The organism is Bartonella sp. AA126HLJHH (assembly GCF_042197425.1).
Lineage (GTDB): Bacteria > Pseudomonadota > Alphaproteobacteria > Rhizobiales > Rhizobiaceae > Bartonella.
Genome location: NZ_JBHIRU010000005.1, coordinates 57,672 through 115,342 on the forward strand (window position 1 = coordinate 57,672; position 57,671 = coordinate 115,342).

The following is a 57,671-nucleotide window of genomic DNA, read 5'->3' on the forward strand; positions in this document are numbered from 1 at the left end:
ACCGTAATAATTGTTGTACCATACATTATGTCTGGCTTATGTTCTGTCATAAGGAAACTCCTTAATATTAACTTTACTTTTTAATATTGATTTCTTTTCATACAATGTAAAACTCAATTACTATTGTCCTATTTAAGAACATATACAGCAAAACACAATGATTCAGCATAACTCAATTTGTTGAAAATTGGAAAAATGATATCATTGTTGTCAATGTAAATTACTGCTAAATAGCTTTATATAAACAGTTTGTGCTTTTTAGAGGAAAATTATGAAAAAAATAGCCATAGGGACCTTAGGTGGAACAATTGCAATGACTGCTGATAGTTTTGGTCACATGCAACCGACTTTAACTTCAGATAACCTCATAAAAAGTGTTCCTGATTTAAATAACGTTGCTGATATTCATGCACAAACATTAATGCAAATACCAAGTGGATCTTTATCGTTTCAAATGTTTTTTGAAATAATTAAGTGGGCAAAACAACAAATAAACGCTGGTGCAGAAGGTATTGTTTTAACACAAGGGACTGATACTCTGGAAGAAACAGCTTTTTTTCTTTCTCTTTATTGGAAGGAAGCCGAACCACTCATCATAACCGGCGCTATGCGCATGCCTCATGAAGCAGGCGCCGATGGCCCCGCAAACATTTTAGCAGCCACTCGTGTCGCAGCAGCCACACAAAGTCGTAACAGGGGCGTTCTCGTTGTCATAAATGATGCAATTCATTCACCTTATTGGCTCTATAAAAGCCATACCGTCAAAGTCGAAACATTTCAATCAGGTCTTGCAGGTGTTTTAGGAACTATTTTAGAGGGAAAACTTATTTATTTCAATGATCGAAAATTTTTTCCGACAACGTTTGATCTTCCCCAAAACCATGACCATCAAATTGCACTGCTCTATTCCTCTTTATCATCTGGTGCACAATTAATGAAACTATGCCTTGAAAGTGGGTATTATGCTGGAGTTGTTATTGCTGGTTTTGGTGCAGGACACTGTAGTTTTCAAGAAGCAGACCTTGTACAACAATATGCACAAAAAATACCAATCATTATTGCTAGTCGTTGTTGTAATGGCTCAACAACTCGTATAACTTATGGCTATAAAGGCTCCGAAATTGATATGATTGCTTCTGGTGCTCTCATGTCTGGTTATTTATCAGCCGTAAAAGCGCGTCTACTTTTATGGGCTTTTTTGGCGCAAGGGCACTCATTAGCACAAATCCGTGCAAACTGGAATGACTGGACTATAAGTTAATGAAAAATGATCTATTATCTTAAAAGAAGAGAGCATGCAAAACAAAATTTATATGAAAATAAAGCCGCTCATCTGTCTACTCTTAATCAATTGCTGCTGCAAAAAAATCTCGACAAATACAAATGATTGATACGACTATACAAAAAATTAATCAGAAAGATAATCTGGTCAAATCCGTTTCTGACCGATATTCACCCTATCGTGTTTTTACTGCACAAGAATGGTCAGAGTTTCGTGAAGACACACCTCTTACTTTGACTTTTGATGAAATTAAGCGTTTACGCTCTATTGATGATCCTATCGATCTTAAAGAAGTCCAACGCATTTATCTTTCTTTATCGCGTCTGTTATCATGCCATGTTGAAGCAGTACAGGAACTTTTTCACAAACGTCAGCAGTTTCTCCATCAAGAAGAGAGTAGAAAAACGCCCTTTATTATTGGAATTGCTGGTTCTGTAGCTGTAGGAAAATCAACCACGGCTCGCATTCTTCAAGAACTGTTGAAACGTTGGACATCTAGTCTTAAAGTTGATCTAATCACAACGGATGGTTTTCTCTATCCTAACGCAATCTTACAGCAAAAAAATCGTATGAATCGTAAAGGATTTCCTGATTCCTATGACATTAAAAAACTGCTGTGCTTTCTTTCGGCTATAAAAGCAGGTATCGGAAATGTTCGTGCCCCACTTTACTCACATATGACCTATGATGTTCTAGAAAATCAGACAATTACCATTGATCGTCCTGATATTTTAATTGTTGAAGGTATTAATGTATTACAAGTCAGTGATCTTCCTAAAGATGGAAAAGCTATTCCTTTCGTATCAGATTTTTTTGATTTTTCAATCTATGTCGATGCCGAAACAGAAGTCATTCGTCACTGGTATTTGGAGCGCTTTAAACGTTTGCGTAAAACAACTTTTCAAAATCCTGAATCCTATTTTCATCGTTATGCCCACCTCAATGAAAAAGAAGCCTCAAAAATCGCTGAGGATCTTTGGCAAACGATTAATTTAAAAAATTTACAGGAAAATATATTGCCAACACGACCACGGTCCAATCTCATTCTACGAAAGGGAAAAAATCATTTGGTCGAATATGTCGCACTTAGACGACTATAAGGATCTCATAACTATGCACCACCACATTCATTTTACCTCAACGCGTATCGATAACAGTTGCCCTATCATATTGGTAAACCAAAGAACTCTTGCCAACTTATCACTTGATGCGTCAACAACAGCATGGATAAAAGTTAATGACTTTACTGGTAAAGCAGGACAAATACTCTTTATTCCTCACGAAACGGGGCATTTAAAAAAAGTTTTATTTGGAATTGGCAATGGTAACGATCCTTTTATCACAGGACTGCTTGCTCAAAAGCTTCCTGCTGGTCAATGGCATTTAGAAGGTACAACCTCTGATGAAATAAATACCTATCTTGGATTGGCATTTGGTAGCTATCAATTTAATCGCTATCGTCAAAATTCTTCTTTCAAATCATTATCTATCCATGTCAATGAGGCGATTGATCTCAATGAGCTCCAACGAATTTATGAAGCTGTCTTTTTCGTCCGTGATCTCATTAATATTCCAGCCAATGATATGAACCCTGATACTCTCGAAAAAGAAGCTCGAAAACTAGGAAAAACCTACGGTGCTCATATCAAAAGTATTTGTGGAGACGATCTCTTAATCCATAACTTTCCGATGATTCATGCTGTAGGACGAGCAGGCAGCACTGCACCACGACTGATTGAGTTACTCTGGGGGCAAGAACATCATCCTAAAATAACGTTGGTGGGCAAAGGCGTAACTTTTGATACTGGAGGTCTCGATATTAAATCAGCCAATAACATGTTACTTATGAAAAAAGATATGGGGGGTGGAGCAAACGTTTTGGGATTGGCTAAACTTATCATGGATGCAAAATTGCCTTTCCGTTTACGCGTTTTGATTCCAGCTGTAGAAAATGCAATTTCTGGGAATGCTTACCGACCAGGTGATATTCTCAAAAGTCGTAAAGGTTTAAGTGTTGAAGTAGGTAATACAGATGCTGAAGGGCGCCTTGTCCTTGCCGATGCACTCGCCTATGGTGATGAAGAAAGTCCACAATTCATGCTTTGTATGGCTACTTTAACAGGGGCAGCGCGTATAGCACTAGGACCAGATCTTCCCGCATTTTATTGTAATGATTCAATATGGGCACAACAAATTTCTGAATCTGCTCACGCTGTCTTTGATCCTCTTTGGCAAATGCCCCTTTGGAAACCTTACCAAGAGATGTTATCATCACCAATTGCTGATCTTAACAATGTAACTGGAAACAGCTTTGCTGGTTCTATAACAGCTGCTTTATTTCTTAATTCTTTTGTTGAAAAAGCTGAACATTTTGCGCACTTTGACCTTTATGGATGGATTCCAAAAGAAAAACCAGGATACCCTGTTGGTGGATCAGCACAAACTATTCGTGCCCTTTATAATATTTTTAAAAAATGAATTTTGACACAAATATCCACAAAAATGGACAATTTTGCAATTTCAAGAACAGTTGCTATCGTTTTAAATTGTGTTCTTAGTTTTGTTTGAGGATAAAAATCTTACCAATACAGCTTTCATGAGTTTGTTTAAAGGTAAGAAATAACAAAATGGAAAGCAAAAAGATGATCTCTAAAGACCCAAGACTTCATGCATTCAGAGATGATCTAGCAGATCAACGTCTTGAAACAGAAATTACAGCTCAGCGCTTTGTTCAAGGTGAAAAAAGACGTGTTAATACAGCGGTCGCTGGACTTTTTAAAGAAAATAGTAAAAAAAGTGAAAGACAAACAGAATGCTTATTCGGAGAAGAACTTCTCATTTTTGAACAAGGGGAAACAATGTCGTGGGGACAATCACTCAAAGATGGTTATGTTGGTTATATTGATACAAAAGTTCTTTGTACATCAACCATAAAACAAACGCATGTGGTTTCAGTACCACGTACATTTAAATATTTACACGCTGACTTACGTGGACCAATAGTATCCCCTTTATCTATGGGAAGCAAAGTTAGTGTTGTTGATGAAATTGAAGTCCGTGACACAATGTATTCTATTCTTGAAAATGGAACAGCAATCATTACGAGTCATCTCAGCCCCATTGGACGCGTATATGAAGATTATGTCACAGTTGCAGAAACCTTTATCCGTACACCTTATCTTTGGGGTGGTGTCAGCGGTTTTGGAATTGATTGTTCGGGACTCATTCAGCTCTCTATGATGATGACCAATCAAATAGTTTTACGTGACACCGATATGCAGCAAGAAACTATAGGCAGTCCTCTTACAGATACTGATAAACTTCAACGAGGCGATTTAATTTTTTGGAAAGATCATGTTGCTATTATGGTTGATCACGCAAATATTATTCACGCAAATGGTTTTTCTATGGACGTTATGATTGAGCCCTTGGAAAAAGCAATTACGCGTATCGCTAAAAAAAATCAATATCCCATCGCAAAACGCCGTCCAATTCAAGAAACTTCATACATGCCTCCTATAAAAAATTAATTGAATGTTTTATTATTACAATATATTGATTTATAAGGATAATTATCCATCATTCACTCTGCGTCAAGCATTCTAAATATCGTAAGATTTTTTATTTCAAATCTGTTTTTATGTTGGATCAATCAAAGCCGCTTGTCTGTTCATCATAAGCGGAATTGATGTATAAGTAAAAATGATTACGAAAAGAAAAATATCCCTTCTGAATGCCCTCAAATGCCAAGAGCTATCGTAACTAACATTGGAACCAGCTTACTCCTTCATAAGCGTAAAGATAGTGGCGCTCAATAGATTTTATCTTATAAAGCTTTACCATTATACCATTCACGAGTGCCGGCACGAAATGGGCTTTGGAATATTGCGAGATGCCTCTTTTAAACAACCCCGCAAATATGCAACACAATGGCGTTCTATATTACGTAAGCGATATGCCCCTCTTAATCAAAAGCAACATTTTTTGAAATTTTTCCTATTATCGATATCTTATGAAATAAATACTCCTAATATCTCTCGGTGCCTCCAAGACAATCTCTCAATAATAATCGCGAAAAGTATAAATCCATTATCTACCACCATTTTTATGCTTATGAAGCGTGCAAAGGCATCATTATACACTTTGCCAATTCTCAATGTTGCGATAACCCTTGGCTATTGGAGAGTGTTCTTTCAGCACGTATTTTATTTCTTTCTTAAATAATTTTATCCACATGAATCTCCCCGCTTGGAACGTGCAAAAGAATGGTTTTGATTAATTTAACATAAAACAGACTTGAAATGAGAAAAATTTTTACGACTCTGGACTTCCCCATGCAACATAAAAAAATTATAAATTATCATTATAACTCAATATATTAATTTATATTTAAACAATATTTCCTTCTTATAACACATTAAAGAAGGTGATTTTTCAATACCTGAACCAATGGTTTATCAGCATCAGGCATAGGGTATTTATCAAGATCATTAATAAAAACCCATTCTAAATTTTGCCCTTCTCGTCCTTGCGCAACGCCCTCATAATGGTCACAAAGATACAATGGCATTAAGAGATGAAATGTTTTATAGCTATGGCTCGCAAACGTTAAAGGGTGTAAATTATTTGGTTGAACATAAATACCAAGCTCTTCCTCTAGTTCACGAATTAATGATGCTTCCGGAGTTTCACCTTGCTCAACCTTGCCACCAGGGAACTCCCATAAACCAGCCAGTGATTTTCCTTCAGGACGCTGTGTAAGCAAAACACGATTATTCTGATCGAACAGTGCACATGCAACAACAAGAAGAATGGAACTTTTCATACACATATCACTCCCCAATAGGGAACATAAAGATAACTGACTTTTCTATCATATCCCCTCTGCTCCTAAAAGAGCTCACATACCCCATTTGCTCTGAAAAATAATAAACTGTTAAATATAAAGTGCATCCATTAACTTCTGTAATCGCTATTGATCATAACGTACTCTTTTGTTAAATCGCAAGACCAAACCGTCGCCGTACTCTTACCCAAACCGATATCAACACGAATCGTGATGTGTTTACCTTGCATATAAGTACCTATTGTCTCTTCACAATACTCAGGATCTCGTACGCCATTCACGGCCACACGATGCTCACCAAACCAAATCGTCAATAGATCACGATCGACTTCAACACCGGCCTTCCCAACTGCCATAACGACCCGCCCCCAATTCGCATCTTCACCGGCAATAGCCGTTTTTACGAGCGGTGAATTTGCAATTGATAAAGCAATAGTTTTAGCTGCATTATTTGTTGTAGCACCCACCACATTAACCTCAATTAAATGACGAGCGCCTTCACCATCACAAACAACTTGTAGTGCAAGTTCATGCAGAAGTGCACTCAAGTGCTTTGAGAATACTTGATAACGCGGATCTGTTTTACATCTAATGCAGGGAAAATGTTCTTTCCCTGTCGCAAACAACATAAGCGTATCTGAAGTTGAGGTATCGCTATCAACAGTAATTGAATTGAAAGAACCCTCAACTGCCTCTGATAACATGGATTGGAGTGCATCCGAAGAAATGGTAGCATCACTAACCACAAATGACAGCATTGTCGCCATATCGGGTGCAATCATACCAGCACCTTTTGCAATTCCATTAATGGTAACACGCTCTCCCCCACAGTCAAAAGTGCGCGTCGCAAGTTTTGGAAATGTGTCCGTTGTCATTATGGCTTTTGCAGCTTCCAACCAATTTCCCTCTTCTGCTGTCTCTGTCATACTTGGTAAAAGATTGACAATACCCGATGCATCCATTGGCTCACCAATAACACCCGTAGAAGCTATAAAAATTTCAACTTCTCTAACCTTTAAAGCGTTCGCTGCTGCACAAATAATTGCATCGGTTGTGTGCTTTCCTTTGCTTCCTGTAAAAGCATTTGCATTTCCAGAATTCACAACAACACCCCTTGCAACCCCATGAGGAAGCGATGCACGACAATGCTCTACAGGTGCAGATGGACATTTTGAACGAGTAAAAACACCGGCCACACTCACTGGCTTATCGAATATGATGAAAAGAAGATCTGTACGATCTTTATATTTAATCCCAGCTTCAGCTGTTGCTATCCGTACACCAGATAATGGAGAAAGCTCTTGGATCTTTTGAGGCGACAAAGGAGAGATTTTCAAAACCACAATATGCTTTCTATAAAAAAATGAAATGATTGCAGATCAATAACCTCTCATAGAAAACTGCTAGGCTTTTTGAACAAAACTAACCTAGCAAATTATCTATTAAAGAGGCTATCTACTTATTTTTCCTAGCTATTCCGTATCTTCTTCATCAGATGTTTCATCGGGAAGTAGCGTCCCATTTTGATGAAGCGATTCCATGATTTTTGTAACATTAGGATCAGGGTATTTCACATCTATCTTGCTACGCAAATCAACAATCAGTTCTTGATAGCGCTTTTTTATTAGCTGTGTCCGCAACATCTCTTTAACATCATCAAATGCAGGCGGTTGTTTTACACGACGATCTTCTAATTTAATAATATGCCAACCAAAAGGACTTTCAACGGGTTGTTTTGTGTATTCGCCAACTTTCAAACCAAATGCGGCATCTTCAAAAGGCTTGACCATTTGACCATGGCTAAAATAACCAAGATCACCCCCAACGGCAGCAGAACCATCTGTTGAACTTTTCTTTGCAATCTCTTCAAAATTTTCGCCTTTATTTAAATGCTTAATGATAGCTTCTGCTTCTTTTCTCGTTTTGACCAAAATATGACGCGCTTTAACCTCATCCTCTTTAGGTAAAGCAGCAACTTCTTGCTTATAAAGAGCTTCCAAATCAGTATCCGATATTTTATCAACAATCGCCTGTTTAAAATAAAGCTGTTGAAGAACATTGTCACGCATGACTGCCATACGTTTATCGTAAGCTTCTGTCTTATCAAGACCTTTGCTTCTTGCTGCTTTTGCGAGGGCCTGCATATCTAAATAAGCTTTTAGAACCATCATACGGCGTTGTTCATCAGGAAAACGTGCTAAATTAGGATTTATTTCAAGCGCTAAATCATCCAATTGGCCTGCTGTAATATTTTTCCCATCAATAACCGCCATAACATGAGAAGGAGAAACGGCTTTTTCAGAAGTTTTCTCTAAAGTCTTTAAATCACTCGACGATGAATTCAAACCTTCTTGAGCACTCACCCCTAAACTTGTACTTGCCAATAAAGTTGATGCTAAAAAAAGCGTGATAAAGTTAAATTTCATAAATATACTCCTTAAAAATGAAGGCAGGTTCAAGATTCCAATTTTCTTTACCATAACACTTTAATCTTTAAACATAGAGAAATAAATTAGTAATTTTATTTTAAAAAAGTATAAAATTATCCTTTTATCTCAGTTTCTCCAATCCTATCTAATGCAGATGAAAAACATGATAATAGAGAAAAATGACATATTGTATCTTAAATTACTTTGTATTGTATCAGTTAAATAGCATACTTAAAGTTGACATAAAGCGCTTAGCCTCTTATCTCTACTTTATAATTAGAGTGAAAAATTGCACACCAGCAAGTATAATGGTACCATCTGCATTTCATGATGTCACTAATGATATCAGATAATTTGAAGAAAATGTAGAGTATGGGGAGAGCGTATGAATTACCCAACAAGAGTGACAACAATTAAAAGAAAGGGCCAGAGATGGTCAGTTTAGGTGTTTTTGCCCGTAAGTTTTTTGGTTCAGCTCATGAGCGACATCTCAAAGCACTCCGCCAAAAAGTTGCACAAATTAATGCTTTGGAAGAACAATTCGTAAAATTAAGTGATGAGCAGCTTTACCAAAAAACAGATGCCTTTCGTAAACGTCTTAGTGAAGGTGAAAGTGTTGATTTGCTCTTACCAGAAGCTTTCGCGACTGTTCGTGAAGCCGCAAAACGTGTTTATGACATGCGTCCTTTTGACGTGCAACTTATTGGTGGAATGGTCCTTCACGACTGCGGCATAGCTGAAATGCGTACTGGTGAAGGTAAAACATTAATGGCAACTCTACCAATTTATCTCAATGCATTGGAAGGTAAAGGCGTTCATGTTGTGACAGTAAACGATTATCTCGCCAGTCGTGATGCTGAAACAATGGGGAAAATTTTTAGTTTTCTAGGGCTTACAACAGGCGTGATTCTTCATGATCTTGATAGTGATGCCCGCCGAGAAGCCTATGCATGCGACATCACCTATGCCACAAATAATGAACTAGGTTTTGATTATTTGCGTGATAATATGGCTTTCGATCATAGTCAAATGGTCCAACGTGGACATCATTACGCAATTGTTGATGAAGTTGATTCGATTCTTATTGATGAAGCCCGTACCCCCCTTATTATTTCTGGTCCTCTAGAAGATCGTACTGACTTCTATAACCTTATTGATACATTTATTCCTGCCTTAACTCCAGAAGACTATGAAATAGACGAAAAACAAAAAACAACGACCTTTACCGAAGTTGGTACTGAAAAAATTGAAAAAATGCTCGAACAAGCTGGGCATCTTAAAGGTGAGAGTCTTTATGACATAGAAAATGTCGCTATCGTTCATCATGTCAATAATGCTCTAAAAGCTCATAAACTCTTTGCTCGCGATAAAGATTATATTGTTCGCAATGATGAAATCGTTATTATTGACGAATTTACAGGGCGAATGATGCCTGGGCGGCGTTATTCTGAAGGACTTCATCAAGCGTTAGAAGCTAAAGAGCATGTTGTTATTCAACCAGAAAACCAGACACTTGCTTCCATCACTTTCCAAAATTACTTCCGTATGTATAGGAAATTATCTGGCATGACTGGAACTGCAACAACAGAAGCCGAAGAATTCAGAAATATTTATGGTCTTGACGTTGTCGAAATCCCTACAAATTTGCCAATACAACGTATTGATGAAGATGATGAGATTTATCGAACAGCAGAAGAGAAATATCGGGCAATTGTGCGTGATATCCGTCAAGCTCACGAAAAAGAACAGCCTATTCTTGTTGGAACAACCTCTATTGAAAAGTCAGAACAATTGGCAGAGCGTTTGCGAAAAGAAGGCATTACCGATTTTAGAGTCTTAAATGCTCGCTATCACGAACAAGAAGCATATATCATTGCGCAAGCAGGAGTTCCTAGAGCTCTCACCATTGCAACCAACATGGCAGGACGCGGTACGGATATACAGCTTGGTGGTAATGTTGAAATGCGCATCCGACAAGAGTTACAGGATATCCCGGAAGGTCCAGAGCGGACAGCTAAAATTGAAGAAATAAAAAAAGATGTTCAGAAGCTTAAAGAAAAAGCTTTAGCGGCTGGAGGGCTTTACGTTATCGCTACTGAACGTCATGAAAGCCGTCGTATTGATAACCAGCTTCGTGGACGTTCTGGTCGCCAAGGCGATCCTGGTCGCTCAAAATTCTTTCTCTCTCTTCAAGATGATCTTATGCGTATCTTTGGCTCTAACCGTATGGATGGTATGCTGCAAAAACTTGGATTGAAAGAAAATGAAGCTATTATCCATCCATGGATTAATAAAGCCCTTGAAAAAGCACAAAAAAAGGTCGAAGCACGAAACTTTGAAATTCGTAAAAATCTGCTAAAATATGATGATGTCATGAATGATCAACGCAAGGTTATTTTTGAACAGCGTATGGAGGTCATGAATGCAGATGATTTATCAGAAATGATCCTTGAAATGCGTAATGAAGTCGTAGAGGATCTCGTAGAGGCTTATATTCCATCAGGGACATATTCTGAAAAATGGGATGCAAAAACTCTCGAAGAAGAGCTTCAACAACTCTTTAATCTTGAGCTTCCAGTGGAAAAATGGGCAAAAGAAGATGGAATTGCCGAGGAGCAAATTCTAGAGCGTGTATCAGATGCTGTTACAAAACTTGAAAATGAGCGTACTGAACGATATTCTCCAGAAGTTATGGCTTATTTTCACAAAGCAGTATTGCTCGAAACTATTGATACGTTATGGCGTGAACATCTGGTGAGTTTAGACCATTTGCGTTCTGTTGTTGGTTTTCGTGGTTATGCGCAGCGGGATCCGCTCAATGAATATAAGACAGAATCATTTGAACTCTTTCAAAGTATGTTGAAAAATTTGCGCCGAATTGTCACTTCTAAGCTTATGCGCTTTGAAATCATTCAACACCCCACAGAACCGGCCATGCCTGAGCAAACTGATGCTGCTTCTTCTGTCTTTAATGATCAAAGTCAAGAAAATGCTCCCACCTTATGGGCACGATCACAAGAAAATAGATTTGTTAATCCACAAGATCGTGACCCTAACGATATAACCACATGGGGAAAAGTTGGACGTAATGAGCGTTGTCCTTGCGGTTCAGAGAAAAAATACAAACACTGTCATGGAGCCTTTGTTTGAAAAGCAAACTATGCAAATGAATAAAAAGCGAAATTATGAGCAAGAATTGCGCACAGCTGGTTTAAGAGTAACACGTCAACGACGAGTTATTCTTGATATTTTGACTGATACAAATGATCATCCTAATGCATTTGAAATTTTTCAGCGTGCAAACAAAATAGATTCGAATATTTCACTCTCAACTGTTTATCGAACCATGAAAATATTAGAAGGAAATGGAACAATTCATCGCCATAGCTTTAGTGGTGGTCCATCTCGTTTTGAGCAAGCAGATGGGCAACATCATGATCATCTCATTGATATAGAAACAGGACAAGTTATCGAGTTTCATTCTGATGTTATTGAAAAGCTGCAAGAGGAAATTGCAAAATCTCTTGGCTATGATATTATTCATCACCGCCTTGAACTTTACGGAAAAAAAAACTCTTAAAAAAGTAATCATATATCATTAGATAAAATACCTTAGGCAAATCAAATTTTATAAAAATTTACCTTTAAAATATAATAGTTTTCATTGGCAAAAAAAAAGAATTGCTTTATTACCCCTCTTTGTATGATGCTATACAGTAATTCATTGCCAATATTATAACAAAAAATCATTGCAACAAAATATTATAAAAATTGTATTATGAAAAATTAGGCCAATATTATCATGGTTTCTTTGCCACAAGATCGTATGAGACAGCTTGAAAAGCGCTTTGAAATAATTGAAAGCCAAATGACGACGAATCCAAATGCTGAAACATATGTCAAATTAGCTTCTGAATATGCAGAACTACAACCCGTTATTACCTCTATACGCGCATTAAATGCTCTTTACGAAGAGATTACAGAATTAGAAACGATTATTAACGATAAACAAACAGATATAGAGATGCGTAATCTTGCCCAGGAAGAGCTATCATCGTTATATAAAAAAGTAGAGCAATTTGAAAAAGAACTCCAGATTCTGCTTTTGCCTAAAGATGTTGCTGATGAAAAAAGCGCTATTATTGAAATTCGAGCAGGAACGGGTGGATCAGAAGCAGCACTTTTTTCCGGTGATCTTTTTCGCATGTATGAACGTTATGCCCATGCTCACCATTGGAAAGTAGAAGTTATTTCACTCAGTGAGGGGGAAGTTGGCGGATATAAAGAGATTATTGCTAGCATTTCAGGAAAAGGTGTTTTTTCTAAATTGAAATATGAATCAGGTGTCCATCGTGTGCAACGCATCCCTGAAACAGAGACAGGTGGACGTATCCATACATCTGCTGCTACCGTTGCTGTACTTCCAGAGGCTGAAGATATTGATATTGATATTCGTCCTGAAGATATTCGTATCGACACAATGCGTGCATCTGGAGCAGGAGGACAGCATGTTAATACAACGGATTCAGCTGTTCGTATCACGCATATTCCAACAGGAATTATGGTCGTACAAGCAGAAAAATCACAACATCAAAACCGAGCACGAGCCCTTCAAATTTTACGGGCACGCTTATTCGATATCGAACGACAAAAAGCGGAAAATGAACGTTCAGCTTCCCGTAAGAGCCAAGTTGGTTCTGGTGATCGTTCAGAACGCATTCGTACCTATAATTTTCCACAAGGACGCATCACGGATCACCGTATTAATCTAACCTTGTATAAGCTTGATCGCATTCTAGAGGGAGATCTTGATGAACTTCTTCATGCACTCATCTCAGATCATCAAACAACACTGCTGATGGAAATGGATAATAATTGAGCAAATATTCTTTCAAGAATGTTATCCAACAAATGCAAGAAAAATTGCGCACGAAAGGGATTGCTGAAGCCGATCTCGATGCGAGAATACTCGTTGAATGGATAACAGGAATAAATGCTGCTGAAAGAATTTCTAAACCAGATATGCATCTATCTTCTGAGCATATTATACAAATAGAACAGGCTTTACAACGCCGTATTGCAGGCGAACCCATTTACCGTATTATAGGAGCACGAGAATTTTATGGTATATCTTTTACGTTGTCTCAAGAGACGTTAGAACCTCGCCCTGATACAGAAACGCTGATAGATCTTGTTCTCCCTTTTCTCCAAAAACAGATCAAAAACTCGAGAAAAATAACACTCCTTGATATGGGGACAGGAAGTGGCGCCATTGCCATTGCCATTCTTAAACAAATTCCACAATCCTATGCAGTCGCTGTCGATATTTCTGAAGATGCCCTTAAAACAGCGACAAAAAATGCAAAAAATGCTGAAGTAATACATCGCTTCACACCTCTTCTTAGCGATTGGTTTGATTCTGTCACTGGTCACTTTGATTTTATTGTTTCCAATCCACCTTATATTCCCGCAAAAGATATCAAAAAACTTGCAAAAGAAGTGCGCTTACATGATCCATTGCGCGCTCTTGTCGGTGGAAAAGATGGTCTTGATTTTTATCGAAAGCTCGCCCATGAAGCAGCCAACTACTTAAAAGAAAACGGCACTATCGCTGTTGAAATTGGTTACTCTCAAGAAAAAGAAGTATGCAATTTGTTTGAAACAAATGGCTTTCAATGTTTAGAAATGCGCAAAGACCTCAGTGGAATACCCCGCGCACTTCTATTTGCATGCAAACATTAAAATTCCCAATCATCATCCGTAGTAGCAACCGCCTTGCCAATGACATAAGAAGAACCTGCCCCTGAAAAAAAGTCATGATTTTCGTCAGAGTTTGGTGATAAAGCTGCCAAAATAGCGGGATTAACACGACAAACCTCAGGGGGGAAAAGAGCTTCAAAACCTAAATTCATTAAAGCCTTGTTAGCGTTATAATGAAGAAAAATTTTAACATCTTCTGTCAATCCAAGCGCATCATAAAGATCTTCAGTATATTTGCACTCGATGTTATAAAGATCAAAGAGCAGGTTAAAAGCAAAATCTTTAATTTCTTGTCTTTTGGCTTCATCAAGCTTTGCAAAGCCCAATTGGAATTTATAACCTATATAATAACCATGGACTGCTTCATCACGAATGATTAGTCGAATAAGATCTGCTGTATTGGTCAACTTAGCGCGACTGGCCCAATACATGGGCAAATAAAAACCAGAATAAAATAAAAAGCTTTCCAGCAAAGTCGAAGCAATTTTTTTCTTAAGTGGATCATTTGCTTCATAACGCTCAAGTACTAATCTAGCCTTTTTCTGCAAATGAATATTTTCTTCTGACCATCTAAACGCATCATCAACTTCTACCGTCGAACAAAGGGTTGAAAAAATAGAGGAATAAGAACGTGCATGAACCGCTTCCATGAAGGCAATATTCGTCAAAACTGCCTCCTCATGCTCTGTTATCGCATCAGCCAGAAGCGAAATGGCTCCTACAGTGTTTTGAATTGTATCGAGAAGCGTTAGTCCTGTAAAAACACGAATCGTTAGCTTGCGTTCTTCATCCGTTAAGCTTGACCATGAGGGAATATCATTGGAAAGTGGAACTTTCTCAGGTAACCAAAAATTCCCAGTTAAGCGGTTCCATACTTCAAGATCTTTCTCATCATGTAATCTATTCCAATTAACAGCACACACAACAGGATTTTTGATTGTAATCTTTGTCATATGATGATCTCCTATAAACTGCACGAAACACAGCCATCAACTTCTGTTCCACTTAATGCTACTTGCCGTAATCGTACATAGTAAATACTCTTGATACCCTTTTTCCAAGCATAAATTTGTGCGCGGTTAATATCACGTGTGGTCGCTGTATCAGGAAAAAATAATGTTAATGAAAGACCTTGATCAACATGCTGTGTTGCAGCAGCATAGGTATCTATAATTTTTTCAGGACCAATCTCATAAGCATCTTGGTAAAAATTCAAATTCGTATTATCCATATAAGGAGCGGGATAATAAACGCGCCCAATTTTTCCTTCTTTGCGAATTTCAATTTTTGAAGCAATTGGATGAATGGAAGAAGTGGCATGATTAATATAGGAAATAGATCCCGTAGGTGGAACTGCCTGCAAATTGCGGTTATAAAGCCCATACTCAATAACTAATTTTTTGAGTTCCTGCCAATCCTTTTGATCTGGAATAACAATATTATTCCGTGCAAAAAGCTCTTGCACAAGCGGAAATTGCGGTTTCCATTCTTTTTCAATATATTTTTCGAAAAAACGTCCATCTGCATAAGCTGATTTTTCAAACCCTGCAAACATTTCTTGACGTTCGTGCGCAATTAAATTGGAAGCCCGTATGGCGTGATATGTCACAATATAAAAATAGATATTGGTAAAATCAATCGCTTCTGGAGACCCATAATAGATCTGCTCACGCGCTAGAAACCCATGCAAATTCATTTGTCCCAAACCAATCGCATGACTTTCAGTATTGCCTTTCGCAATGGAAGGCACACAAGCAATATTGCTCATATCCGAAACAGCAGTAAGAGCACGAACAGCAGATTCCACGGTCTGTCCAAAATCAGGACTTTCCATTGCATTGGCAATATTCATGGATCCAAGATTGCAGGATATATCACTTCCAATCGTGCGATAAGTTAAATCTGTCTCCAGTTCACTCGCCTCACTCACCTGCAAAATTTCTGAACATAAATTGCTCATACTTATGCGCCCAGCTATCGGATTCGATCGATTAGCAGTATCCTCAAATAAAATATAGGGATAACCGGACTCAAATTGAATTTCCGCTAATGTCTGGAAAAAAACGCGTGCATTTATTTTCTTTTTACGAATCTTTGCATTATCAACAAAAGAACGATAATGCTCCGTTAAAGAAATATCGCTAAAGGGCTTACCTGTCACACGCTCGATGTCATACGATGAGAAGAGATACATATCCTCATTATTCCGTGCAAGCTCAAAAGTAATATCAGGAATAACGACACCAAGCGAAAGCGTTTTAATTCTAACTTTTTCATCAGCATTTTCACGCTTTGTATCCAAAAACTTCATAATATCTAAATGATGAGCATGCAAATAAACAGCTCCAGCCCCCTGTCGTGCCCCAAGCTGATTGGCGTAAGAAAAAGAATCTTCTAAGAGTTTCATCACCGGTAAAACACCTGAGGACTGATTTTCTATTTGCTTAATTGGCGCCCCTGCTTCCCGCAAATTCGTTAAACAAAGCGCTACACCTCCACCACGTTTTGAAAGCTGCAAAGCCGAATTAACCGAACGACCTATCGATTCCATATTATCTTCAACACGTAGCAAAAAACACGAAACCAATTCACCTCGTTGTTTTTTCCCAGCATTTAAAAATGTCGGTGTTGCCGGTTGAAAACGTCCTGTAATAATTTCATCCACAAAACTTTCAGCAAGAGCTTTATTCCCTTGTGCCAAATATAAAGCTACAAGACAGACGCGATCTTCATAACGTTCAAGATAACGTTTCCCATCAAAAGTTTTCAGTGTATAGCTGGTATAATACTTAAATGCGCCTAAAAAGGTAGGAAAACGAAACTTAAATGCATAAGCACGTTTAAAAAGCTTTTTAATAAAAGAAAAATCATAAAGCTCAAATAAAGCTTTTTCATAATAACCTTCTTCTATTAAGTAATCTATTTTTTCCTTCAGGTTATGAAAAAAAACTGTATTTTGATTAACATGCTGAAGAAAATATTGCCGCGCAGCAAGCCGATCCATATCAAATTGAATATGACCATTTTCATCATAAAGATTAAGCATCGCATTCAACGCATGATAATCAGTAATCTGATCCGATTTCTGCGATTGTCCTATACCAATTGTTTCCAAAATCTTTCCAATCCCTTTTTTACATAAATAACGTCTTCATCAGTTCCACGCAGCTCAAAACGATAAAGGCAAGGTACACAACATTTTTCAGCAATAATTTTACTTGCTAGATTATAATAGCGACCAAAATTACGATTCCCACCGCCAATAACACCACGAATTAATTTTCGGTTCTCAGCTTCATTAAGAAACTGGACAACGGCTTTCGGCACGGCCCCTCTTCCTTCGCCATCTGCATATGTAGGAACAACCAATACATAAGGTTCACCAACCAATGCAGAAGGCTTTTTTTTATCAATTTTGAAGAGTCGTTGCCCAAGCTGCGAGACAAAATGTTCTGTATTACCCGTTGCACTCGAATAATAAACAATAAGCCCCATTAAGCACAAAGACCACTAATCATATCTGGTCTAAAACCAGACCAATGATTTTCACCACAAACAACGACAGGAACCTGACGATACCCCAGAGATTGAACAAAACTGTATGCTTGTTCATCACAAGAAATATCAACAACACGATAATGAATGCCTTTTGCATCAAAAGCGCGGCGTGTAGCATCACATTGGACACAAGATGGTTTGCTATAAATAGTGATCGACATTTTCTTCAACTTTCACAATTCCAAACAATCAACCCTGAAAGGTCAATCTAATAATTTTATAGGTACTCAAGAATAACAAAAAATAGAAATTGTACGCAAAACATATGGTTATTTTCAAATAATACACAGCTTCCTGAACATAACAGAATTCCTCTCATCAAATAACTTCAAAAACTATGATGAGAATAAGCGATTATTCTACAACTTAAATGGCAAAGCCCCCTAGTTATAAAACAATCTTTTGCTTGCATTACAATTCCCTCCTGCTGTCTAAAAAACTAATGTTCTAAACTACCGTTTTTCAAGAGCTCTGTTTGCTCTTTTACGGCAAAAATCAATTACAAAAACGAAAGGAAATCCTTCCAAAAGAGACCCTTCAGTAAAAATACTGCTATACCTTTGGCCAATAAACTCTTTACAATAATGGAAATAACTTAGATACCAAACGAAACACACTAACACCCTCTCTTGTGCTTATTTAGAATCACCAATCATTTTGATACTATATATAGTATATACTCTCTCTCTTTCGTCAAGGTGAATTCAATTATTATTTTTAATTTTCCACGATCTTCCCACTAAAATTTTCAGTACTCAAAACTATGTAATAATATAACATTTTGTTGACAAACGTTATATTATTACATAGTTTCCAAAATAATAAGTAACGATGGTAAAAAATATGGATCTGTACTTCAATAAGACAACATTAGGCTATAGGAATAGAATAGCAATAAAGAACTTTTCAGCAAAGTTAAAAGCTGGTTCATTGGTTGCAATAACAGGTGATAATGGCGCTGGAAAATCGACACTGCTAAAAGCCATCGCCGGATTGATTAAACCTCTTAAAGGAAAAATTACAAAACCAAAAAAAAGCCGCATTGCTTATCTTGCTCAGCAATGTGATGTGGATAAAACATTTCCAATTGATGTGAAAACGCTTGTAAAAACAGGACTGTGGTCTTTTTGTGGATTATGGAAGAATCAGCGCCCTTATGATTCTAAGATTCAAAATGCTCTTAAAATGGTTGGGCTTACAGAACTCGCACCCCGTTCGCTTGAAACATTATCAGGCGGGCAATTACAACGCGCTCTTTTTGCACGTATCATTGTACAAGATGCCAATATTATTTTACTTGATGAACCTTTCAATGGTGTAGATCATAATACCCAAAAAGACCTTCTTGCTCTGATCACATACTGGCAACAGCAAGGACGCACAATTCTCACAGCACTCCATAACCCTCTCATCGTGCAAGAATTTTTCCCCCAAATGATTCAAATTGATCAACAAAACGCCTTTTATGGAGAAACAACACAGTTTTTAAACAACACCCTTCATCACGTTATGCCACCTCTCACATCCCATTCTTTTCCTATTAGCGCACAAAAACAAAATCTTCTCATCAATGATCCTCTCTTTCTTAGGTTATAAGACGTGTATACATTTTTTCTTGCCCCCTTTGTTGATTTCCAATTTATGCAAAACGCCCTTATCGGTTCTATTTTTCTGTCTATTAGCGCTTGTCCTGTTGGTGTATTTTTGATGCTCCGTGGAATGAGCTTGACAGGAGATGCTATCTCTCATGCCATTCTTCCTGGTGTTGCAATTGCTTTTCTGATTTGTGGTTTTTCCCTCATATCTATGACACTTGGTGGCATCTTCGCTGGTCTTATTGTTGCTTTAGCAACCATTTTGATTTCACGAAACAGCTTTCAGAAAGAAGATGCATCCATGACCGTCTTTTATCTTATTGCACTCGCGGCAGGTGTTATTATTATCTCACTGAAAGACTCAACAATTGAGCTGCTTCATCTCTTATTCGGATCGGTTCTTGCACTTGATGCACAAGCCCTTTGGTTAATCACTACTATAATGCTGATTACACTCTGCAGCCTTTGTATTTTTTGGCGTGCACTCGTTTTAGAAAGCTTTGACCCCCTCTTTTTTAAATCACTCTCTCCATTGAGTAAATATATTCATATTTCATTGCTTGGACTTGTGGTGTTGAATCTGGTTGGAGGCTTTCAATCACTAGGAACATTACTTTCCGTTGGTATTATGATGATTCCAGCCATTACAGCCCGTTTTTGGTTTTCACGGCTAGGCCCTATTTGCGCGCTTTCCACTCTTTTTGGAATCATTTCTAGCGTATGTGGTCTCCTGCTTTCTTTTCATCTTTCACTTCCCTCCGGCCCTGCTATCATCATTGCCGCAGGATTTATTTATCTTGTTTCCTGTTTGATAAGTCCACGTGGCTTTATTGTAACATGGTTTCCCCACCTCTTTTATACCTCCTCACTTTAAGGAAAAAAATGTGCCTAAGTTTGCTCAAAAATTTGTTCTTCTTGGAGCTTTATTGCTTGCCCTTTCTCCATTTTCTGCTTCTGCACACAATAAAATCAAAGTTGTTGCGAGCTTTTCTATTCTCGCAGATCTCGTAAAAAATGTAGGAGACAACCATATCTCTATGACCACTTTTGTAGGTCCAAATGCGAATACCCACACTTATGAACCTACCCCCCATGATGCTCAGGCTCTTAGAAATGCTCAAATTATTTTCATCAACGGGCTTCATTTAGAAGGATTTATTGATCGCCTCATTACAGCAAGTGGGACAAAAGCACTTCTTGTCGAAGTTAGCGCTAACATTCCTTCCCTCAAAATGAAAAATCAAGAACATAATGCCCATCACCACCACAGCGTTATTGATCCACACGCTTGGCAAACAATTCCCAATGTCAAAATCTATGTGAAGAATATCGCTGCTGCTTTTTGTAAAATCGATCCACAATCCTGTACCAGCTACAAAAAAAATGCCGAAACCTACATCCAAAAACTTAAAATAGCACAAGATACCCTGAAAACAAAAATTGCTGCCATTCCTAAAGATAAACGTATCATTATCACATCTCATGACGCGTTTGGCTATTTTGCCAAGGAATATGGTTTTACTATCCTTGCCCCTCAAAGTGCTTCAACAGAAGCTGAAGCAACCGCAGCCGATGTAGCCAAGCTTATCCAACAAATTAAAGCGAATAAAGCAGCTGCCCTATTCGTTGAAAATATCTCTAATCCCCGTCTCATAAAACAGATTGCAAAAGAAACAGGTTTAACAATTGGTGGAACACTTTATTCTGATGCATTGTCAAACAAAAATGGCCCTGCAGCAACTTATCTCGATATGATGGAACATAATGTAAATACCATCATTGATGCTATCACGAAACCTTAAAAAATCTTCTACGAAAGAGAGAAGAAAAAATTCATAAAATCATAGATCTATGATTATGTTACCAATAATACTCAATCCTCATGATTGGTGACAATGATATAAAACAAAGTTGATTTTACAGAAAAAATTTATACCCTATAGATGCTAAAATGGATCAAAGTTAAGATATAAGGTGCATAGTGCCATCATCTATGAATAATTTTCTCTCTCTATTTTTCTTATTCATTCTTTATAAGATACATAAATTATTACATCAGGAAATAGATAATAATAGATTGTTTTTTATTGATAAAGTACCTTTCTAAATGAGAAGAAATATGGTTAATAAATGGTTATTATCTCTTGATGTTTTTCTACAATGAAAAGAACTTTATTATGTTTGATGTTTGAAAATAATATTCTTCTTATAGACCATAAAAGTGCAAGATTTCATTATATGAGCGTTTCGAATATTCTCAACATCATGTGACAATGAACCATTACCAAAACTTTTAAAATTTTATTTTTAATCTCATCGGTTATACTCTGATTTTGTGAATGTAATCGAGAAAGTCAGAATACAACATTATCATGACGCAGCATAAAAGAGAGTCGTATCACATCAATTAATGCTTACTTATTATTTGTGCGCTTTCCTGTGTTTTTATTAAAAGTATGAAAATTCTGATGAGCAACAGTGAAACTTAGTTTTTGACCATAGTCGTGTGTCAAGCGTTCTTTTATTTCAATCGTAAAGATGATACCATTCCAACGCGTTAAAACATGGCAACCTGTTCCAATAAGCTTGATAAGCTCAATTTTTGTGTGAAAGACAGGCCCTTTATCTGGATGTTGGCCCAATAAGATTATTTCAGGTCTGAATGCTAAAAGATCAGTTTCTTCACCATAAGAAAATGAATGCCCTAAATGTTGTTCTAAGACATGGCGATCAAGAAAATTCATAGGAGGAGAACCAATAAAATCAGCAACAAATGTTGTTGCTGGAGTATCGTAAATTTCCATTGGTGTTCCAATTTGCTCGATAGCTCCTTTATTCAAAACGACTATTCTATCAGCTAATGTCATAGCTTCTAGTTGATCATGGGTAACATAGAGGCTCGTTGTTCCTAATGAACGCTGTAGTGTTTTTATTTCAATACACATTTGCGCCCGTAATTTTGCATCAAGATTTGAAAGAGGTTCATCAAAGAGAAAAACACGGGGTTGACGTACAATCACACGCCCCATTGCAACACGCTGACGTTGTCCTCCTGATAATTGTCGTGGTTTACGATCAAGAAATGGTTCTATCTCCAAAAGCTTTGCAGCATGTGCGATACGTTTTTTAATTTCTTCTTTAGGAGTTTTACGATTTTTAAGACCATATTCTAAGTTTCCACGAACTGTCATATGGGGATAAAGGGCATAATTTTGAAAAACCATAGCGATATCACGATCAGCTGGTTCACGATCATTGATACATTCGTTATCAATGCATAATTCACCTGAGGTAACTTGTTCAAGTCCTGCTATAATACGTAATAAGGTCGATTTTCCGCACCCTGAAGGACCGACAAGAACAAGAAGTTCTTTATCGGCAACAGTTAAGTTTAAATCATCAATGACCAGAATGCCGTTGTCATACTGTTTTTTTATATTTGATAACTGGATTATGGCCACAATTACTTCTCCGTTTCAATAAGGCCTTTGATAAAAAGCCGCTGCATGAAGATAACAACAAGAACAGGAGGAACCATGGCAACAACCGATACTGCCATGAGTATATTCCATTGAGGATCATGTTGAAGTGATTCGACAATAAGCTGTTTTAAAATAATAAGGATCGTTTGATGATTTTGATCCGTTGTGATGATAAGAGGCCAGAGATATTGTATCCATCCATAAATGAACATAATGATAAATAAAGCAGCGATATTGCTTTTACTAAGAGGAAGAAGAATATCCTTAAAAAATTTAACTGGACCTGCACCATCAACACGTGCCGCCTCTAAGAGTTCATCTGGAACAGTCAAAAAAAACTGGCGAAATAAAAATGTAGCGGTTGCAGATGCAATAAGTGGAATAATCATTCCACTATAGGTGTTGACCATCCCCAATTTTGCAACAATCTCATAGGTTGGAAGAATACGAACTTCGACAGGGAGCATCAATGTAACAAAAATAAGAACAAAAGCAGTTTTTCGGAAGGGAAAGCGCATGTAAATAATTGCATAAGCAGACAAAAGTGAAATAATAATTTTTCCAACGCTAATCCCAAGAGCCATAATGAATGAATTCATTAAGAGTGGCCAGAGGTTGGGCAAACCCAGCTGTGCAAGGCCATCACCAAAGATTGTTTTATAATTTTCCAGAGCATATTTCCCAGGCAAAAGAGGAAGTGTTCCTGAGTTAAATGCTGCTGAACTATGAGTTGATGCAATGATAGCAACATAAACTGGAAAGCAAATAATGATAATACCAACAATGAGAATAATATGGGTTAGAAATTTCAAAACAGGGCGATTTTCAACCATAATTTGTTTCCTAATATTGTACACGGCGCTCAATCCAGCGAAACTGGATAAACGTTAAGACAATAACCATCAACATCAATATTGTTGATTGTGCTGCTGATGCACCGATTATTTGATTTCTAAAGCCATCGTCATATACTTTATAGACGAGGATGCTCGTTGCACGCGCAGGACCTCCAGAAGTGGTATTATCAATAATACCAAAAGTATCAAACATAACATAATTGACATTGACAATAAGAAGGAAAAACGTCGTTGGTGAAATTTGCGGGAAAACCACTGTCCAAAATCGTTTAAAGGGACCAGCACCATCAATGGCGGCTGCTTCTATTTGAGAACGCGGAACAGACTGAAGACCTGTAAGAAAAAAGAGAAAATTGTAAGAAATTTGTTTCCAACTAGCCGCAATGACAATAAGAATCATTGCTTGAGTGCCATTAATACGATAATTCCATAGCACCCCTATTTTCTCGAGAAAAAAAGGGATAATTCCGATGGTGGGATGAAAGATAAACAGCCACAATATACCTGCCAATACTGGAGCAACAGCATAGGGCCAGAGCAAAAGCATTGTATAAGCCTTTTTTGCACGTATGACACGATCAACACAGACAGCTAAGAGAAGTGATATTGTCATTGAAGCGACAGTAACTGAGATGGAAAATACTGCGGTTGTAAGAAGCGATTGCCGATAAGTAGGATCAGAAAGAACGGTTAGATAATTCTCAAAACCAATAAAGGTTGTTGTAAAGCCAAAAGGGTCTTCACGCTCAAAAGATGATTTTATTGCTTGGGCAGCAGGCCAAAAGAAAAACAAAAAAGTCACAAGAAGCTGAGGAAAAAGCAATCCGTAAGAAAGTAGACTATTTTTAAAATATGCATGTTTTTCTTGCATTCGTAGGGCTCTTTAAATGTAGAGACTTTAAAAAAGTAAACAAAAAGGACTCAACCGTTTTTGTTGAGTCTTTAATGTTTAACAATAAAACGAAATTAATGATTAGATCTTTCAAATTCACGCAAGAGTTTATTTCCACGTTCAACGGTCTCATCTAAACCATCTTTCGGCGTTTTTGAACCACTAAGAACAGCTTCCAACTCTTGATCAAGAATGGCACGAATTTGTGGTAAATTACCAAATCTTATCCCTTTTGAGTTAACTGTTGGTGGATTAAGATTAATCTGTTTGATAGCTATATCCGCACCTGGCGTTTTTTCATAGAAATGTTGTTTTTTGCTCAATTCATAAGTCGCTTTTGTGGTTGGGAGATAACCTGTTTCCTGATGCCATTTTGCTTGATTTTCTGTTTTTGAAAGAAATTTAAGAAAAGCGGCTGCCCCTGCATATTCCTTTGGAGTATGTCCCTTAAACGCCCAAATAGAAGCTCCCCCAATAACTGAATTTTGTGGTGCTCCTTCTGTATCCTTATAGTACGGTAGCATACCAACCCCCACATTAAACTGCGCTTCAGAAACAATCCCAGCATGTGATCCTGAAGATTGCATAAAAATTGCACAATTTTGTGCCATAAACATTGGTGTTGAATCTAATGCACCTGCTGGACCACCGTAACGGAAAATACCTTGATCAGACCACTTTTTCAGGTCAGTCCACATACGCACTTGTAAAGGTCCATTAAATGTAAGTTCTGAATCAAGTCCTTTGAAGCCATTTTCCTTCGTTCCAAAAGGAACATTATGCAACGCTGAAAAATTTTCTATACCAATCCATTGAGCGGCATAAGCCATTGTAAAACCACAAGTCGCCGCTTTAGTCTCAAGAATTTTCTTGGAAAAGTTTTCTATATCTTGCCATGTTCTAGGAGGCTGTTCTGGATCAAGCCCTGCTTTTTTAAAGATATCTTTGTTATAATAAAGGATGGGTGTTGAAATATTAAATGGCATAGAGACGATACGTCCCTGTTCATCGGAGTAATAACCACTAATAGCAGGGAAATAATCTGTAGGATCAAATTCTTGTTTTGTATCAGCCATAAGTTGATAAAATGGGTAGATTGCGCCTTTTGCAGCCATCATAGTTCCAGTACCAACGTCATAAATTTGAGCAAGTACTGGCTGTTTCTTTCCACGAAATGCTGCAATGAGTGAAATCAATCCCTCTTCATATTCACCGCGAAATGAAGAAACAACTTTATACTCAGATTGACTTGCATTAAAATCGTTAATGAGACTTTCAGTTTGCTTTCCTAATTCACCACTCATAGAATGCCAAAAGCTGATTTTTGTCTGTGCAAAACTTTCTGTCATCCCCGCTGTGGACATTATGATAGCAACCGTGGCCGCTATGGAAAGATAAAAACGACTCATGCTTCACCCTTTCTGAAGTGATGGAATACAAACTACCCCTAAATTTATAGTATTACACATGAACATGCTATGACTGTTTTATTTCAGAAACATATTCTCTCATTTAAACAGGAACCACTTAAAGGTCAAATGAATTTGTTTAAATTTATTTATTTTCTTTTATAAGCTTTCTTATGTATTCACGAAATACGCGTTTGTAACTATCTGAAAAAAGTGAGATGGCTTAAATAAGCAAAGTCACTTGGTAAAAAGATATGGATCGTAAATATCATTCAATGACTATTTTAATATCTGGATTTACTTTTTTAAAAAGAATTGTTTATTCTTTTATTATTTGTCTTATAACTTTCGGCTTATAACTTTAACACGATGCTGCTACTGAATTTAAAGAAGAGACAAATAGAATTTTTTTAAAATTAAGAAAATCATTTTGAAGCGCTTAATAGTCTCTTTCCCTGTAACAAGGTCACACCCCTCACGCAAAACAAAATGACACTGTATGACCAATTTCCATGCTGTTAAAAAATCTTTCAATACATCTACATTTCATGATAGAACCTATAAAATAAGCCCTAAAGCCTCTCCATTAAAGTATATAAGACTTTTTGTATGCCATCATTTTTACACTTCATAAAAGTGCAAAACGACATCATCATGTGCGACCCTAATGCTTAAACAAGCCTTGCATTTGAAATATGTTAAATGAATATTTTTATTCTTTTCTCAATCATTTTTTATCCACACTCCAACCCTGCTTGTAATGTTCAAACGAATGATTTTGATTGATTCATTGTAAAAATATTTTAAATAAGAGAATCTTACGTATTAAGGTCTCTTACTCACATGAGTAAAATATTAATTATGATTATAATCAATGTATTATTGTTATATATTAGATAATTTTTCTTCTTTCATTACGCTAACTTTATGAAGATATATAGTTCCTTTTGTGTTGATGTATTTTTACCTTTGTGCACACAATTGTAATGCGAGATCAGGTTGATCTGTCGTAATATAATGTACAGGCATATCAAGCCAATATGATAACCGAGCTTTTCCATTAATTGTCCATACCCCTACAGTAAAACCAGCCTCAAGAGCAGATTCAATAAAGTTCTGTGAAACAATAGAGCCATCTAAACTTAGATCAGAATAACCTAATTGCTTCCATTCAGAAAAATGACGGTACATATCACCTTCAAAATTATCAACACATGGACCAGATGGTATTCCTGCTTCAATAAAAGGACGAAGGATAAAAGGATCAAAACTAATTGCAGAAACCCGTTCTGATAAATTTCGGCTTTTTATTAGCGCAAGCGCTTTTTGGGATAATATTGTTTCGCGCTCCACTTCACCGCATGTCTTGATTTCAAGATGCAATGCAACATTCGTTGGTGCTAAAAGATCAAGCACTTCTTCTAATAAGGGAGGTGCTTCTTGGCTTCCTTTTACGCAGAGTTGTTTGCGCGTTTCATTATCAATGTCGTGAATATACCCCTTTTTTCCAACCAATTGGTCTAGACGGAAGTCATGAAAGACAACCACTTCACCGCTTTTCAGCAAATGAACATCGCATTCAATTTCATCAACACCTAACGCTATAGCATTATTAAATGCTGAAAGGGTATTTTCAGAATAAAGATGAGCTCCTCCACGGTGTGCAACAATTTTTTTCTCAGACATGCAAAATCCCACACTCCTCAATTTTAAACGATATTGACTTACAGATTGCCAGATAAAGGCTTATATCATATGAAAATACACAATCATTTTTAAATGATTTTTTCTACACTTTTCGAATATCAAACCCTCAATCATATTTTATTCTTAAAAGACTTATCCTTCATTTTAATTATTCCCATTCAATAGTACTAGGAGGCTTTGAGGTTACATCATATACAACACGATTAATCCCTCTAACTTCGTTAATAATACGTGCTGCTGTCTTACTTAAAAACGCCATATCATAAGGATAAAAATCAGCAGTCATTCCATCTACAGATGTGACGGCGCGAAGAGCACAAACAAATTCATAAGTGCGACCATCCCCCATCACGCCAACAGTTTGAACTGGAAGAAGAACAGCAAAAGCTTGCCAAATTTCGTCATAAAGACCGGCTTTACGGATTTCCTCAAGATAGATAGCATCTGCTTCACGTAAAATTTCTAATTTTTCACAGGTCACAGTACCTGGACAGCGAATTGCAAGACCGGGACCTGGAAAAGGATGGCGACCAATAAACTGCTCTGGTAATCCTAACTCTCGCCCTAGCAAGCGAACCTCATCCTTAAAGAGCTCACGTAACGGTTCTACAAGTTTCATCTTCATCTGTTCTGGTAGCCCACCCACATTATGATGGCTTTTAATGGTTACCGTTTCACCAATAGCAGAAACACTCTCAATCACATCTGGATAAAGTGTTCCTTGTGCTAAAAACTCTGCACCTCCTATTTTTTTCGTTTCTTCTTCAAAAACTTCAATAAAAAGGCGACCAATTGTTTTGCGTTTTTTTTCTGGATCTGTCTCACCTTTTAAAGCATTAAGAAACACATCAGCAGCATTAACGTGAATAAGCTCTATATTATAGTGATCACGAAAGAGCGTGAGAACTTCTTCAGCTTCATTCTTGCGCATCAGCCCATGGTCTACCAAAATACATGTCAGTTGATCTCCTATGGCTTCGTGAAGGAGTACCGCTACAACAGATGAATCCACTCCCCCTGAAAGACCACAAATCACACGACTTTTCCCAACTTTTTGTCGTATCGTAGCAATTGCCTGCTCACGATAAGAAGCCATTGACCAACTACCTTTAATAGCAGAGATCTTATGAACAAAATTTTGCAAAAGTTTTGTACCATCCGGTGTATGGATAACTTCAGGATGAAACTGTACCGCATAAAAATATCTTTTCTCATCAGCAATAGCCGCATAGGGAGCTCCTTTTGAGGTTCCTATGACACGAAAACCTTCTGGTAAAGCTGCCACACGGTCACCATGGCTCATCCATACTTGATAACGAGAACCTTTTTCCCACACTCCATCAAAAAGGGCACTCTCTTCTTGAACTTCCAAAAAAGCACGCCCAAATTCACGCTCATGTCCAGCTTCAACCTTTCCTCCAAGCTGAACACACATGACTTGTTCACCATAGCAAATACCCAAAATCGGAACACCCGCCTCAAAAATTTCCATTGGAGCACGCGGAGAGCCCTCATCAATAACGGAATAAGGACTCCCTGATAAAATAATAGCTTTAGGATTTATGCGGCGCACAGCTTCTAAAGCCAATTGAAAAGGAGTAATTTCACAATACACTCCCATTGCTCGTACCCGTCGTGCAATAAGTTGTGTAACTTGTGAACCAAAGTCAATAATAAGAACAGTGTCTGGATGTGATATGCTCATAGAAAACCAATCAACAATTGTAAAAGAAAACTCATGAGAGTTATGATTCAATCTTTCTCTTTTCACAAGCCTGTTTTCTTAAGAAAAAGATTATTCTTGTAAAGTTTATGATAAAAAGTGCAAAAATATGGATCAATGTTTTTTTTGCAACACAGATAAAAAGAACCCATCTGTTTGTGTTGTGGCCGGCGACAAAGTAAGTCCATAATTTGAAAAAACTGGTTGCACAGGAGAAAAACTAAAATGTTTCTGCCAAAGCGCTGGCATATCTATTGGAGAAAAATGAGAATGTTGTTGAAGGAAATGGGAAATTTGTTCCTCATTTTCATCTGTAAAAAGAGAACAGGTAATATAGATTAGGCGCCCATTTGGCTTAAGATAAGCTATCGCTTCATTCAAAATATCCCTCTGTTCTGCTTGGCGTTGTTTCACTTGTTCTAATGTTAAACGCCATTTCGCATCTGGACGACGACGCCATGTTCCTGTCCCACTACATGGTGCATCTAGTAGAACTCTATCCATCTGGCCTATTAATGGCTTCAATTCTTCTTTTTGTGCTCGTGTTTGTACATTACGAACACCAGCACGTCGAAGACGATCAAAAATAGGAGCTAGGCGCACTTTATCAAAATCATAAGCATAAATTTGCCCACGATTGTTCATATCGGAAGCTAAAGCTAATGTTTTGCCCCCAGCACCTGCACAATAATCTAATACCTGCATGCCCTCTTGCGCTTCCACAAGGTGAGCAACAATTTGAGATCCTAAATCCTGTATTTCAAAGTGTCCTTTTTGAAAAGCTGGTTCCACTTGAACATTGGGATGACGATTAAACTTTTCAATCGGTGCAATTCTTAAAGCTTGCCCAAACCATGGAAAAGATTTAAGTTTGGTTTTTGCTAATTCTTTCAGCACCTTTTCTGGTGTTGCCTTTAGGTTATTTACCCGTAGGTCTAAAGAAGGACGCGTTGCTAACGCAGCCGCTTCAGTGATCCAATTATCACCAAATAAAGGACGCAGATGCGCTTGACACCATTGCGGAATATCACCACGAATATAGTCTGGAGCATCCACTAATTGCTGACCTTGCCACGATTTACGCTGTTTATCCCCTAATAACTGCGGTGCAAACCGATCTTCTGCCAATTCACCATCAATTTGCTCCAGCGTCATTTTTCCAGAATCTAATAAGGCACCAAAAACGATATCTCGGATATAATCACTCTCCATACGCCATTGTAAAGAATAACGTCGTCTTAAAACATCATAAACGATTGTACCAATAGCTGCACGATCACCTGCTCCAGCAAAGCGATGAGAAAGACCCCAATCCTTTAAAGCTTCTCCTACTGGGCGATGCTTCATTTCTATCTCTGTGAGAACATCTATTGCTGCTTGCAAACGCCCACCTAATCGCATTCATTTCTCCCATTAAAATAATAAAATTTTAAATCATCTAAAAAAATAATATTATCGCCTTCTTGCCAATGAAACCTTCTCAAAGCCATAAAAAATTTACATTCAATATTAAAATGATCTGATCATACTTTTTTATAAGATCCAATTTAGAGTATCTAAATTTTTCCTTTCATCTTCTGCCCATTCGTTTTTTATCCTTCTACCTCTTATACTAAAAGATACGTAGCCATCCATAAAAAACTTATTTCCGCCACGCATTACGAAAAAACCAAACTCTTTAATTTATTTGCGTAAAATAAAATTTACGAGGATTGTCTGAACAATAGAAAAAATCTTCTCATAAAATTAAACAAGTTCATCTTACGTTCAACAAAAAATTAACTTTTTAGAAAATGCTTGGAACCACTATTTGGCATGACCGTTTTTACTCTAATGGCAACTGCCAGACAATTTTAAAGGAGAAAATAATGACTTATAATAATGGAAAAACAACTTCGTCTAAAAGCGGTCATAATACAATGCCCTCAAACAACGGAAAGAAATCCGTCCAAAGTGATCAGACAAACACTCGCCAACGTGCGTCAAAGACTGGACGGAAGACAACAAAAAGCTAATTCTAATTTTATATAACTTATTTCATATAGTCTTAACAGAAAGGATTAGAGTTTTAACCTCTAATTCTTTCCTTTTTGGGATTATTACACCAAATTACAAACAGAAAAAAGCGCAGTCTCTCTTTCTGGTTCTCGGAAAATTTTATATTTATGCAATATGATATTAGGCTCTTGTATCTTTAAACTGGCCCACGATAATTTGGACTCTCTCGTGTGATAGAAACATCATGCGTATGACTTTCATGGAGTCCCGCATTCGTAATACGTACAAACGTTGCTTTTTCACGAAACTCTATGAGATCTTTTGCTCCAACATACCCCATCGAAGCACGAAGTCCACCAGCAAGCTGATGTAGAACTGATGCTATAGGACCTTTATAAGCCACCTGCCCCTCCACACCTTCAGGAACCAACTTAAGTTCATCACGAACATCATCTTGAAAATAGCGATCTGCCGATCCTCGTGCCATAGCACCAACAGATCCCATGCCGCGATAAGCTTTAAAGGATCGTCCTTGATAAAGATAAACTTCGCCAGGACTTTCTTCTGTACCCGCTAAAAGAGAGCCAATCATAGCAGCACAAGCCCCACCTGCTAAGGCTTTAGCAAAATCACCTGAAGCTTTTATCCCCCCATCAGCAATAACGGGAATGCCCGCTTTTTCAGCAACTTCTGCAGCATTCATAATGGCTGCAAGCTGAGGAACACCAACACCTGCAACAATTCGCGTTGTGCAAATAGAACCAGGACCAATCCCAACTTTTATAGCATCCGCACCACTGTCAATCAAAGCCTGTGTTGCTTGAGCAGTCGCCACATTACCAGCAATAATAGCTGGAGAAAACGTCATTTTTTTAATACGCTCAACAGTGTCTAATACACGCTGAGAATGTCCATGTGCAGTATCAATTACTAGAATATCAACGCCTGCATCAATTAATCGTTCAGCCCGCTCAAACCCATCGTTCCCTACACTACTTGCAGCTGCAACACGCAAGCGACCTTGTGAATCTTTGGCAGCGTTTGGATTTAATTTTGCTTTTTCAATATCCTTAACTGTTATCAGTCCGACACAACGATTCTGTTCATCCACAACTAATAATTTTTCAATACGATGATGATGTAAAAGATACTTCGCTTCACTGAGTTGAACATTTTCACGCACTGTGATTAAATTTTCATGCGTCATTAATTCATAAATTTTTTGTTTAGGATCCGATGCAAAACGCACATCCCTATTTGTCAAAATGCCAACAAGCCGTCCAGCAGTTTCACCTTTAGCACCATTTTCAACAACCGGAATACCGGAAATACCATGAGAGCGCATCAAAGATTTTGCTTCTTCAAGTGTTGCATCTGGTCCAATGGTGACTGGATTAACAACCATACCAGATTCAAACTTTTTTACTTGGCGAACTTCTTCTGCCTGCTCTGCAGGAGACATATTACGATGAATAACCCCAAGACCACCAGCTTGAGCCATAGCAATTGCCAAACGCGATTCTGTTACCGTATCCATTGCCGCAGAAAGCAATGGCAAATTGAGCTTAATATCCGCTGCAATGCGCGTACTGAGATCCACTTGACTAGGCATAACAAGAGAATGACCGGGTTGTAAAAGTACATCATCAAAAGTCAGTGCCAATGCACCTGTCCCCGTTTCAACAATCTTTGCCATATCAAAATTCCTTTTATAATAAAACACCGCAAGAAGCTTTAAAATACAACTGCGGTTCTCATACATGGTAGATTGGCAAAAAATTATGCCATGCTACAAACAAAATGAAAAGAAAAATAAATATTTTTTTAAGTGTGGTTTATAAAAATTTACAATTGTGATTCAATAGGTAACCAACTTATTATTTTTGCAAATGCGCGACGCCAAAAATTGCTTTCTGGCTCATAGTCAATGCTATATTTTTTTTCATTTTCAATAAAATCCCAATAAATACGATTATTATCACCAAGACGCAGATGATAGCTCATTTCCCCTGTGGTTTCTTCAGAAAACAACAAATCTAATCTTGCTGTAATGGGAGCACATTCAAAAAGAATGCCCATTTCTGTATTTAATGATGCTGATCTTGGATCAAAATTTAAAGATCCAATAAAAGCTGTTTTACGATCAATTAAAAAAGCTTTGGCATGTAAACTTGCCTTACTCGATCGAAACAATCGTAACCCATGAGTATTGCCTTCCGCTTTTAATTCATAAAGATTAACACCACTTTTCAACAATGCCTTACGATAAGGTACATAACCACCATGCACTAATGCTACATCAGTAGCAGCTAAAGAATTTGTCAGAATTTTGACATCAACACCCTTTGAAACCAAATTACTAAAATTCTGCGTGCCAACCTTACCAGGAACAAAATAAGGTGACGTAATCTGAACCGTTTTTTGGGCATTTCCAATAACCTTTGAAAGTGCCTTCATAAGCCAATTGCTTGCTTTTTTACGCAATGCTTTTTCTGGAGGGTCAGAAAGAACAACAACTTTGTCTGCTAAAAATAACCGCTTTCCTGTTTGGATAAAACAATTAAAGTTAATGTGCTCTTTGACATAATCTAAATAAACTTTTGCAACCTTGGAATCACGAAACTTTCGTAATTTATCTTTCCAATAGCTAAGATCACTTGCGCTTTTAGGAACAACCAAAGTATGAATTGGCAAAACAACAGCACTATTCCAAAAATCATCAAAGATACTTTCTACCTTTTTAACAGAAGGACCGATTAACATCAAATCTAAATCTCGAAAATGGGATTCTTTACCAGCATCAAAATAAGAATCTGCAAGATTACGTCCTCCTACAAAAGCGACCCTGCCATCAACAATAAAAGCTTTATTATGCATTCTACGTGTTACAGTAATTGCCCGTAATATAATTTCTAAACCACGGCGTAAACCACCTTTACGCGATCGCCCTGGATTAAACATTCTCACCTCAATATAAGGATGTTTATCTAGTGCAATATAAGCTGGATCACGTGCCTGAGCATTAATATCATCCAAAAGAAGCCGTACCCGAACCCCTCGATCAGCTGCCTCAACTATTTCACTTAATAATAGGCGCCCCGTTAAATCATCATCCCAAATATAATACATCAGATCAAGGCTACGCCCAGCCTCTGCAGCTCCTATTGCACGAACACAAAACGCATCCAAATTGCTGATAATGAGGGAAAGGGCATCTTTATCAATCCCCAATCCATTTTCTTTCTCAGCTAATTGACTGACGATACGATCAAGCTTAGTTTCATCTTTCTGAAGAGGTAACGCATAAGAACATTTCCCCCTAGCATTTTTCACAAAACGCCCATAGGTGTAGATTGCCAACATAGATGCAATAAAAAAAAAGAGGACAAAACCAATAACAATCTGTAAAAGAGTCAAAGAGGGCAAACTTTCTATTTTAAACTATCACATCATCAGTAATGCAAACGATAACACTAATCACTTTATCTTAATCGTATAGCAGATAAAATGCCACTTCTTGCTTAAGAGAGTATAAATTTAATATTGATGATACAAAAATTTTAGCGGTAGTATTTAAAAGTTTTTAAAAATGCTTCTCTGTTTTAATAAATGTAAACTTAACTAAAATTGTATAAATTGAAACAAACGATTAAAATAGTCACATAAAATTTATATTTGATTTAAATCTACAAAATTATCCTCTATAGATAAATTTTACAATAAATGATTATTTTCTTCAGCTTTCCCCCACGGACTTTATCAAAATCCACTCTATTTTTTTGAAACGCTTGCTTGTCATGAAGAGAAATTTGTTATGAATTTTACTTTCGTTCTTGATTTCTTATTGCTCTCAATTCTTCCATTTTTCTATAAAGTGTAGAGCGACCAATATGAAGGCGGCGCGCAATCTCACTCATATGTCCTTTATAATGTTTAATCGCTTTCTCTATAATATCAAGCTCCATTTCTGCAAAAGTACGTACATGCCCATCAGTATTCAAAAATTTTATCGATTCTTGCTCATTATCTTCTTGCATATTACCCTCAATGATATTGGGAACATTCATTAATGAATTTCCCATTAATTGCGGAAAATCTCGAACAGTTAATAACGGTCCTTCACTGAGTAAAATCGCACGAAATAAAAAGGTTTCAAGCTCATTTCTATTGCCAGGCCAATCATACTGCATAAGCAAGGAAAGAGCAGAGCCTGCTAAACCATGGACATGTGATCGCCCTGTTTCTGTGATAATGCGATCAATCAAACGTTGTGTGATCTCTGGAAAATCATCCCTTAATTCTCGTAAAGCAGGAACGCTAATAGACAAGTGAGAAAATTGTTCAAACAAACTATGCAAAAAAAAGTTCTCATTAACCAAGTCCTTTAAACGCGATGTTGAAATAGCGATGATCCGAAAAGGAAAAAAATCTCCTTTTGTATCCCTTTCCCTTTCTTTAAGGTAATGAGCAAACCGTTTTTGCTGTATGGGCTCAAGTCGATCAATATCACAAAGGCAAAGTGTCCCTTTTTCAAGAGAAGAAACCAATGGTAGGAATTCTTTAAACCACTGCTGATTTTCTTCTTCTGGATCAACGATGGCTGAACATTGAAAGCGAACAAAAACACCCTCCGAAAATAATCCCTCATGATGAATAATCCGAGCTAATGTCTCACGTCCTGTTCCAGCTTCTCCCTCTATCAAAAGATTCTGTAAAGAAGTTGCTGCTTGTCTCGATTGTTCTAATACTATCTGCATAGCTCTACTTTTTACGCAAAGATCAGAAAACCGTAAATGATTCTCTTTTTTTCGCCGAATATCTCGAACCTCATGCTCCAAGGCAGAAATAAGAGCAAGGATATCCAAAGTAACTCTTACACGTAATAATGTTACTGGATGGATCCAATAATCAATAGCTCCAGCTGTTAAAGCTTTCTGGAGTAAATGCTGATTCTCTTGTTGTGCTATAACGACAATAGGAACAGAAACACCAGCAACTCTAATCATTTTAATCAAATCGCTCACACTCAAATCACTCATAACGACATCAAGGAGTGCAAGCACAATGTTTTTACGCCTGTGTAAAAGATCAATCGTACGGAGACCATTTTCTGCTTCAATGACACGATAACCAAAACCTCGCAGCATAGAAGAAAGTTCTATACGTCTTCCATAATCTTCACTCGCAACAAGAATGGGACCAACCATAATGTCAATAATCTCCTTTGAGACTACTTAGCAGCTTAATATAAAAATTGTTGTAAACCATAAGAAATATTTTACCTCTTGTGTTTCACTTACGAAATTCATCAAGCTGTCAATTAAATACAACATTAAGGCATTTTTTTCCATTTTTTTGCTTTTTCATTGATTTTTATCAAATTTTTCATATTGACTCATGGGGTAATTTAATAATGTTATAGAAACTAGAGAGCAAAATAATCTAAATAGAGTGCAATAAATGAAACATACCTATCATATTTTATGTCTTACAATTACCGCCTTGCTGTTAAGTGCCTGTAACTTTTCGCGATATTATAACTCAAATATGCCAACTGGAATTGATGGAAAATGGGTTGATGAGAATGGTATTATTTCTTCTTTCCACAATGGTGTTTTTGAAACGCATGCAGCAGATACAGAAGAAAAACTATCAGAAGGAGCATATAATTATCTCAATGCCCAAAATATAGAAATTGAAATACGCTCTATTCTCCGTGGAACAATTTCTAGAGTCAATTGTACAATGTCATATGACGCCACACAACTTCTCTGCACCTCACATACAGGAGCACAGTTTTTCCTTAAGCGGAAATCTTAACAAAGTACAAGGGAAACCTCTCTTAAGAACAGAGGGAGCACACACATTAAGCAGGAGGCGATATCCTTTCTCCTCCTGATAGAAAATCCTCTCTAAAATACGCAAAGAGGCTGGTATAATCTTTACCCTGAAAATTTTCTAAACATTATGAAATGCGTAAAATAATCATTTTCTTCCACAAAATATCAGTAAAGCCACCTCACAATAAAATTGTAACTTTGTATCCTGCAATCTATTTCAACCTAAAATAACATTTTATTTGATAGGGAACTTTAATCTAAGCAGCTCCAATGCGCAAAAGATCATGAAAATGAACAATTCCTATCGGTTTTTTATCTTCAACCACAAAAAATGCACCAATCTGATGATCATTAATAAAAGCTGTTGCTGCACCAACAAGTGTATTTGGCTTTACAACTTTAGGAGCTTTGGTCATCACCTCGTCAACATTAAATTTTGATAAATTAAAATGAATGTTACGTGCAAGATCGCCATCAGTTACAATTCCGATTAGTTCACCTTCTTGATTCACAACACCAACACAACCAAAATGTTTTTCCACCAAAACATTCATCGCTTCAGTCATAGCTGTTCCCTGCATAACCAAAGGAATATTATCACCCTCATGCATAATATCACACACGTATTTAAGGCTTGCACCAAGAGAACCACCAGGATGATATATTTTGAAATCCGTTGCGGTAAAACCACGCATTTCTAAAAGAGAAACCGCTAATGCATCTCCCATTGCCAATTGCATAATTGTTGAAGTTGTAGGGGCTAAACCATGGGGGCAAGCCTCTTCTATCTTTGGTAGTAATAGCACAATATCAGCTTGCCGTCCTAACACAGAGTGCTTACTTGATGTCATCGCAATAAGGGGAATACGAAAACGCGCCGCATAACTCATAATACCACTTAACTCTTGAGTTTCACCAGACCATGATAAAGCAAGAATAACGTCATCAGAGCCAATCATACCAAGATCACCATGATTGGCTTCTGCAGCGTGCACAAAAAAGGCAGGTGTTCCAGTTGAGGCTAAGGTTGCTGCAATTTTTGTCCCTATATGACCACTTTTTCCAAGGCCAGTAATGACCACATGTCCACGCGCATTTCTAATAGTTTGAACAGCCGCTTCAAAAGAAGAAGAAAGACTTTCCAGCAGAGCTTTTTCAAGAGCTTCAAGCCCCTGCTTTTCACTAGCAAGTGTTTTAAGCGCTGATGCTACTGCACCTTGCAAAGCCATATGAGGAGACGGTATTGTCATAATCAAATTCGATCAATAAAATTAAGTGAGAGATCTATATCACTTTTCAACATTAATGGTTTCCAGTAAATTTTTCAATGAAGCAGAAACGTGGCTGTGCATATCAGCGCGTGCCAAAGAAAATGCAACGTTGGCTTCAATAAAACCAGCTTTAGAACCGCAATCAAAAGTGCGCCCTTTTACTTGCAAACCCCAAAAATCTTGCTCATTTGAAAGCCGTATCATAGCATCTGTTAATTGAATTTCATTTCCTGTTCCCCGTTCTTGAGTGGAAAGAATATTAAAAATTTCTGGCTGTAAAATATAACGTCCATTGATGTACAAATTTGATGGTGCCGTTCCTTGTGCCGGTTTCTCTACCATTTTTGTGATTTCAAAACCATTTGCAATCTGTTTGCCTTTCCCAACAATACCATATTTATGTGTTTCTCTAGGATCGCATTCCTGAACTGCTATAATATTCCCCCCACCCACCTTTTCATAAAGGCTCATCATTTCAGAAAGACAGCCCTTTTTCGCCTGTATCAACATATCGGGTAATAATAAAGCAAAAGGTTCCCCTGCAACTAATTCACGCGCACACCAAAGAGCATGCCCTAATCCCAAAGGTTGCTGTTGCCGAGTGAAAGAAGTTGACCCTGGTAATGGCTGTAAACGGTATAAGTGTGCAAGATCTTCTTTCTTTCCACATTCAGCAAGTGTCGTGTATAATTCAACTTGCGCATCAAAATAATCCTCAATGACTGCTTTATTACGTCCAGTCACAAAAATAAAATGCTCAATACCAGCTTCCCTCGCCTCATCCACAACATATTGAATAACAGGTTTATCAACAACTGTTAGCATTTCTTTAGGAATCGTTTTTGTCGCAGGAAGGAAACGCGTACCAAGACCTGCTACTGGGAATACTGCTTTCCGGATTTTACGCACACTCACCCTCCTCAATGAATTCATATAACTTTTTTGTTTTATTTATCATATGTTTTTACGAAATGGTAAAAAAGATATCTTATTGTTTTGATTATCATTATAATGGGCAATCAAAAATGTAAAAAGAGTCTGAGAATTTATTGAAAGGATTAAAACGAATTATTTATTTCAGTTTTTTCCTCTTCTTGATCATATTATCGATTAAACTAAATACAAAATAAAGTTATTGCACATCTAATGAATTGAATATTAATGGGGATTTCAAAATGCAAAAAACAGAATTGAAGACTTTCTCTTTTTTAGAAGAGAAGTCAATAGCTTGGAGAACTCTTTTCACTGTCTCTGCCGTTATTTTTTCTGCTTTTTTTATGTTTTTTATATCCCTTTCATATGCTGATAGCGGATTTAAACACTGGATTAAAGAATTTAAAAAAATAGCTATTGCTCACAATATTACCCCTTCTACGTTTCATATGGCGTTTAAAGGTGTTAATGCCATTGATCCTGAAGTTCTAAAAAGCGCCGCATACCAACCGGAATTTGTTGCTCCTTCCTGGAACTATTTCGATAATCGTGTCCATGATATCGCAATTGTGGAAGGACGGCGCCAAGCAAAAAAATGGAACAAATGGCTTCTTCAAATTGAAGAACGTTTTGGTGTTGACCGTAATATTCTGCTTGCTATTTGGTCAATGGAAAGCAATTATGGGAAAATTTTAGCGAATAAAAGTGTAATGCGTGATGCCATTCGCTCACTTGCAACCCTAGCCTATGCCGATAAAAAACGCGAAAAATACGCATATACACAGCTGATTGCTGCTATGAAAATTCTACAAAGTGGTGAAATTAAACGCTCTCAACTCACTGGATCTTGGGCCGGAGCATTGGGACATACACAATTTATTCCAAGCAGTTATCTCGCCTATGCTGTTGATATAAATCAAGATGGACGGCGTGATATCTGGAACTTTGTTCCAGATGCTCTGGCTACTGCTGCTAACCTTCTCCACAAAAATGGCTGGCAACCTAATCTTATTTGGGGAGTAGAGGTAAAAGTGCCACAGGGGAAAAACCTTCCTGAAGGCTGGTATTCCTTTGAACAATGGAAAAAATTAGGTGTAAAACACGCAAATGGGCACCCTCTTCCTACATCAGCTGAACAAGCAATATTAAAATATCCAGATGGAGCAAAAGGACCTATATTTTTAGTCACAAAAAATTTCTTTGTTCTGAAACATTATAATAATGCAGATCGTTATGCGTTTGCTGTTTCCCTTCTTGCTGATCGTATTGCTGGACATCTTGGATTAGTGCATGATTGGCAAAGACCTTTTCAGCCTATTACCTTCCAAGAGTGCAAAGAACTGCAATCTCGCTTAAGTGCATTGGGATATTATAAAGGAGATATTGATGGACAAATCGGAACAGCCTCTCGCAAAGCAATCAAAGCTTTTCAGCTGCATTACGGTCTAAAAGAAAATGGATATCCATCATCTCAAGTGCTTTTTATCCTTCGCAAACAATAATGGAGACTAAGGTTTTGTCTTCTTTTCGCCTGATATACTTGACATTATTGCTGTTTTCACTTTCTATTGTGGGGATCTTACAGCCATCTCCAAGTAAAGCAACGAACTTCTTCAAATGGTTATCACAACAAAACAAACAGACACAGCAGCCACCGCAAATTATAGAACAAAAAATAGACAAGCCGCAAAAAAAAATCGTAACACAAAAAAACATACAAAAGCTAAAAAATGAGAATGCAAAACGCATTCTTGTTGTAGGGGATTTTGCAGCCTCTGCTGTTGCCGATGCACTTAAAAAGTTTTTTATAAATAATAGCGATATCGTTATCATGAACAACACAATACCAGCTTCCGGCTTAGTTCGAACGGATTATTATTCTTGGCAAAGCAATATTTCTAAACTCATTGACCAAAATAGCCCCGATGTTATTATCATGATGATCGGTGCAAATGATAATCAACCCATCACAGACTCTCATAACATGATTAACACAGATCAGTCAGAATGGATACGCATCTACAAACAAAGAATTATCGAAATTACTGAAAGTCTTCACGCCTCTGGAAAATCATGGATATGGATAGGTCAACCTTCTTTTGGAAATGACCTTTTGACACAAAAAATGAAAATTTTTAATGCGCTCTATAAACAAGAAACAGAAACAGCAGGAGGGTATTTTCTCGATATCTGGAGCGGCTTTAGTGATGAAGAAGGATTTTTTTCTTTTTCAGGCTATGATATTAATGGAAAAACAACCAAATTACGCACCAATAATGGCATGCATTTCACCCCTGAAGGAAAGAAAAAACTTACCTCTTATTTAGAAAAACCATTGAAAAATATTTTAAATTTTCACGCCTTTTCTCATGAAAATTCATACTCAACCGATAAAGCTATTCAAAAACTTATACAAGAATCAGAGAATCAAGAGCGGAGTAAAATTATGCGTCAGCTTCCAATGAGCCTCGATGATATGGTACAAAAAAACACTCACCTTTTAGGCAAAAGAAAGTCAAGTTTTATAAAAAAATCATGGTTTCCACCAAATGGGCATCAAAAAGATCGAGCTGATAATTTTTCTTTCCCATAATGTCTATTTAAAATACAAAATCTATTTTCCTCTATAAACAAAAAGCGAATAAGATAAAAAAACTCTGTTTACAGAGCTATAATGAAGAAAAAATTTGCATAAATCGCAACTGCACCTTTCGAATAATATGAAAACGGCATGGTGTTAACCATACCGTTATATCTTATAGTCCACGTTTGTTAATCATTGCCTCTGGTAAAGGCATTCGTCCCCGAAAAGCTTTATAAAGCTCCTCTGGATCACGACTTCCTCCAGCGGAGTAAATAAAACGTTTCAACTTATCAGCAAGCTCTGAATTAAAAACATCTTCCGTTTCTTCAAAAGCTTGAAAAGCATCAGCATCAAGGACTTCCGACCACATATAAGAATAGTAACCAGATGCATAACCATCCCCCGCAAACACGTGCATAAAATGTGGGGGACGATGACGCATAATAATTGTATCAGGCATTTGCAACTTTTCTAATTCTTGGCGTTCAAACACTGTTGGATCAGTGACTGTTTCGCCTTGATGAAAAGCCATATCCACTAAAGCTGATGAGATAAATTCAACGGCAGAAAATCCTGCATTAAATGTCTGTGCTACTAAGACTTTATCTATCAACTCTTGTGGCATAGGATGACCTGTTTTTGTATGTATAGCATAAGATTTTAATATCTCTGGTACTGTTAACCAATGTTCGTAAAGTTGAGAAGGTAGCTCAACAAAATCACGTGAAACAGATGTTCCCGACACAGATGGCCATGTGACATCAGAAAGCAAACCATGCAATGCATGTCCAAATTCGTGGAAAAGCGTACGTGCATCATCAAGTGATAAAAGAGCAACTTCCCCTTTAGGTGGTTTAGCAAAATTACAAACATTGTAGATAATAGGCTTTTGTCCGCCATCCAATTTATGTTGTGATTGCAAACTACTCATCCACGCACCGGAGCGTTTTGAAGAACGCGCAAAATAATCACCAATAAAATGCCCAAGTAGACTTCCATCAGACTTTTTTACTTCCCACAAACGTGCATCAGGATGCCAAAGTGTAACAGCGTTTTTTTCTTCAAATGTAATGCTAAAGAGTTTTTCGGCTACCCCAAAAGCCGCTTTAATCATAAGATCAAGCTGAAAATAATATTTAATCTCAGCGCTATCGAAAGAAAGTTTTTCAGTGCGAAGTCTTTCAGCATAATAACGCCAATCCCAAGCAGCTAAAGATTCATTGCTGCCCTGATTGTTGGCAAAATTTTGTAAGTCAATTTGCTCAGTAGAAGCTTTCGCTCTTGCGCGCTCCCATACAGGCATAAGCAAATCCATAACGGAATCAACACTTTTAGCCATAGTATTATCGAGCTTCAAATCTGCGAAAGATTTATATCCCAATAATTTAGCCTGCTCATCTCGAAGCGCAACAATCTCTACAATAATTGTTTTATTATCATTCTTGTTATTATTTTCACCACGTTTAGCCCAAGCTTGGAATGCAACCTCACGCAAATCACGACGATCAGAGAATTTTAAAAAAGGTTCAACAATCGAACGTGCTAGTGTTAATGCATACGCTTCTTCATTGCCTCTTTCACACGCAATTTCCTTCATTGAAGCAATGAGATCTTGCGGTAAACCAGATAAGTCTGTTTGTTTTAAAAACAGAATCCATTCAGCTTCATCATTTAAGACATTTTGTCCAAAAGTAGCATTTAAAAAAGCAAGTCTTTCATTAATTTCCAAAAGCCGTTTCTTAGCTTTTTCATCGAGTTTTGCCCCATGACAAACAAACTTTTTCCACCATAATTCAAGAACACGTGTTGTTTCACTCTCAAATTTGCCCAACTGCGACTGTTTATAAAGCATATCTATTTTCGCAAATATCCGTGCATCCATCATCATTTTTGAAGAATAACGAGAAAGTTTTACAACGAACTCTTGCTCTAGCTGTTGAATTAATACATTCGTATGAGCACTGGTGCGTAAGAAAAATATTGAACAGACACGATCAAGCGCTTTACCGCAAAGCTCAAAAGGCTGCAAAAAATTCTCAAGCGTTGGTGGTTCTTGCACCATCGCAATTGCCTCTAGTTCTTCTTCTGCTTCTTGAAGTGCCTGTTCAAAAGCGGGTTTAAAATCTTCGTCACTTATAGAAGAAAAATCAGGAAGACCTGAAAATCCCTTCCAGTCCAGCACTGCTGCTTTTGTCATAATACTTTATGTCTCCATTATAAATTTAAACTGTAACAATTATCTTTACGACACAAATTGATAACATACTAAAACTATTTCGTGAGTTTCAAAACTACCTTTCAAAACGCTATTGAATAAAAAACCTGAAAATCGTAAAGTTCTTTCATTCAAACCATATTATATTGAAGCAATAAAGATTATTCGCTCGCACATCACAATAGAATTGCATATTAACAAAAACACTTGGAGAAAAGCATAATCTCCACTCTTTATAAAATATTGCTGTAGATTCTTTTGAAAATCGCAAACTGCATTAAAGAAATGATGGTAAAATCAGAACTGATTTTTACATTTACGTTTTTATATTATCCTCAAATTAAGCTGTATTCTCGTTTTAGTGATTCAGAAACTTGTTTATAACTTATAATTTACCCTTGACTTTACTTCAAATATTAACAATTGGGAATATAGCTGGGGAGTTTTTTTAAATCTTCCATAAACTTTTGTTTTTATCTCATCTATTATCTAGATTTACAACTCTCCAACTCTTCAGGAGGTACTTTATCATGACTGAAATCAAAACGGCCTTCGACTTCAAAAATTTTTCTCCTGAAGCTCTCGCTGAAAAGTTAAAGAACCAGCATTTTGCAGACTCTATTGATATCATCAATGAGCTCGATATCATGGAACGTGTAACTATTCTTAGTCTTCTGCCTCTTGATTATGTTATCGAACTTTTTGATAAACCAGAGCTTGAGCAACCTGCTGCCATCCTAGAACTTCTCCCTATAAATCGTGCTGTTGAAATTCTTGACGGCATGTCTGCTGATGCTGCTGCAGACGTCTTTCAAGAAATGAATAAGAAAACCCGTACACGACTTTATGCCTTGCTTAACCCCTTAACGCGCGCTGAACTTAAAAAACTCACCAGTTATCCTGATCATACAGCAGGAGCACTGATGACAACAGAGTTTATAGCCGTTCCTTCAAACTGGACCATACAAAAAACTTTGGATCACATTCGTGAGGTCGAGCGAACACGTGAAACAGTTTATACCAGCTATGTAATTGACCCCAAAACAGGTACTCTTCTCAAAGCTGTTTCCCTGCGTAACCTTATTCTTGCCTCACCTGATGAACAAATTCTTAATGTCCCTACCCATGACTCGCCCATTACAATATCACCTTTCACACATCATGAAGATATCGCACGCCTTTTCCAGCGCCATGATCTTCTCTCTGTGCCTGTAGTTGATGAAAGTAACCATGTCATTGGCATTGTAACCGTTGATGACGTGCTTGATACTATGGTCGATGAAATGAATGAAGATGCCTATAAATTTGGGGGTATGGAAGCACTTAATAAGCCCTATATGCAAATTAAGTTTCCTGAAATGATGAAAAAACGCGGAGGCTGGCTCGCTTTACTCTTTATCGGTGAAATGCTGACAGCAAGCGCTATGCAACATTTCGAAACAGAACTCGAAAAAGCGATTATTCTTACACTGTTCATACCTCTCATTATGAGCTCAGGAGGAAATTCCGGCTCACAGGCTACATCCCTTATTATACGTGCATTGGCTTTACGTGAACTCACGTTGAAAGACTGGTGGAAAGTGATCATTCGTGAAATTCCAACAGGACTATCCCTTGGTCTCTTACTAGGAATTATTGGTGTTACGCGCATTGCTCTTTGGCAAAAACTAGGTATCTACGACTATGGCCAACATTGGATTGCTATTTCGACAACAGTGGGTACAGCTTTAGTTGGAATCGTTACCTTTGGTTCTCTTTCTGGATCTATGTTGCCTTTTATTCTTAAAGGTTTAAAATTTGATCCAGCAAGTGCTTCTGCTCCTTTTGTGGCAACTTTAGTAGATGTCATGGGCATTATAATCTACTTTTCTGTAGCTTCTCTCATTTTGTCAGGAACTCTTCTTTAAACATGTAAAGTAAAAACTCTTACTTATGGAAAAATCTTGTCATGTAACCTAAGATTCTTTCCATAAGAGAATAAGCTTTATTATTTATTTTCTAGCACACCGCTCTATAGATAATTTATTATTTTTTTGAATAACAGCTCCGAATAACGTAATTTTACCTCATCATAAAGCTTCTCATATTAAATCGATTAAAGTCATCTTCTTGCCAGTCACAAACGAGATCGGTGTATGGCTAAAAACTATTCAAGAAAAAATAAAATACTTCTTATATCCTCTCTCGTATCAAAAACTGGCGCAATATTGACAGCTGAGAAAGAATAATAATGATGATACTCAACAGGCTTTATATTTCTTCACAAAGGCGTTAATAGTATACTATTCGCGTATGTTATATCATTTATGAGCCCTATCATGGAATGGATGTAGTGTACGTTAAGTAATCTCTCTTAAGTACATGAATATGCAACAAAAAGTATATTCTGTTTAAAGTGTTCTGTTTGGCATGAAAAGCATACTCCTATTAGAGAGTGCAATTAACAAAAGTGTAAGGCAATGCACTATCTCCATGGTTTAAAAGATATTACTTTAGATGCTTTTGAAATCATAAATTGGATTAACGGCAAAGATGGGAATTTTCTTTGGATGCCTTCATATTCTTTCTAAATAAGACTGTATTCCGAGTTCATAAATAAATCAAACAGATATAACTCTTGCCCTAATCTGGCATACAAAAGCTAGAACTTCTTATAAAATTCTTAATCATCTCAATATTTACCTCAAATACACGGTTGCATTAGATCTGGATTTTGATTGACAAGTTATGGAATAAGAAAAAGCTTTATTTAGAATAAAAATATTGTAAAGTTGTCAATAAATTGGCTATGGATTAAGAGATATTCCGGATTTTTATCAATCTCTTTGCAAAACAACAACAACAATATCGCTAGCTTTATACTTACTTACTCTTACAAGAATTCATATAAATTTCTTGTGTCATATTGATAAAAATCAAATTGACTGTGATTTTTGGGATAATTTTTAGCTCGAGAATAGAACATACGTACTATAAAAAACTTTTACGAAGCTTCAGAAATTGAAGCTCAATAGAGCCTTAAAGACTTGGATAAATAGTTTTGCCATAAAAATATTGCCTCCATCTTCCAAAATTATAAAAAAACATGTAAAAGATTTTTTAATAGTCAGGCAAAGAATGTAAAGACTTTGCCTCAAATGAAATTTCATTAAACGAAAAGAAGAAAATTTATGCAATTGCGTAACATTGCCATCATTGCCCACGTTGACCATGGGAAAACAACGCTTGTAGACGGGCTTCTCAAGCAATCAGGAAACTTCCGTGATAATCAGCGTACAAGCGAACGTATGATGGATTCAAACGATATTGAGAAAGAACGCGGAATTACAATCCTAGCGAAAGTGACATCTGTTGTTTGGAAAGATACTCGAATTAATATTGTTGATACACCAGGACACGCTGACTTTGGTGGAGAAGTTGAACGCATCCTCAATATGGTTGATGGAGCCATTGTACTTGTTGATGCTGCTGAAGGACCAATGCCACAAACAAAATTTGTCGTTGGCAAAGCATTGAAAGTAGGATTGCGCCCTATTGTTGCTATTAATAAAATTGACCGACCGGATGCACGCGTTGATGAAGTCATTAATGAGGTTTTTGACCTTTTCGCTGCTCTTGACGCAACCGATGAACAGCTTGATTTTCCTATTCTTTATGGATCTGGACGCGATGGATGGATGGCTGAAGCCCCAGAGGGACCAAAAGATCAGGGATTAGGTCCTTTATTTGATCTTGTGACGCAGCATGTCCCTTCTCCTAGTGTAGCAGAAGGACCGTTTCGCATGATTGGAACTATTCTTGAAGCGGATCCGTTTTTGGGACGAATTATTACAGGACGGATTCATTCTGGCTCTCTAAAACCCAATCAAAATGTCAAGGTTCTTGGACAAGATGGAAAACTTTTAGAAACTGGGCGTATTTCAAAAATTTTAGCATTTCGTGGCTTAGAACGGCAACCTATTGAAGAAGGAAGTGCTGGTGATATTGTTGCGATTGCAGGTCTACAAAAAGGTACCGTTGCTGATACTTTCTGTGACCCTACTGTCAATGAACCCCTTACTGCCCAACCAATTGATCCTCCTACTGTTACTATGAGTTTTCTCGTCAACGATAGTCCCCTTGCTGGAACTGAAGGCGATAAAGTAACAAGTCGTGTCATTCGTGACCGATTGTTAAAAGAAGCAGAAGGCAATGTCGCTCTTAAAATTGAAGAATCAGTCGATAAAGATTCTTTCTACGTTTCAGGACGAGGAGAATTACAGCTTGCAGTTCTCATTGAAAATATGCGCCGTGAAGGATTTGAACTTAGTGTTTCACGCCCACGTGTTGTTATGCAAAAAGATGAAAATGGAATAACTCTTGAGCCAATCGAAGAAGTTGTTATCGATGTTGATGAAGAATATTCCGGTACTGTTGTACAAAAAATGTCTGAACGTAAAGGCGAAATGGTGGAATTACGTCCTTCTGGAGGTAATCGTGTCCGCCTTGTCTTTTATGCACCAACCCGAGGACTCATTGGTTATCAATCTGAACTTTTAACGGACACACGTGGTACAGCAATTATGAATCGCCTTTTTCATGCTTATGAACCTTATAAAGGAGACATTGCTGGTCGTGTTAATGGTGTTATGATTTCAAATGACAACGGTGAATCTGTCGCTTATGCTCTTTTTAATCTTGAAGATCGTGGACCTATGATCATCGATGCGGGTGTGAAAGTCTATCAAGGTATGATTATTGGCATCCACTCACGAGATAATGACTTAGAAGTCAATGTCTTAAAAGGGAAAAAACTCACCAATATGCGCGCTTCTGGAAAAGATGAGGCCGTAAAGTTAACGCCTCCCATTAAAATGACATTAGAACGCGCCTTATCGTGGATACAAGATGATGAACTTGTGGAAGTAACCCCTAAAAATATTCGTCTCCGCAAACTCTATCTTGATCCTAATGAACGTAAACGTTTTGAAAAAACACGTACATCAATTTCAAGTTAATTTCATAATCTCTTTGGTAAAATATTTAATTGTATTGAGCCTCACTATATTCCAGAAAGGATGTCTCTATGAATATTAAGGAAATACCCGTAGGCAAAAATCCACCAGAAGATATTAACGTTATTGTGGAAGTCTCCCTTGGTGGGCAACCAATAAAATATGAGATGGATAAAAAGTCGGGTGCATTATTTGTTGACCGTTTTCTTCATACATCAATGGTTTATCCTGGAAATTACGGTTTTGTCCCTCATACGCTTTCGGATGATGGTGATCCTATTGATGTCCTTATCTGTAATACCCGTCCACTTATGCCTGGTTGTGTTATCAATGTTCGCCCCATCGGAGCTCTAATGATGGAAGATGATGGTGGTAAAGATGAAAAAATTATTGCCATTCCCACTACAAAATTAACAAAACGCTATATCAATATTCATGACTATACAGACCTGCCCGAGATTACACTCAAACAAATTGAACATTTCTTCAAACATTACAAAGATCTGGAACCTGGAAAATGGGCTAAAATTGAAGGATGGCGTGATAAAAACTTTGCGCATGAATTAATTAAGCAAGCTGTTGAGCGCAATAAAAAAATATAACGATTTTAATAGAATAAAGCCTATTTAAAAATAGGCTTTATTCTTTATTTTTTCTACGAGATGCAATCTCTAAAGGATTGCCATATCTGCTGTAATTCTTCTAAATGTGTCGAAAAGTAAAGTTGTTTGTAGCGAGATGTTGCGCCGCTTTTCAGAGAAATAGAAGAAGCTGAAATCTTCCACTGCTTCGCAAGAAATTTAATGAGAGCTTTATTCGCTTTTCCATCTTCAGGAACAGCACGAAGGCGTATAACCAGATATTGTTTTTCACCATCCCTACATTCAATCCCTATTATTTTGTCAACGGATGATTTGGGAATGAGATACACAAACAAAATCAAGTTATTTTTATCAACTTGATAAAACATGTATTCGCCTCAAGTAATATTTCTATACATATATGTTTGCGTAAACGCGCCACATGAAAACACGAATAAAATAAATAATAATGAACACTACAATAGGTGAAATATCAATCGTTCCCAAATTTGGTAAAATTTTCCGGATACGGCTTAGAACGGGATTTGTAAAACGATATAGAAAGCTTCCTATCAAAACAACAAAGCGATTGCGTGAATTTATGATATTAAAGACATAAAGCCAAGAAAAAATGACACTAGCGATTAAAATATCAATATAAATCTCAAAAATCAAATCAATCGTTCGAAGCAATGCATAAATCATGCGTCATCCCTTTCAATCAAGGAAACAGAAGAGCGTATAGAAAACCTTCATTAAAGCAGGTCTGTGTATCAAAAAATGGTTTTATATTTCAATACTCTTTTTTCTTGAATAAAAACCAGACATCTAAATTCTTCATCTCTCTATTTAATGACGATGCAGTTAGAAAACAAATATCAAAATTAAAAATAGCACATAAAATAGAAGAAACGGCAAAAAATCTGAATATCCCTTATAGGATTAATCTTAAATCTCATCGTTTTAATTATTAATTATAAAAAAACAAACTAACTAAAAACGGCCTTTTAAAGGCCGCTTCTAGTTTTAAAATTATTTCTGCAAAGCAGTCAAACGATTAAGAGCACTACTAAAACCATCTAGCTGAACAAATAAATCATTCAAAGCTGGTTCACCTGCAGCAGCAATTGTCATCGCCAACTTTAACTGTTTTCCAGAACGTAAAGCTGCTACGTGATTTTTGTCAAAAACGACAGGAACCACACAACCTGCTGGTACACAAGTCCGGATACCGGTTTCGATAACAGCTTTTCCCTCATCAACTTGTAAACGAACAGGCTTAGAAACCAAAATGCCAAAAGGAACTGTTAAATTACCAGATACAACACCCTCAGCATCGAGAGTAAGGCCCATAGCCACAACAACACGCCCCTGCTCATTCACTTCTTGACGGTGCATAAAACAAATTCTTTTCCCTTCTTGTATACCACAGTTAATAGTCCACAAACCGTAGGTTTCAGTCAAAGAAGAAGCTCCATTTGGCAATGTCGCTGCCGCATCTTTTGATGCAGGAGGCTTTGAACTTGTTGCAAATGCAACAGATGAAATACTCAAGAGAGTAAAAACTATAAGTAAATTAAATAACTTTTTCATTTTATATTCCTGTTCTTTACATAAAAGATAAACATGTTTATTATTTATTATAATATAAAGCATCTTAATAAAAAAAGCTTTCCCGTAATCATATAGCTTTTATAATGGTCTAAGGCTACCTCGAAATTCGCTGACAACTTTCGTATAAACGTGCTTTTTAAAAGAAACAGCAATCAACGGAAGGGTTTCTAGATCAATCCATTTCCATTGATCGAATTCCGCTTTATTGCCATCTGGTGGCGGATTAATCGCAATTTCAGAAAGCTTTCCTGTAAACTGGAAAGCAAACCATTTTTGTATTTGCCCACGATATTTATTTGTTAATGTGCACCCAATAAGTTCTTGTGGAAAATCATAATGGAACCAATTTTGTGCTTCTTTAATCAACTTCACAGATCGAATACCCGTTTCTTCATAAAGTTCACGATATGCTGCATCTAATGGTTTTTCATTTTCATCAATCCCTCCTTGAGGAAGCTGCCAACGATGAGATATTTCAATATCTGCATGAATGGGCATCATTAAACGACGCCCAACCCACACTTTACCCTCATGATTAAAGATAACAATCCCAACACATTTGCGATATGGAAGAATCTTCAAATTAATACCTGCATCCATTTAATATTCCTCAAAATCGCAAGCTATAGATATCAATTCTCACTTTAATACATCCTTATTGGGATCTGGTGGAAATGCTGCATTTGACATTTCACCTCGTAACAGTTTATAGGCCTCATTCAATTGAATATCATCTTTAGGGTCTTTGGGAACAAAAGCAGCTGAACCAGATCCTTTATTACTTTCTCTTTTTCCTTTGATATGTCCTTTTAATGCAGACTCACCAACTTTTACATCATAACCTTTATATTTTTCAGGGAGTGGTTGCTCTACAATAATATCAGGCGTAATCCCTGTTCCTTGAATAGAAGTGCCTGATGGCGTGTAATAAAGTGCTGTTGTTAAGCGTAAAGCCCCATTTTCACCCAAAGGAATAATTGTTTGAACAGATCCTTTACCAAAAGACTGCGTCCCTAAAATTGTTGCACGACGATGATCTTGCAATGCACCCGCAACAATTTCAGAAGCACTTGCTGAACCACCATTAATAAGAACAATGAGCGGTTTTCCATTGATGACATCACCTGGCTTCGCATCAAATCTTGTCACATCACTCTTTTTGCGCCCACGAGTCGACACAATTTCACCCTTATTGAGAAAAGCACTCGAAACATTAACAGCTTGATCTAAAAGCCCACCCGGATTAAGCCGCAAATCAAGGACGTAACCTTTTAGCTTATCTTCAGGAATTTTAGATTGGATATCTTTAATTGCCGCTAGAAGATTATTTAATGTCTGTTCAGAAAACTGGATAACTCTTAAATATCCAATATCACCCTCAACCCGATATTTCACCGCTTTTACTTTGATAATATCACGAACAATCTTCACTTCAAATGGCTTATCAACGCCAGAACGAATAATTGTTAAGGTAATTGGTGTTCCAGGAGCACCTCGCATCTTATTAACAGCTTCATTCAATGTTTGACCATTCGTTTGTACATCATCAATTTTTGAAATAAGGTCTCCTGCTAGAATACCTGCTTTTGAAGCGGGAGTATCATCCATTGGTGAAACAACTTTAATTAAGTTTTTTTCCATAGTGACCTCAATACCAAGACCTCCGAACTCTCCTTTCGTAGAATCCCGCATATCCTTGGCTTCTTCAGCATTCAAATAAGATGAATGAGGGTCCAGTGATGTGAGCATGCCATTGATAGCGTTTTCAATAAGCTTTTTATCATCTGGAACTGTAACGTATTGCATACGTACACGCTCAAAAACATCGCCAAATATAGCTAGCTTTTTATATGCATTATCTTCATTATTCGCAGCAACAGACTGCACCATAATCATTGAACAGGCGCCGAGCAATACCCCAGCGACCAAAAGAATAACTTTACGAATCATTTTGGCTCCTTCTTATTTTTTCAGTCTGCCACCAAGGAGTTGGATTTACAGGTTTCCCCTGCTTTCTAAACTCAATGTAAAGCATTGGAGAAGTTTTTCCTATATCCAATGCAACACTGTTTGAAATAAATTGCATTTCCATTATACCCAGAGGCTCACCTGAAAGAACAAACTGCCCCTGTTTTACATTAATTCTCGACATTCCAGTAAGAATGATATGATAACCATTTCCAACATTGAGAATGATTAAATGTCCGTAAGAACGAAATGGCCCAGCAAAAGCAACAAAAGCATCTACAGGTGATATAACAACAGCTCCTGACTCTGTTTCTATCGTTTCACCAAAGCGCGTAATCTGCGAACTTTTATTAGAATGACGTATTCTTTTTCCTGAAACAGGAAAAAGTAAAGAACCTTTTCGGCTTTCAAAATTGGACTGTTCTAACAATTGCAAACTTTTCCGTACCTGTACTGATGCATCAGAGCTAAATTTTGACTGGCGGTCGAGCTCTAAAATCAATTCTTCCAAAGACTGCGCTTTTTTAGCAAGAGCAATATTTTTTTGTTGCTGTTCTGTAAGTTCTTTTTCTGATTTTTTTTGTAGTTTGTTTTTTTGGTCTAATAAAAGCTCTAGACGTTTTCGCTGCTCTGCTTGATTTTGCAGTTTTGTCTTTAATGCCTTATATTCCGTAGTAATGGAATTACTCAAATTGGTCAACTCCTTGAGTTTTTCTGTTAAATCTCGCGTTTTCTCTTGCATCTGAGGAATAACAGTACCTAATAAAACAGAACTACGTATAGAAGCCAACGCGTCCTCTGGCTGTATCATAAGAGCAGGAGGCGGATTCAATCCCATACGCTCCAAAAGTGCAAGAACTTCCGCAAATTCAGCACGACGATTTTTTAAACTTTGATAGACTTGTACCCGCTTTTCTATCATTTTTTTAAGCTTTTCTTCCCTTTTAGCAATATCATCTGCTACTATACGTTCTTCTTTAGCCGCCTTTATGAGTGCATCACTCAAAACACGTTGATCTTTTTTTAAATGCTCAACTTGATGCATAAGAAAAGCAACACGCTCACGCGAAAGTGAAATATTTTGGCGAATTTCTCCTAATTCTTTATGGACTTCCGTACTCCTCATTGTATCTTCCGCATGCGATACAGAAAAGCAAAAAAATATACTCAAGAGCAGAATGACAAATATGACGCACTCCTCATATAAATATAGCATCTTTCTATGAAGAAGCTTTTTCATTTGCAAAAACCATGACACCTCATCGTATACATTAGAGATGCTTTAAATGGTGTCAGCTAAAACAATATTAATAAACATATAAATAAGTGCTAAAAATTGAACAAAAATATTAAAAACGATGATACGGATGATGATTTTCAATTGTTACAGCGCGGTAAAGTTGTTCTGTAAGAAGAATACGTGCAATTTGATGTGGCCACGTCATCAAACCAAAAGATAAAAGAAAATCAGCACGCTTCCTTATTTGTTCATTATGCCCATCAGGTCCTCCCAAAGCAATGACGACATCTCGAATGCCCTCATCACGATAACGCCTCAATTTTTCAGAAAAAGAAATTGACGAAATCGATTCTCCACGCTCATCTAACACAATTAATCGACATTTTTCAGGTAAAAATTCAATAAGTTTTCTCCCCTCTTCCTCCATACGTTGATAAACTGTTTGAGCACGACTTTCTGGTATCTCTTGTAACTTTTTTAAATGAAAGCCTACATCTCCAGAAATTTTAGAAAAACGATCCAAATAATGCTGAACTAATTTTTGCTCCGCCCCACTTTTCATACGACCAACCGCAAAAATAGAAATTTGCATTTTAATGATCTCCGAAGAGAAGCAAAGCCGTATCGTTTAAATCCGGCGTCATCCATATTTTTTCTAAATTATAAAAAAGACGAATTTCTGGACGAAAAAGATGAATGATAATATCACCTGTATCAATCAATACCCAGTCACCTCCAGCAAGCCCTTCTACACGCGCAAGCCCCTGCCCACTATCTTTCCAAGTATGTAATAAATGATCAGCAACAGACGATACATGACGCTGCGAATTTGCTGAAGCTATGACCATATAATCAGCCAAAGATGACTTCCCTCGAATATCAATAGCAACAATATCTTCTGCTTTTGTATCTTCTAAACTCTTGAGAATAACTTCAAGACTCTCACTAACAGAAAAAACTTTTTTTTCTTTTGAAGGCATAATATCGTAAGAGTGTTTGTGTGCAATGTTTTTCAGATCAATATCCTTTCTTATCGTTGTGGAATCTAAAAAAGAGACTTCTCTAAAGAGAAGCAGAATCTTATGAAATGTTCAAGAAAAATCATTCTTCTTCAAACGAAGGTTTGTTGAAGATTGAAAAGATAAAGGTCCATGCAAATAAGTCCAAACTGGTGGCTTGATAAAAGGTAATCGCTTACTTTCTCTCTCATCCAAACGAAAACGGCGATAAATATGTGCCATAGGAGAGGAAAGTGCTGACCAATTGCCTAAAGGACGATCAATAATCGCAATAGGAAGCATAGAGACGATATCATGCCATCGATACCAATGATGTATCGTCGCAAAACTATCTGCCCCCATAATCCATACAAAATTTACGCCACTGTAATGGGTAAGAATATGAAAAATCGTATCTACTGATACTTTGCTCCCTATAGCCTGTTCAAAACCTGTTAAGCGAATTTTTGGATGGTCAATAAGTTTAAAACTTAATTGCATTCTCTCCTCTAAAGAGAGCAAATGTGTACAATCCTTTAAAGGATTTCCTGGAGTGATCATCCACCATAACTGATCAAGATGCAAACGCCGAATGGCAATTTTTGCAACAAGAAGATGCCCCGCATGCGGTGGATTAAAGGAACCACCAAAAAGACCCACAACATTAGATCTTTCAACATGTGGCATACAATTTTTCCATGGAAAAAATGGTGTTCTCAAGCTCTAACCTGACCATTTCCTTTAACGTGATATTGAAATGATGTTAGCTGTTCAACACCTATGGGACCACGTGCATGCATTTTTCCTGTTGCGATACCAATTTCCATTCCAAAACCAAATTCACCTCCATCAGCAAATTGTGTAGATGCATTGTGTAATAAAATAGCTGAATCTAAATGATTAAAAAAATTCTTCACCACTTCTAAATCCTCAGCAATAATCGATTCCGTATGTCCTGATGAATAACGCTTGATATGAGAAATGGCTCCCTCAACACCCTCAACCGTTTTAACAGAAAGAATAGCATCAAGATATTCATGCGACCAATCTTCTTCAGAAGCTAATTTGACATCTGGCATAAGAAAAACAATATCTTCTGTGGCACGAATTTCACACCCCTTTTCCTGTAAAGCAGTTAAAACAGGAAGAAATTTTTTTAATGCTTGGCCGTCAATGAGAACTGTCTCAACAGCACCGCATATCCCTGTTCGCCGCAGCTTTGCATTTAAAACAATATTGCGTGCCATATCTAAATCTGCCGATTTATCAATATAAATATGACAAAGTCCCTCCAAATGAGCAAAAATTGGAACACGTGCATCAGACTGAACGCAGGCAACAAGGCTCTTTCCACCACGTGGTACGATCACATCAATCGCTCCATCCAATCCTTTGAGCATTTCCCCAACGGCAGCACGATCTGTCGTTCCAACCATTTGGATGGCATCTTTAGGTAAACCAGAGCGCTCTAAACCTTGTACCAAAGCTAAATGAAGAGCATGAGAAGAATGAAAGCTATCCGAACCACCGCGCAAAATCGCAGCATTGCCAGCTTTTAAGCACAAAGCACTCGCATCAACTGTAACATTTGGACGACTTTCATAAATAATGCCAATCACACCAAGAGGTGTTCGTACACGACTTATATGAAGCCCATTTGGACGCGTCCATTCATCCATCACTTGCCCAACAGGATCAGATAAACGAGCAACTTGGCGAACACTGTCTATCATTGCACGTAAACGCAAATCATCTAATTTTAGCCGATCAATCATTGCAGCTTTCAAATTATTCTGAGCAGCATTCTCTAAATCTTGACAATTCGCCCGTAAAATTTCATCTGACTGAGCCTCTAAACTTAAAGCGATCATTTCTAATGCATTGTTCTTTTGCTC

Annotated in this window: 49 protein-coding genes (2 of these 49 cut by a window edge); 18 read left to right on the plus strand and 31 right to left on the minus strand. The window is 37.2% G+C overall.

All coding sequences use genetic code 11. The annotated features are described in order from the left end of the window. Nucleotides 1-50, minus strand: the start of a protein-coding gene (gene hslV / locus ACFIQC_RS04025; RefSeq protein WP_375611823.1) for an ATP-dependent protease subunit HslV. The gene continues 532 nt to the left of window position 1, outside the view; 50 of the gene's 582 nt are visible here — the first part of the coding sequence; it begins with the start codon at nt 48-50; the stop codon falls past the left edge of the window. 221 nt (nt 51-271) lie between these two features. Between hslV and ACFIQC_RS04030 the strand changes: the two genes are divergently transcribed. The 4 genes from ACFIQC_RS04030 to ACFIQC_RS04045 all read left to right on the plus strand — a co-directional run bounded on the left by ACFIQC_RS04030 (nt 272) and on the right by ACFIQC_RS04045 (nt 4,812). Then, nucleotides 272-1,261, plus strand: coding sequence for an asparaginase (locus ACFIQC_RS04030; RefSeq protein WP_375621189.1), 990 nt, complete (start codon nt 272-274; stop codon nt 1,259-1,261). 122 nt (nt 1,262-1,383) lie between these two features. Then, a complete protein-coding gene (gene coaA / locus ACFIQC_RS04035; protein WP_273790598.1) occupies nt 1,384-2,382 on the plus strand; it encodes a type I pantothenate kinase in 999 nt (332 codons plus the stop codon). Between the two features lie 13 nt (nt 2,383-2,395). Next, entirely contained in the window at nt 2,396-3,760 is a 1,365-nt protein-coding gene (locus ACFIQC_RS04040; protein ID WP_375706772.1) for a M17 family metallopeptidase, read from the plus strand. A gap of 164 nt (nt 3,761-3,924) precedes the next feature. Continuing rightward, nucleotides 3,925-4,812, plus strand: a complete 888-nt coding sequence (locus ACFIQC_RS04045) for an NlpC/P60 family protein (RefSeq protein ID WP_375706773.1) — start codon at nt 3,925-3,927, stop codon at nt 4,810-4,812. Nucleotides 4,813-5,699: 887 nt separating this feature from the next. On the opposite strand, the gene mutT is transcribed toward ACFIQC_RS04045, so the two are convergent. From mutT to ACFIQC_RS04060, 3 genes are all read right to left on the minus strand, one after another. Then, nucleotides 5,700-6,113 (minus strand): 8-oxo-dGTP diphosphatase MutT, encoded by a 414-nt coding sequence (mutT, locus tag ACFIQC_RS04050; RefSeq protein WP_375611826.1) that lies wholly within the window; start codon nt 6,111-6,113, stop codon nt 5,700-5,702. Nucleotides 6,114-6,238: 125 nt separating this feature from the next. Further along, entirely contained in the window at nt 6,239-7,471 is a 1,233-nt protein-coding gene (argJ, locus tag ACFIQC_RS04055) for a bifunctional glutamate N-acetyltransferase/amino-acid acetyltransferase ArgJ (RefSeq protein WP_375706774.1), read from the minus strand. 129 nt (nt 7,472-7,600) lie between these two features. Beyond that, nucleotides 7,601-8,554 carry a peptidylprolyl isomerase gene (locus tag ACFIQC_RS04060; protein ID WP_375621185.1) on the minus strand — a complete coding sequence of 318 codons (954 nt, stop codon included), beginning with the start codon at nt 8,552-8,554 and terminating at the stop codon, nt 7,601-7,603. A gap of 435 nt (nt 8,555-8,989) precedes the next feature. On the opposite strand from ACFIQC_RS04060, the gene secA reads away from it, so the two are divergent. From secA to prmC, 4 genes are all read left to right on the plus strand, one after another. Then, nucleotides 8,990-11,707: a preprotein translocase subunit SecA gene (gene secA / locus ACFIQC_RS04065; protein WP_375630002.1), complete on the plus strand. Its 2,718-nt coding sequence runs from the start codon at nt 8,990-8,992 to the stop codon at nt 11,705-11,707. Continuing rightward, entirely contained in the window at nt 11,646-12,137 is a 492-nt protein-coding gene (locus ACFIQC_RS04070; protein WP_375611830.1) for a Fur family transcriptional regulator, read from the plus strand. Before secA ends, ACFIQC_RS04070 begins: the two co-directional genes overlap by 62 nt. Nucleotides 12,138-12,359: 222 nt before the next feature. After that, on the plus strand, nt 12,360-13,436 hold the full coding sequence (gene prfA / locus ACFIQC_RS04075; RefSeq protein WP_375706775.1) for a peptide chain release factor 1: 1,077 nt from the start codon (nt 12,360-12,362) through the stop codon (nt 13,434-13,436). After that, nucleotides 13,433-14,299: a peptide chain release factor N(5)-glutamine methyltransferase gene (gene prmC, locus ACFIQC_RS04080; protein ID WP_375621182.1), complete on the plus strand. Its 867-nt coding sequence runs from the start codon at nt 13,433-13,435 to the stop codon at nt 14,297-14,299. Before prfA ends, prmC begins: the two co-directional genes overlap by 4 nt. Here the strand turns inward: prmC and nrdF are convergent. Genes nrdF through nrdH form a run of 4 tightly spaced genes read right to left on the minus strand, consistent with a single transcriptional unit; the run spans nt 14,296 to nt 18,036 of the window. Then, nucleotides 14,296-15,270, minus strand: coding sequence for a class 1b ribonucleoside-diphosphate reductase subunit beta (gene nrdF, locus ACFIQC_RS04085; protein ID WP_375706776.1), 975 nt, complete (start codon nt 15,268-15,270; stop codon nt 14,296-14,298). The two genes, prmC and nrdF, sit on opposite strands and share 4 nt — an antisense overlap. Nucleotides 15,271-15,281: 11 nt before the next feature. Continuing rightward, the gene (gene nrdE / locus ACFIQC_RS04090; RefSeq protein WP_375621181.1) at nt 15,282-17,432 is read right to left on the minus strand and encodes a class 1b ribonucleoside-diphosphate reductase subunit alpha; all 2,151 of its coding nucleotides are present in this window, start codon (nt 17,430-17,432) and stop codon (nt 15,282-15,284) included. Beyond that, nucleotides 17,414-17,812, minus strand: coding sequence for a class Ib ribonucleoside-diphosphate reductase assembly flavoprotein NrdI (gene nrdI, locus ACFIQC_RS04095; RefSeq protein WP_375621180.1), 399 nt, complete (start codon nt 17,810-17,812; stop codon nt 17,414-17,416). The genes nrdE and nrdI overlap by 19 nt, the downstream gene beginning before the upstream one ends. Then, the gene (nrdH, locus tag ACFIQC_RS04100; RefSeq protein ID WP_005774163.1) at nt 17,812-18,036 is read right to left on the minus strand and encodes a glutaredoxin-like protein NrdH; all 225 of its coding nucleotides are present in this window, start codon (nt 18,034-18,036) and stop codon (nt 17,812-17,814) included. The genes nrdI and nrdH overlap by 1 nt, the downstream gene beginning before the upstream one ends. A 682-nt stretch (nt 18,037-18,718) precedes the next feature. Between nrdH and ACFIQC_RS04105 the strand changes: the two genes are divergently transcribed. Genes ACFIQC_RS04105 through ACFIQC_RS04115 form a run of 3 tightly spaced genes read left to right on the plus strand, consistent with a single transcriptional unit; the run spans nt 18,719 to nt 21,272 of the window. Next, on the plus strand, nt 18,719-19,471 hold the full coding sequence (locus ACFIQC_RS04105; RefSeq protein WP_375693624.1) for an ABC transporter ATP-binding protein: 753 nt from the start codon (nt 18,719-18,721) through the stop codon (nt 19,469-19,471). A 3-nt stretch (nt 19,472-19,474) separates the two neighbouring features. Further along, the gene (locus tag ACFIQC_RS04110) at nt 19,475-20,344 is read left to right on the plus strand and encodes a metal ABC transporter permease (protein ID WP_375611837.1); all 870 of its coding nucleotides are present in this window, start codon (nt 19,475-19,477) and stop codon (nt 20,342-20,344) included. A 10-nt stretch (nt 20,345-20,354) separates the two neighbouring features. Beyond that, entirely contained in the window at nt 20,355-21,272 is a 918-nt protein-coding gene (locus ACFIQC_RS04115) for a metal ABC transporter solute-binding protein, Zn/Mn family (RefSeq protein WP_375621177.1), read from the plus strand. Between the two features lie 612 nt (nt 21,273-21,884). On the opposite strand, the gene ACFIQC_RS04120 is transcribed toward ACFIQC_RS04115, so the two are convergent. From ACFIQC_RS04120 to ACFIQC_RS04150, 7 genes are all read right to left on the minus strand, one after another. Continuing rightward, the gene (locus ACFIQC_RS04120) at nt 21,885-22,931 is read right to left on the minus strand and encodes a sn-glycerol-3-phosphate import ATP-binding protein UgpC (protein WP_375621176.1); all 1,047 of its coding nucleotides are present in this window, start codon (nt 22,929-22,931) and stop codon (nt 21,885-21,887) included. 2 nt (nt 22,932-22,933) lie between these two features. Continuing rightward, entirely contained in the window at nt 22,934-23,785 is an 852-nt protein-coding gene (gene ugpE, locus ACFIQC_RS04125; RefSeq protein WP_375613289.1) for a sn-glycerol-3-phosphate ABC transporter permease UgpE, read from the minus strand. A 10-nt stretch (nt 23,786-23,795) separates the two neighbouring features. Next, nucleotides 23,796-24,680 carry a sn-glycerol-3-phosphate ABC transporter permease UgpA gene (gene ugpA / locus ACFIQC_RS04130; RefSeq protein WP_375621175.1) on the minus strand — a complete coding sequence of 295 codons (885 nt, stop codon included), beginning with the start codon at nt 24,678-24,680 and terminating at the stop codon, nt 23,796-23,798. 95 nt (nt 24,681-24,775) lie between these two features. Then, on the minus strand, nt 24,776-26,110 hold the full coding sequence (gene ugpB, locus ACFIQC_RS04135) for a sn-glycerol-3-phosphate ABC transporter substrate-binding protein UgpB (protein WP_375618067.1): 1,335 nt from the start codon (nt 26,108-26,110) through the stop codon (nt 24,776-24,778). 963 nt (nt 26,111-27,073) lie between these two features. After that, nucleotides 27,074-27,796, minus strand: coding sequence for a glycerophosphodiester phosphodiesterase (locus ACFIQC_RS04140; protein ID WP_375706777.1), 723 nt, complete (start codon nt 27,794-27,796; stop codon nt 27,074-27,076). 169 nt (nt 27,797-27,965) lie between these two features. Further along, nucleotides 27,966-29,522, minus strand: coding sequence for a glutamine-hydrolyzing GMP synthase (gene guaA / locus ACFIQC_RS04145; protein WP_375706787.1), 1,557 nt, complete (start codon nt 29,520-29,522; stop codon nt 27,966-27,968). Nucleotides 29,523-29,654: 132 nt separating this feature from the next. Next, nucleotides 29,655-30,941 carry an RsmB/NOP family class I SAM-dependent RNA methyltransferase gene (locus ACFIQC_RS04150; RefSeq protein WP_375706778.1) on the minus strand — a complete coding sequence of 429 codons (1,287 nt, stop codon included), beginning with the start codon at nt 30,939-30,941 and terminating at the stop codon, nt 29,655-29,657. A 467-nt stretch (nt 30,942-31,408) separates the two neighbouring features. On the opposite strand from ACFIQC_RS04150, the gene ACFIQC_RS04155 reads away from it, so the two are divergent. Then, nucleotides 31,409-31,555, plus strand: coding sequence for a hypothetical protein (locus ACFIQC_RS04155; protein ID WP_375706779.1), 147 nt, complete (start codon nt 31,409-31,411; stop codon nt 31,553-31,555). Between the two features lie 179 nt (nt 31,556-31,734). On the opposite strand, the gene guaB is transcribed toward ACFIQC_RS04155, so the two are convergent. The 3 genes from guaB to ACFIQC_RS04170 form a co-directional block, all read right to left on the minus strand. After that, nucleotides 31,735-33,234 (minus strand): IMP dehydrogenase, encoded by a 1,500-nt coding sequence (gene guaB, locus ACFIQC_RS04160; protein ID WP_375706780.1) that lies wholly within the window; start codon nt 33,232-33,234, stop codon nt 31,735-31,737. Between the two features lie 149 nt (nt 33,235-33,383). Then, nucleotides 33,384-34,955 carry a phospholipase D family protein gene (locus tag ACFIQC_RS04165; RefSeq protein WP_375629995.1) on the minus strand — a complete coding sequence of 524 codons (1,572 nt, stop codon included), beginning with the start codon at nt 34,953-34,955 and terminating at the stop codon, nt 33,384-33,386. Nucleotides 34,956-35,359: 404 nt separating this feature from the next. Beyond that, nucleotides 35,360-36,745, minus strand: a complete 1,386-nt coding sequence (locus tag ACFIQC_RS04170; protein WP_375639507.1) for a sigma-54-dependent transcriptional regulator — start codon at nt 36,743-36,745, stop codon at nt 35,360-35,362. Between the two features lie 253 nt (nt 36,746-36,998). Here ACFIQC_RS04170 and ACFIQC_RS04175 point away from each other — a divergent pair, with 253 nt between their 5' ends. Continuing rightward, nucleotides 36,999-37,358, plus strand: coding sequence for a hypothetical protein (locus tag ACFIQC_RS04175; RefSeq protein WP_375611849.1), 360 nt, complete (start codon nt 36,999-37,001; stop codon nt 37,356-37,358). Nucleotides 37,359-37,635: 277 nt separating this feature from the next. Here ACFIQC_RS04175 and ACFIQC_RS04180 read toward each other — a convergent pair whose 3' ends face one another. Both ACFIQC_RS04180 and ACFIQC_RS04185 read right to left on the minus strand, forming a co-directional pair. Next, nucleotides 37,636-38,628 (minus strand): SIS domain-containing protein, encoded by a 993-nt coding sequence (locus ACFIQC_RS04180; protein WP_375611850.1) that lies wholly within the window; start codon nt 38,626-38,628, stop codon nt 37,636-37,638. A gap of 39 nt (nt 38,629-38,667) precedes the next feature. After that, nucleotides 38,668-39,558, minus strand: a complete 891-nt coding sequence (locus ACFIQC_RS04185; RefSeq protein WP_375621170.1) for a UTP--glucose-1-phosphate uridylyltransferase — start codon at nt 39,556-39,558, stop codon at nt 38,668-38,670. A 266-nt stretch (nt 39,559-39,824) separates the two neighbouring features. Between ACFIQC_RS04185 and ACFIQC_RS04190 the strand changes: the two genes are divergently transcribed. Both ACFIQC_RS04190 and ACFIQC_RS04195 read left to right on the plus strand, forming a co-directional pair. Beyond that, the gene (locus tag ACFIQC_RS04190; RefSeq protein WP_375621169.1) at nt 39,825-41,084 is read left to right on the plus strand and encodes a lytic murein transglycosylase; all 1,260 of its coding nucleotides are present in this window, start codon (nt 39,825-39,827) and stop codon (nt 41,082-41,084) included. 14 nt (nt 41,085-41,098) lie between these two features. Next, nucleotides 41,099-42,175 (plus strand): SGNH family hydrolase, encoded by a 1,077-nt coding sequence (locus tag ACFIQC_RS04195; protein WP_375629994.1) that lies wholly within the window; start codon nt 41,099-41,101, stop codon nt 42,173-42,175. Between the two features lie 163 nt (nt 42,176-42,338). Here the strand turns inward: ACFIQC_RS04195 and ACFIQC_RS04200 are convergent, their stop codons facing one another. Beyond that, complete coding sequence (locus ACFIQC_RS04200; protein ID WP_375629993.1) at nt 42,339-44,363, minus strand: M3 family metallopeptidase; 2,025 nt, start codon at nt 44,361-44,363, stop codon at nt 42,339-42,341. A gap of 548 nt (nt 44,364-44,911) precedes the next feature. On the opposite strand from ACFIQC_RS04200, the gene mgtE reads away from it, so the two are divergent. From mgtE to ppa, 3 genes are all read left to right on the plus strand, one after another. Further along, nucleotides 44,912-46,288: a magnesium transporter gene (gene mgtE / locus ACFIQC_RS04205; RefSeq protein WP_375621166.1), complete on the plus strand. Its 1,377-nt coding sequence runs from the start codon at nt 44,912-44,914 to the stop codon at nt 46,286-46,288. 1,263 nt (nt 46,289-47,551) lie between these two features. After that, nucleotides 47,552-49,378: a translational GTPase TypA gene (typA, locus tag ACFIQC_RS04210; RefSeq protein ID WP_375629992.1), complete on the plus strand. Its 1,827-nt coding sequence runs from the start codon at nt 47,552-47,554 to the stop codon at nt 49,376-49,378. Between the two features lie 68 nt (nt 49,379-49,446). Beyond that, the gene (ppa, locus tag ACFIQC_RS04215; protein ID WP_273790629.1) at nt 49,447-49,977 is read left to right on the plus strand and encodes an inorganic diphosphatase; all 531 of its coding nucleotides are present in this window, start codon (nt 49,447-49,449) and stop codon (nt 49,975-49,977) included. 53 nt (nt 49,978-50,030) lie between these two features. On the opposite strand, the gene ACFIQC_RS04220 is transcribed toward ppa, so the two are convergent. The 10 genes from ACFIQC_RS04220 to ACFIQC_RS04265 form a co-directional block, all read right to left on the minus strand. Next, nucleotides 50,031-50,345 carry a DUF167 domain-containing protein gene (locus tag ACFIQC_RS04220; RefSeq protein ID WP_375621163.1) on the minus strand — a complete coding sequence of 105 codons (315 nt, stop codon included), beginning with the start codon at nt 50,343-50,345 and terminating at the stop codon, nt 50,031-50,033. 22 nt (nt 50,346-50,367) lie between these two features. Beyond that, nucleotides 50,368-50,661: a YggT family protein gene (locus tag ACFIQC_RS04225; RefSeq protein WP_375621162.1), complete on the minus strand. Its 294-nt coding sequence runs from the start codon at nt 50,659-50,661 to the stop codon at nt 50,368-50,370. A gap of 327 nt (nt 50,662-50,988) precedes the next feature. Beyond that, nucleotides 50,989-51,549 (minus strand): invasion associated locus B family protein, encoded by a 561-nt coding sequence (locus ACFIQC_RS04230; protein ID WP_273790632.1) that lies wholly within the window; start codon nt 51,547-51,549, stop codon nt 50,989-50,991. Between the two features lie 99 nt (nt 51,550-51,648). Continuing rightward, the gene (locus ACFIQC_RS04235) at nt 51,649-52,170 is read right to left on the minus strand and encodes an RNA pyrophosphohydrolase (protein ID WP_375621161.1); all 522 of its coding nucleotides are present in this window, start codon (nt 52,168-52,170) and stop codon (nt 51,649-51,651) included. A gap of 39 nt (nt 52,171-52,209) precedes the next feature. Next, complete coding sequence (locus tag ACFIQC_RS04240) at nt 52,210-53,520, minus strand: S41 family peptidase (RefSeq protein ID WP_375621160.1); 1,311 nt, start codon at nt 53,518-53,520, stop codon at nt 52,210-52,212. Further along, nucleotides 53,510-54,754, minus strand: a complete 1,245-nt coding sequence (locus ACFIQC_RS04245; protein WP_375630013.1) for a murein hydrolase activator EnvC family protein — start codon at nt 54,752-54,754, stop codon at nt 53,510-53,512. The genes ACFIQC_RS04240 and ACFIQC_RS04245 overlap by 11 nt, the downstream gene beginning before the upstream one ends. A gap of 133 nt (nt 54,755-54,887) precedes the next feature. After that, nucleotides 54,888-55,370, minus strand: a complete 483-nt coding sequence (rlmH, locus tag ACFIQC_RS04250; RefSeq protein WP_375629991.1) for a 23S rRNA (pseudouridine(1915)-N(3))-methyltransferase RlmH — start codon at nt 55,368-55,370, stop codon at nt 54,888-54,890. Nucleotide 55,371: 1 nt separating this feature from the next. Beyond that, complete coding sequence (gene rsfS / locus ACFIQC_RS04255; protein WP_375610572.1) at nt 55,372-55,758, minus strand: ribosome silencing factor; 387 nt, start codon at nt 55,756-55,758, stop codon at nt 55,372-55,374. A gap of 111 nt (nt 55,759-55,869) precedes the next feature. After that, nucleotides 55,870-56,463 (minus strand): nicotinate-nucleotide adenylyltransferase, encoded by a 594-nt coding sequence (locus tag ACFIQC_RS04260; protein ID WP_375629990.1) that lies wholly within the window; start codon nt 56,461-56,463, stop codon nt 55,870-55,872. 29 nt (nt 56,464-56,492) lie between these two features. Beyond that, nucleotides 56,493-57,671: the 3' portion of a glutamate-5-semialdehyde dehydrogenase gene (locus ACFIQC_RS04265; protein WP_375706781.1), read on the minus strand. The gene runs 78 nt beyond the window's last position; 1,179 of the gene's 1,257 nt are visible here — the last part of the coding sequence; the start codon falls outside the window, past its right edge; it ends in the stop codon at nt 56,493-56,495.

Bases quoted from the DNA above. Each gene is read 5' to 3' on its own strand.
- ACFIQC_RS04030 (WP_375621189.1), top strand. From the start codon at position 272: ATGAAAAAAATAGCCATAGGGACCTTAGGTGGAACAATTGCAATGACT.
- coaA (WP_273790598.1), top strand. From the start codon at position 1,384: ATGATTGATACGACTATACAAAAAATTAATCAGAAAGATAATCTGGTC.
- ACFIQC_RS04040 (WP_375706772.1), top strand. From the start codon at position 2,396: ATGCACCACCACATTCATTTTACCTCAACGCGTATCGATAACAGTTGC.
- ACFIQC_RS04045 (WP_375706773.1), top strand. From the start codon at position 3,925: ATGATCTCTAAAGACCCAAGACTTCATGCATTCAGAGATGATCTAGCA.
- mutT (WP_375611826.1), bottom strand. From the start codon at position 6,113: ATGTGTATGAAAAGTTCCATTCTTCTTGTTGTTGCATGTGCACTGTTC.
- ACFIQC_RS04060 (WP_375621185.1), bottom strand. From the start codon at position 8,554: ATGAAATTTAACTTTATCACGCTTTTTTTAGCATCAACTTTATTGGCA.
- secA (WP_375630002.1), top strand. From the start codon at position 8,990: ATGGTCAGTTTAGGTGTTTTTGCCCGTAAGTTTTTTGGTTCAGCTCAT.
- ACFIQC_RS04070 (WP_375611830.1), top strand. From the start codon at position 11,646: ATGAGCGTTGTCCTTGCGGTTCAGAGAAAAAATACAAACACTGTCATG.
- prfA (WP_375706775.1), top strand. From the start codon at position 12,360: ATGGTTTCTTTGCCACAAGATCGTATGAGACAGCTTGAAAAGCGCTTT.
- nrdF (WP_375706776.1), bottom strand. From the start codon at position 15,270: ATGACAAAGATTACAATCAAAAATCCTGTTGTGTGTGCTGTTAATTGG.
- nrdI (WP_375621180.1), bottom strand. From the start codon at position 17,812: ATGGGGCTTATTGTTTATTATTCGAGTGCAACGGGTAATACAGAACAT.
- nrdH (WP_005774163.1), bottom strand. From the start codon at position 18,036: ATGTCGATCACTATTTATAGCAAACCATCTTGTGTCCAATGTGATGCT.
- ACFIQC_RS04105 (WP_375693624.1), top strand. From the start codon at position 18,719: ATGGATCTGTACTTCAATAAGACAACATTAGGCTATAGGAATAGAATA.
- ugpE (WP_375613289.1), bottom strand. From the start codon at position 23,785: ATGGTTGAAAATCGCCCTGTTTTGAAATTTCTAACCCATATTATTCTC.
- ugpA (WP_375621175.1), bottom strand. From the start codon at position 24,680: ATGCAAGAAAAACATGCATATTTTAAAAATAGTCTACTTTCTTACGGA.
- ugpB (WP_375618067.1), bottom strand. From the start codon at position 26,110: ATGAGTCGTTTTTATCTTTCCATAGCGGCCACGGTTGCTATCATAATG.
- ACFIQC_RS04140 (WP_375706777.1), bottom strand. From the start codon at position 27,796: ATGTCTGAGAAAAAAATTGTTGCACACCGTGGAGGAGCTCATCTTTAT.
- guaA (WP_375706787.1), bottom strand. From the start codon at position 29,522: ATGAGCATATCACATCCAGACACTGTTCTTATTATTGACTTTGGTTCA.
- ACFIQC_RS04150 (WP_375706778.1), bottom strand. From the start codon at position 30,941: ATGCGATTAGGTGGGCGTTTGCAAGCAGCAATAGATGTTCTCACAGAG.
- ACFIQC_RS04155 (WP_375706779.1), top strand. From the start codon at position 31,409: ATGACTTATAATAATGGAAAAACAACTTCGTCTAAAAGCGGTCATAAT.
- guaB (WP_375706780.1), bottom strand. From the start codon at position 33,234: ATGGCAAAGATTGTTGAAACGGGGACAGGTGCATTGGCACTGACTTTT.
- ACFIQC_RS04170 (WP_375639507.1), bottom strand. From the start codon at position 36,745: ATGGTTGGTCCCATTCTTGTTGCGAGTGAAGATTATGGAAGACGTATA.
- ACFIQC_RS04175 (WP_375611849.1), top strand. From the start codon at position 36,999: ATGAAACATACCTATCATATTTTATGTCTTACAATTACCGCCTTGCTG.
- ACFIQC_RS04180 (WP_375611850.1), bottom strand. From the start codon at position 38,628: ATGACAATACCGTCTCCTCATATGGCTTTGCAAGGTGCAGTAGCATCA.
- ACFIQC_RS04190 (WP_375621169.1), top strand. From the start codon at position 39,825: ATGCAAAAAACAGAATTGAAGACTTTCTCTTTTTTAGAAGAGAAGTCA.
- ACFIQC_RS04200 (WP_375629993.1), bottom strand. From the start codon at position 44,363: ATGACAAAAGCAGCAGTGCTGGACTGGAAGGGATTTTCAGGTCTTCCT.
- mgtE (WP_375621166.1), top strand. From the start codon at position 44,912: ATGACTGAAATCAAAACGGCCTTCGACTTCAAAAATTTTTCTCCTGAA.
- typA (WP_375629992.1), top strand. From the start codon at position 47,552: ATGCAATTGCGTAACATTGCCATCATTGCCCACGTTGACCATGGGAAA.
- ppa (WP_273790629.1), top strand. From the start codon at position 49,447: ATGAATATTAAGGAAATACCCGTAGGCAAAAATCCACCAGAAGATATT.
- ACFIQC_RS04220 (WP_375621163.1), bottom strand. From the start codon at position 50,345: ATGTTTTATCAAGTTGATAAAAATAACTTGATTTTGTTTGTGTATCTC.
- ACFIQC_RS04225 (WP_375621162.1), bottom strand. From the start codon at position 50,661: ATGATTTATGCATTGCTTCGAACGATTGATTTGATTTTTGAGATTTAT.
- ACFIQC_RS04230 (WP_273790632.1), bottom strand. From the start codon at position 51,549: ATGAAAAAGTTATTTAATTTACTTATAGTTTTTACTCTCTTGAGTATT.
- ACFIQC_RS04235 (WP_375621161.1), bottom strand. From the start codon at position 52,170: ATGGATGCAGGTATTAATTTGAAGATTCTTCCATATCGCAAATGTGTT.
- ACFIQC_RS04240 (WP_375621160.1), bottom strand. From the start codon at position 53,520: ATGATTCGTAAAGTTATTCTTTTGGTCGCTGGGGTATTGCTCGGCGCC.
- ACFIQC_RS04245 (WP_375630013.1), bottom strand. From the start codon at position 54,754: ATGCTATATTTATATGAGGAGTGCGTCATATTTGTCATTCTGCTCTTG.
- rlmH (WP_375629991.1), bottom strand. From the start codon at position 55,370: ATGCAAATTTCTATTTTTGCGGTTGGTCGTATGAAAAGTGGGGCGGAG.
- rsfS (WP_375610572.1), bottom strand. From the start codon at position 55,758: ATGCCTTCAAAAGAAAAAAAAGTTTTTTCTGTTAGTGAGAGTCTTGAA.
- ACFIQC_RS04260 (WP_375629990.1), bottom strand. From the start codon at position 56,463: ATGCCACATGTTGAAAGATCTAATGTTGTGGGTCTTTTTGGTGGTTCC.